This is a genomic window from Shewanella sp. NIFS-20-20 (assembly GCF_019209865.1).
Lineage (GTDB): Bacteria > Pseudomonadota > Gammaproteobacteria > Enterobacterales > Shewanellaceae > Shewanella.
On the sequence record NZ_JAHUTT010000012.1, the window covers coordinates 1 to 57,671 of the forward strand.

Here is a 57,671-nt window from a genome sequence, read left to right on the forward strand (position 1 = left end):
GATTGATATGAGTACGCGCCAAAGCTTCTGAAAGTTGCATAAAAAAATCCGATGACAAGGGGTCATCGGATTTTGATCCTTTCAGTGAGATCGTCAAGCGATCTGTCTTAACTGATCGGCATTACGCCAATGGGCGCGTTTTTTATGGCGTTTATTCGGGGCCAAAATCAAGAATATTGCCGGCAAAGGGACTAAATAATTGTTGGTAGAGTCGGGTAGCAAAATCATCCGTCATGCCACCGATATAATCGGCAATGACCCGAGTCGCATTGTCGCCTTGCTCCGTTGCCGCCTGATAACGTATGCGGGTATTGGTTGGCAACAAACGCAGCGGATCCGATTGAAAGGCTTCAAACAGCTTCATGATCATCTGTTGTCCTTTGTACTCGAGCATTTGCACTTCGGGTTTATTCACCACATGATCAGACACAAAGCTTTTGAGGCACGTCAGTAGCCGCTCGAATGGCACGGTGAGATTAGCATTGTAGCGTAATAACTCAGATTCAAAATCGGGGTTATCAGTGATGTCGATAGCCGTTACTAATGCATTGATTAAAATGCCTATAGCATTTTTTCTCTGGTGATGAACATGTGAAAATAGAGCGTCAGTGACAGTGGATAATTGCTGACTTATGTAATCATCATCACTGGCAAGGATCAGCGGTTGGACATCGGCCAACCATTGCTGTTGATTGACTATGCCCATCACAATTGCATCTTCAAGATCATGGACGGCATAGGCGATGTCATCGGCTAACTCCATGATGCTGCAATCTAGCGATTTATGAATACTGCGCAGTTGCCCATTGGCTTTGGGATGTAACTGTTGTAATAACCGGCGATCGTTTGCGGATAACGGCGCTAAAATCCAATCGAGAATATCAGCATCATCATTAAACAATGACTTTATCGGGAGCCAATCCCGCGCTCGCACTTGGGCAAATTGCGCAGCGGCTTCGCCGCGACTGGGCGCCGGCACATCGCGGTAAAGTATTGGATACTTGAGCACGCCTAACAAGGTTCTACGACACAGGTTCATGCCATCGGCAGGGGTATAGGGTTCAAGCTTGGTCAGAATTCTTAAGGTTTGGCCATTGCCCTCAAAACCGCCAAAGTCACGCATCATATAATTAAGGGCAATTTCCCCGCCGTGTCCAAACGGAGGGTGACCAATGTCATGGGCTAGGCATAAGGAATCAATGAGGGCATCATCATTGAGCAAGTGCAATAACTCGGGACGCTTATTGCGCAATAAGGACGCAATGCCAGTGCCAATCTGTGACACTTCTAGCGAGTGTGTTAGGCGAGTACGATAAAAGTCATTCATACCGACACCGAGCACTTGCGTCTTGGCTTGTAGCCGCCTAAAGGCTGCGCTATGTAGAATACGCGCGCGATCCCTTTGATAAGGACTACGTTGATCATAGCGTCTTTGTTTATCTTCATCTAACCGTCGTTGTTGCCAGATGTCCATGAAATATCCCTATAACATTTGGTTAATTTGGTCGAGGTTGAGTCTAAAGCTGGGAATGAACAAGTGAATAAAGTCTTTCACGGCTGGGAGCGGGTCATGGGTTAATCTGTCTTCGAGCCGACGTTTGGCGGTAATAAACTCATCATTGCCCGCGCGACCTTCTTCTAAACACTTGAGATAAGCACATAAGGTATCGGCAGATTTCACCAGCGCTTTGTATTCTGTGGGAATATCAGTGCTGACTAATAGGGCTTTGAAGTCATCTTGAAGCGGCTCAGGCAACATATTCAGTAGGTGACGTTCAGCAATGGCTTCAATTTTTTTGTATTCCGCTTCTATGTCATGGTTAAAATACTTGACTGGGGTAGGCAAATCCCCAGTAAGCACTTCGCTAGCATCATGATAAATTGCAATAGTAGCCGCACGGTAGGGATCAAATTTAGCCTGGTGATATTGGTTGCTTATCACTGCTAAAGCATGTGACACCATGGCCACTTGGAGTGAGTGTTCTTGCACATTCTCGCTGCGAACATTGTGCATTAACGGCCAGCGTTGAATTAATTTCATCCTGGCCATATGGGCAAAAAAATGACTCATAACCGTCCTTATCATCAAACTTTACAGCAGAGTATCTTAGTGGCTGGCCAATAGCAAAACAGCGACCGAAGTCGCTGTTTGTTATTGTTGGTAGTTAGCTAGGAAGTTGCCAAACTCTGTCAGTGCTTTATGCAGATCTTCTTTCCAAGGGAGAAAGACAACTCGGAGGTGATCAGGCTCTGGCCAATTAAATGCAGACCCTTGTACCAACAAGATTTTACGTTCACGTAATAAATCCAGTACCAGTTTTTCATCGTCACGAATATTAAACTTTTTGATGTCGATTTTCGGGAACGCATATAACGCGCCCTTAGGCTTCTTACAACTGACGCCCGGAATGCTGTTGAGTAAATCGAAACAAACATCTCGCTGCACGGTTAAGCGGCCATTCGGTAGAACCAATTCATTGATGCTTTGGTAGCCGCCAAGAGCGGTTTGAATCGCATGTTGATTAGGCACATTGGCACATAACCGCATGGAAGCCAGCATATCCAGACCATCGATATAGCTTTTAGCGGCCTTGAGATTACCGGTTAACATCATCCAACCAACACGGAATCCCGCGGCGCGGTAGGCTTTAGATAAACCATTAAAGGTTACCGTTAAGATATCATCCGATAAACTGGCCGCAGGAATATGGGTCGCACCATCAAATAAAATTTTGTCATAGATCTCGTCCGCAAACAAAATTAATTGATGCTGACGGCAGATCTCAATCAAGGCTAAGATCATCTCTTTGCTATAAACAGCACCGGTGGGATTATTCGGGTTAATCATCACTAAGGCACGGGTGCGAGGAGTAATTTTGGCTTTAATATCATCAAGACATGGGAACCAGTCGGCTTCTTCATCGCAGCGATAGTGCACGGCTTTACCGCCAGCAAGGTTAGCCGCCGCCGTCCATAACGGATAATCTGGGGCGGGGATCAATACCTCATCATCACTGTTGAGTAAACCTTGCATCGCCATCACAATCAGTTCTGACACGCCATTACCGATATAGATGTCTTCGATATCGACGCCTAAGATCCCTTGGGCTTGATAATGTTGAACAATGGCCTTGCGGGCACTAAATAAACCTTTAGATTCACAATAGCCTTGGGCACTCGGTAAGTTTAAGATCACGTCACGGACGATTTCTTCTGGGGCTTCAAATCCAAATGGGGCAGGGTTGCCGATATTCAATTTGAGGATCCTATGACCCTCTTCTTCAAGACGGCGAGCTTCTTTATGTACTGGTCCACGAATATCGTAACAAACAGTATCTAATTTATTGGATTTGATGATAGGACGCATGGTTACCTCGCCGCATGCTATATATAAAGATGATTCCAGCACATTAACTAAATTCGAATCTCGTTGAAAGCGTTTTTTGAATATTTACCCCAAATTACAGCCATAGATCAGTAATTTATTCTGCATCACTATTTAACCTTGGTGTCGAATCCACATTCATGACTATTTTAATCGCTAACTCAATTGTGGTTGATGGAATTTTGCGCTCTTAATTGCCTGCTTATTTAATCACCACAAAGCAACTGTGTGACTCAATATTATTGGTTATAGAAGGTTAATTGTGGGCAAATTCACCCATGTAAGCATCCGGTATAAGTCATTGTTTTATATGGCTAAAAAATATGGTTTTAGTGGCACCATAAAAAAAATGGTGTAAAGTTTAATTAATTATTGACTCAATCGGCAATGCGCTTTATTTTTTGCGCGATGTTTTTCAAGGCTAACCAAAAAGCTGCAGATATTTCTTATCTGACTCGAGCTATGCCCCAACTAAAGCAGAAATAACAGCACAATAATTACGCTGTATTTTACTCAACTTAGCCTATTCAAGGCGTTTATTTGAGGACCTAAGTGCATGTCTGAACCGACAGCGTTAAGTCTTATTCCACCCGCGGTGGTGTTAATTTTAGCCATTTGGTTACGTCGTCCAATATTATCTTTGGTCATAGGAACCTTAGTGGGTTTGTTATTAGTCGATCCTACTCAAGTTTTAACCAGTTTTGCCAGTATATCCTTAAGTGTGATGGCCGATGAAACCATTGGTTGGTTAATTTTGGTTTGTGGCAGTTTTGGGGCATTAATCGCACTATTAGTTCGCACGGGTGGTGCCATGGCGTTTGGTCGGGCGACACTAACCTATGCTAAAGGACCCAAGTCATCATTATTAATGACATTTTTCTTAGGCCTTATCATCTTTGTTGATGACTATCTAAATGCGTTGACCGTGGGCTCAACCATGAAGCGAGTGACTGACAAATTTAAAGTGTCTCGTGAAATGTTGGCGTATGTTGTCGATTCAACCGCAGCACCCATTTGTGTGTTAGTGCCGTTGTCGACCTGGGCGGTATTTTTTGGTGGTTTATTAGTCGATAATGGCATTGCGCCTGAAGGTGAGGCCATTTCGGTTTATATGCAAGCCATCCCGTACATGCTCTATGCCTGGTTTGCTGTCGGCATGGTGTTATTAGTGATCCTAGGAATTGTGCCGGTATTTGGCCCAATGAAGAAAGCCCAACTTGCTGCTGCGCAGGGGCAACCAGCGTTAGCACAAATGGATCTGGACTCAGTTCAAACCTCAGATGAATATGCCATCAAAGCGATGGAAGAAGAGTTTGAACAGGCGGATTCACAGGGTAAATTACGTAACTTCTTAATTCCAATTTTGTTGCTGGTAGCTTTTACCGTTTATTTCGATATTGATGTGTGGATGGGATTACTGGCAACCTTAGCCGTAACCTTGCCATATTATGCGCTTCAGCGCTTAATGACATTAGCGGAAATGATGGATCAAATGATCGATGGCTTTAAAAGCATGTTACCGGCGATTGGCACAGTCATTGCCGCATTTATTTTTAAAGATGTGTGCGATCAATTAATGCTGCCGCTGTACGTGATTGAGAGCTTAAGTCCTTATATGACACCGCAATTACTACCTGCGGTGGTATTTATTGCCATGGCGTTATTAGCCTTCGCCACGGGGTCGAGCTGGGGAATATTTGCGGTATCAATCCCGATTGTGATGCCATTGGCTCAAGCCGTTGACGCCAATATCCCACTGGTGATTGGGGCGTTACTGTCAGCGTCATCGTTTGGCTCACAAGCCTGTTTCTATTCAGACTCAACCGTATTAGCCGCCCAAGGCTCGGGCTGTAACTTGGTTAGTCATGGGGTAACTCAACTGCCATACGCCTTGCTGTCAGCTACGCTGGCGTGTATTGGATTTTTACTCCTCGCCTAAGAACTACCGTCATTTTATAAAAACGGCTCAATTGAGCCGTTTTTTTTTGACTGCGATTAAATGACATAATGCGAGCTTGTATGTGCACAGAGCGGTTTCGGCGGGAGCTAATAAGTTTGGTTCGCTGCAAACTTGCTAATAGATAGGGATGATGGTTACCACGAGGCAAAAAAAAGCCAGCAAATGCTGGCTTGATTGAGATTGACTCGATTATACGCGCTTTTTGAATTCGCAAGTACGAGTGTCAATTTCGATTTTGTCGCCTTCTTTCACGAAGTCAGCAACCATTACTTCTAAGTCAGAACCAACGATTTTAGCTGGCTTCATCACTTTACCAGAAGTATCACCACGGGCAGCAGGCTCGGTGTAACCTACTTCACGAATGATAGTGGTTGGCAGTTCAACAGAAATTGCTTTACCTTCGTAGAAAGTCACAGAACAAGTTTCTTGCATGCCATCAACGATGAACTTAGCAGCATCGCCCATGTTGTCAGCTTCAACATCATACTGGTTGTATTCAGCATCCATGAATACATACATAGGATCAGCGTAATAAGAATAAGTACAATCCAGACGCTCTAAAATGATAACGTCCATCTTATCTTCACCTTTGAAGGTGGTTTCGGTGCCTGAATCGATCAGAACGTGCTTTAACTTCATTTTGACGATAGCAGCGTTACGACCAGAGCGAGTTGTTTCAGTTTTCTGTACAACCCATGGGCTGCCATCTAACATGATCACGTTACCTGGACGGATTTCATGAGCAGTTTTCATTACTAAATTTCCTATAGATATTAGATTTTATTTCAGCGCAGTATCTTAACTATTTTCGACAAATTGCACTAGTCTACTAGCCAGATCTGCAGCATTTAATGCGTCATTTGGCCATTGTTTCGCATGCTGTAACAAGGGCAAAGAGACTAAATTAAGTTGTTGCCAGTGATGACTCACCGCAGCTTGCTGTTCTTGGTTGAAAGAAAGCGTTAACGCTTGCCAAAGTTCAGCGATTTCCGGAGGCAGATTATCGCAGTAAAGTTGCATAAAAGCTTCTAATTTTACGAGATGATAGTCATCTTCTTGCGGATAAATATGCCAAATAAAGGGTTTTGCGGCCCATTGCGCGCGAATGAACGAATCTTCACCACGGACAATATTGAAATCACAGCTCCATAGCAGTCGGTCATAAGTTTGCTGATCTGTCATGGGTAAAATATGGACGGTAAGATTACCCATGCTAAATTGTTGGCCGCACACCAATTGCTCCAACGTACAAGGTAGAATGTCCAGCAAGCTGTGTAAACTTCGTCCTTTGGGGATCAGCGCGTGAACGTGATGATCTGCATGCTGCCAAGTATGGCATAGACTCAACAGAGCAGCGCTCTCATAACTGAAGACACTGATGACGGTATCATCGGCTTCGATGCCTGACAGGCCAAGTTGCCGGAAGAGAGCCAGCTTGTGCTGAGGGTCGGCTTGCCACTGATCGCGCTCATCGAACAAGGCGTTCTCGCAAATTAACCCGCCGGTCTTGGCGGTAAATCCCGGGAAGTAAAAGTATTTTTTTAAACCGTTGGCTTGCAGTGACGGCAAGCCGTGACAACCTTCGACCCAAGATTCAGCGCTTAAATATTCTAGATTGAGCCACAATGGCGGGGTGCCTCTTGACTGCTTCACCGCTAACAATGATTGTTTAACAATATCAGGTAATTCACAGGCAAAGGCTTCGATCAGTACTTGTCCTGGCTCATAGGGGATATCCAGCGGACAATTCCACTGATGAATGGAAACACCATTGAATACTTGCCTTGCTAAACTTGGGTCGAGTTCGGGCAAAATATGTGAAAAGCTTTGTAAATCATCCACCCATAAGTTGACTGGTAGTTGATAGTCACAGGTAAGCTGTTTGGCAAGACGCCAAGTGACACCAATGTCGCCATAGTTGTCGACAACGGTGCAAAAGATATCCCAATGGGGCGCGCTAACATGATTCATTGCTTGCTCTGTCGGCCTAGAATAGATACAAAAAAGCGGCTAATTTAGCCGCTAATTTTTAACGCTTGCTAGAATTAATCTTCCAGCTCAGCTAAACACATTTCTGCATAGATCTGCTTAACCCACGCGTCAACACGACTCTCAGTGAGTTCTGGTTGGCGATCTTCATCAATGCCTAAACCAATGAAGTGTTTGTCATCGATTTGCGCTTTTGACGCTTCGAAATCATAACCTTCAGTGGGCCAATGACCAATGATGATACCACCGCGAGCTTGAACGATATCACCCACCATGCCCATGGCATCGAGGAAATATTCAGCGTAATCTTCTTGATCGCCACAACCAAAGATGGCCACCAGCTTGTCATTGAAGTCAACTTGTTCAAGTTCTGGGAAAAAATCGTCCCAATCACATTGGGCTTCACCGTAATACCAAGTGGGAATACCAAACAGAAGTAAATCAAATTCAGCAATTTCTTCTTTGGTACTCTTAGCGATGTCTTTAACATCAACCATTTGCTTACCCAGTTTTTTCTGGATCATCTTGGCTACAGCTTCGGTGTTACCTGTGTCACTACCGAAAAAAAGACCTACAGTTGCCATTGTCTTTCCTTTAATTGTTCAGTTCGCGATGTCGCTTAATCGTGGTGCAAAAAATGTCAGCGTTCGATTTGCTCAAGTAAGATTAACTCGATTAACTGGCTGCGGCTGATGTTACTGGCCAAAGCCTGTTCGTTCAAGGCGTTATATAAATCTTGTGACACCTTTAACTCAATTCGTTTTAATCCGTTGGCTTTATCACGCTGGATTTGATTTCGTTTATTGACCTTTAGCTGTTGCTCACGGGGCAGGGGATTGGTTCTCGGCCGACCGCGACGTTTCTCATTGGCAAACAGGTCAATGGTTGTTCTATCTAATGCTTCTTTTGCCATTTTGCTTTTAACTTAACCTATTCCCGAGCCTTCCCAGCTTATTTGGATAATGCCTTTGACAATAAAGCCAGCACAGCCAAGGAACAATACCAACCAAACAATATACTGACCAAACTTAGGCACTTTGCCTTGCTTCAACACATCCCTAATTGCCATGCCAATAAAAAAAAATAAGGCAGCAAAACAGAGGTTTAAACCGAGTGTTTCCAATTGTTCCATATGTTGTGCAAGCATATCAATCCTTGTTAAACAACGCCCTTGGTCAAAAGAGGGCGCGAATATACCATATATACCTAAGCTAGCTCAAGGAACTGCAAGGCGCTTGTTTGCCAGAATCCCCCTAGGGATCACGAATTAAGGTTAAGTATTGGCTATAACGGTTAACAAGCCCGTTCAATTGCTTAACGCTTGTGATAAAAGTCGTTCAAAAATCGCATCACCAGCCGGTTAAATGCTTCCGGCTTTTGCGCATGCAACCAATGTCCTGTCGCCAAAATAGACTTGGCTTGTACGGCTGGAAATTGACTGATGATGGCTTGACGATGATGCTCTTGAACATAGTCAGAGTCTCCACCACGAATAAAGATACACGGCCCGAGGTAAGACTGACCTTGATACGGCCAGCCGATGATCTCAGGGTAGTCACGAGTCATTGTCTCTAAATCCATCTTCCAGCTGAACCCAGCGTCATTGCGGCGCAAGTTTTTTAATAAAAACTGCACCATACCCTCATCAATTCCAGCTTGATTGAGCAATTGACCAGCGTGTTGACGACTCGTGAGTTCAGTGAGGGGGAGCCGCGCCAAGCTATCAAGAATGTGGAGATGACGAGGTGAATAGGCCACAGGAGCAATATCGGCGACGACTAATGCTGCTACGCGCTCGGGGGCACTGAGCGCGGTTGCCATGGCGATTTTTCCGCCCATTGAATGGCCCACCAGTGCCGCAGAGCCAAGGCCCTGACTGTCCATAAAATTCAGTAGTTGTTGCACCAGATTTGGGTAATTCATCGGACTCAATCTTGGACTATCACCGTGATTGGCGACATCGACACGAAACACTCGATAATGTTGGCTTAAAGACCGGCTTAAATTGGATAAATTATCCAGACTGCCAAATAGGCCATGAATGAGGATGACGTCGTTACCTGCGCCTGATACTTGAAAATGCATAGTAAAATTCCTTGTGATAGCCATCGCATTTTGACCAGTAGTGCGATTTTTGACAAGGTTTACGCTGCAATCGCCTCACCGACAGGATAGATATTCAACAGCCAATGCAATCCTTTGCACATTTTAGCGCTTAGGGTCTTATCATTTTGTAATAAGTCACTTAGACTGAGTCACTTACTATTTTTATCGGCAATCGATAGCGCATGTTTAATCGAATGCCGTTGTAACAAGGAATCACTACAGATGAAATATATCGAGGTAGATGAAGATTTATATCGCTTTATTGCCAGCAAGACGGAACGGATTGGTGAGAGTGCCTCCGATATATTGCGCCGCTTATTGTGCTTGCAGGGGGCGGTTGCCAATCTAGAGCCTGAAGTTCAACCTCAAGCAATTAGCGAGCCTAGTTTAGAGCCTGCACTCAAGGAAAAGCGAGTCGCACTTACCCCTGTTCGCGGCAAATTAGCCAAAATTGATGCCAGTAGCTTAGTGGAGCCGACCGTGCTTGCGAGCCAAAAAGGAGCCGTCGGCCGATTCCTGTACATTTTAGAGCGGTTGGCGCTGGCGTATCCGCAACATTTTTCGCAAGTGCTGCAGGTGCAAGGGCGCGGTAGGTTATATTTTGCTGTGAGCAAGCAAGCCTTATTGCAAGCCAGTGAAACGGCTAATCCTAAAGAAATTGGGCAAAGCGGCTATTGGGTGACAACCAATAATAATACCGCAAAGAAACAAAACATTATGTTAGAAGTCTTGCTTCACTTAGGTTGTGATGAAGAGGGCGCACAAGTGATAGCAGAATTAATTTAAGGGTAAAACGTGGCTTTACATCCAAGAGCAGGACGCGTGGCAGATGCCAGCGATCTGATTGATCTTCCCAGTCTACTGGCCGATTACTACACATTAGTGCCTTGCCATGACCATGCTAGCCAAGCGGTAAGCTTTGGTACTTCTGGCCACCGCGGCAGCTCGAGCCTAAAAAGTTTTAACCAGTTACATCTTTGGGCCATCACTCAGGCGGTGGTTGATTACCGTCAATGGCAAGGGATTGTTGGCCCGATGTTGGTAGGCATTGATACACATGCATTATCACGCCTGGCTTATCGCTCAGTGGTTGAAGTGTTGGTGGCTAACCGAGTGCCTGTCATTGCGCAGCAACAAGATGGGTATACGCCAACTCCTGTGGTATCACGCTACCTTGTTGATCATAACCGCCAAACTGATGTCGAGCTAATGGATGGTTTGATTATCACCCCGTCCCATAATCCCCCCAGTGATGGCGGGATTAAGTATAATCCGCCACATGGCGGTCCTGCAGACAGCGACGCTACCTCGTGGATTGAAACCCGTGCTAATCAATATTTAGCGCAGCAAATGCAAGGGGTTAAACGCGTTAACTATCAACTGGCAGTCGATACTGGGGTGGAATACCGTGACCTCTATCTGCCGTATATCTCGCAGCTGCAAGATGTGATTGATATGCAAGCCATCGCCAAGGCCAACGTCAAGATAGGCGTCGATCCTCTCGGTGGTTCAGGCTTGTACTATTGGCGAAAAATTGCCGAACATTATCAATTAGATATTACGGTTCTCAACGATAAGCTCGATCCAAGCTTCAGTTTTATGCCCTTAGATAAAGATGGCAAGATACGCATGGATTGTTCATCGAATATGGCGATGGCCGGGGTCGTTCCTGCCAGAAACCAGTTTGATATTTGTATCGCCAATGACCCCGATTTTGACCGCCATGGCATCGTCTGTCCTGACAAGGCAGAGGTGAGTGGTGGCTTAATGGATCCTAACCATTACTTAGCGGTGGCCATTGACTACTTGCTCAGTCACCGCCCTGATTGGCCAACCACTGCGGCCGTTGGTAAAACCTTAGTCTCCAGTGCGTTGATTGATAGGATCTGTGCTGCTCGCGGTCGTCAACTGCTGGAAGTGCCTGTTGGTTTTAAGTGGTTTGTCGACGGTTTGCAACATAGCCAGATTTTATTTGGTGGTGAAGAAAGTGCCGGCGCCAGTATGCTACAACGTGATGGCCAAACCTGGTGTACCGATAAAGACGGTTTCATTCTAGGATTATTAGCGGCAGAAATCTTTGCCGTGACCGGACAAACGCCGGCAGAGCGTTACCATGCTTTGACTCAAGAGTTTGGTGCTAGTGTCTATGAGCGCATCGACAGTCCAATCAATGCTAAAAAGAAAGCTAGATTTAGCCACGTTAACCAAGCGTCTGTGACTGCGACCACACTGGCGGGTGATGACATCACCGCCGTGTTAACTCATGCGCCGGGCAATGGTGCTGCCATTGGGGGATTGAAAGTCTGTACCGCAAATGGTTGGTTCGCGGCCAGACCTTCGGGTACTGAGCCCTTATTTAAATTGTATGCCGAAAGCTTTGTGAGTGCCGAGCACCTTAAAGCGTTGCAACACCAAGCGAAAGCGATAATGGATCAAGCCCTTAAGGGATAAAATCACCCGCTGATTTTAAGCGCAGTCGCAACATTTGCGGCTGCGCTTTTTTATTCCCCGTAATATAGATGGCAGCTGGGTAAGTTATTATTTTCAAGGTAATTTTGATGGTATTCCTCGGCTCTAAAAAAGGTTAACGCAGGTACTATCTCAGTCACTATGTGACGTTGTCCCCAACGACCGCTTTTCATTAATGCTAATTTAGAGTGCTGCGCCCGTTCTTTTTGGTCGCGATCATGAAAAAACACCACGCTGCGGTATTGGCTACCAATATCACCGCCTTGTTGATTGAGACTGGTGGGGTTATGGTTAGCCCAGAAGACCTTAAGTAGTTGCTCATATGATATCTTTTGCGGATCAAACTCAAGTTGCACCACTTCGGCATGGCCGCTAGTACCGGTCTTAACTTGTTGGTAGCTTGGGTTATCTACACCGCCGCCCATGTAACCACATTGCGTAGTGATGACCCCATCAAGTTGTTTAAAGAAATACTCAACACCCCAAAAACAGCCTGCCCCAAAGGTTGCTATCGCCATGACCTTTCCTTGATTATGATAGTTGCCACATCAGTGAAGATGTCTAGATGGCTAAACTATGGCGAATGACAGTCGCAATTGCAATACTTGGCACCACAAAAAATCAGCCTACTTGCAATAATTTCTGCCATGAATTGGCGTGATATATCTCGTAACATTGGTAGCTTGTGTTAATATTTGGCGCACAAATCCTCTAAAAAACATTAATAACAATAGAAGGGATATCACATGCTTAAGACTTTACGGACCTCTCTCGATTTTTTAGCTATCAGTTTAGCCAATCCGTTTTATCTCGCCGCAGAAGGCCCAGTGACTTTAGACAACGGTGTGCGCTTGAGCATTTGGGATACCGGTGTGCTGTTGGTGGAACCTGCAGATGGGCTAGTGACGACCACAGATCTGGTGTTATCCAGTGGCGTTCATGGCAATGAAACGGCGCCAATTGAACTTTGTAATCGACTGATCGCTGATATTGTTAATGGCGCTCAAGAGGTCAAACAGCGGATGTTATTTATCTTTGGTAATCCGCAAGCCATACACCATGGCACTCGGATCGTTGAGGAAAACCTTAATCGTTTATTCAGTGGTGAACACAGCAAGATGCCGGGCTTAGTAAATAAAGAGCGTCATCGAGCCAAGGCCTTAGAAGGTTACATTCGCCGCTTTTATGAGCAAGTGTCGGCGGGGGAAAGAATACGTTTGCACTATGATCTCCATACCGCGATCCGCGATTCTGTCCATCCCAAATTTGCTATTTACCCCTTTCCAGATAACAAACCCTATTACCAATCTCAGTTGCACTTCTTACAGCAAGCGGGTGTAGACACAGTGTTGTTTCATAATGCGCCAACCACGACGTTTAGCTATTTCTCCGCCCATGAATTTGATGCCCATGCCTTTACTATCGAGTTAGGAAAAGTCCTGCCGATGGGGCAAAACGATTTGACCCAGTTTGCCGATTTTGACCTGTGCATTCGCCAAATCATCACGGCTCAACCGGCCGCAAATGCGATTGATATGTCGCGGATGAACTTGTATCAGGTACATCGCAGTATCGTTAAACATCATAAGGAGTTCTCATTAAATTTTGCTAAAGATGTCAGCAACTTTAGTCGATTCTCTCGGGGTGAAATATTGGCATTCGACGGCGAGCAGGCCATTGCCGTAGAACAAGAATTTGAAGCCATCGTTTTTCCTAATGCGGATGTTCCCATAGGTCAACGTGCTGTGATTTGTTTAAGTCCCGCCAAGGATCTTACTTGGGTGTAAACTATCTGATACATTGATTGGCATTAACAATACTCTGACTGAATCGTTAATGGATTGATAGTCAGTTTACGTTAACGTAATGTTTTGCTGTGCGTTAATTATATTATTCAAGCGAAGCTATTTCGCCGACCTAAGAGCAACAATCAATATGGCAACACGGAAGAAAGAAGCGGCCAGTCCGGTGACTCATAAAGTGAATTTTTTCGATGAGAGTTCTGTCACTTACCCAGTACTTAAACTACTGCAATATGACGGTATTATATATGATGGTGCGGTATCTCCAGTCATAGACAAACAGCTAGCGATGAAAATTTATGACACGTGTGTGTTTACCCGCGTGTTAGATGAGCGGATGCTGGCTGCCCAGCGACAAGGACGTATCAGTTTTTATATGACCTGTACCGGCGAAGAAGCGGCCGTCGTTGGCAGTGTCGCCGCGCTTGAGCAAGACGATGTGATCTTGGCGCAATACCGCGAGCATGCTGCGATTCGTTTTCGCGGTTTCACCACTGAACAATTTATGAACCAAATGTTCAGTAATGAAAAAGATCTGGGTAAAGGGCGGCAAATGCCAATTCATTACGGCAGTGCCCAGCTGAACTACCAAACTATCTCTTCGCCACTAGGCACACAAATCCCGCAAGCCAGTGGTGTTGCCTATGGCCTAAAAATGCAAGGTAAGCACAATGTTGCTATTTGCTATTTTGGTGAAGGCGCAGCGTCTGAAGGCGATTTCCATGCCGGTTTGAACTTGGCTGCAGTGCACCAATCTCCGGTGATTTTCTTTTGTCGTAACAATGGCTATGCGATTTCCACACCGACATCAGAGCAGTACGCCGGCGATGGCATTGCCAGCCGCGGTTTAGGCTATGGCATCAGGACCATCAGGGTCGATGGTAACGATATGTTGGCCGTATTGGCGGCGACTCAAGAAGCACGAGCCTATGCCTTAAAGCACCAAGCGCCGGTGTTGATTGAAGCCATGACCTATCGTCTTGGCGCCCATTCGTCATCGGATGATCCCAGCGGCTATCGTTCACGCGAAGAAGAAAGTAAGTGGCGTGAACATGATCCCGTTCAACGCTTTAAATTATGGCTTTTGAGTAAAGGTTGGCTGAGTGAAGAGCAAGATAAAGCCATGTATAACGATTATCGCGAGCAAGTATTAGCGGCGGTTAAAGTGGCCGAGAAGCTGGCAATTCCTAGCATCGATGAACTGATCACTGACGTGTATGACACCCCAACGAAGCAACTGCAGCAACAGTTAGACTCCCTCAAAGAGCACATAAAAAAATATCCTAAATCGTATCCAAAAACCGCAGGGAGGCTGTAATTGTGGCCAAAATTAATATGCTACAGGCTATCAATCAAGCCTTAATGACGGCAATGGAAGCCAATCCTAAGATGGTGGTATTTGGTGAGGATGTGGGGCATTTTGGTGGCGTGTTTCGTGCCACATCGGGCTTACAAGACAAATTTGGTAAGCCGCGCTGCTTTAATTCACCCTTAACCGAACAAGGTATTGCGGGGTTTGCCAATGGCTTAGCCTCTGTTGGCATGACGGCGGTGGCAGAAATCCAATTTGCCGATTATATCTTCCCTGCCTTTGACCAAATAGTGAATGAGTCCGCTAAATTCAGATATCGCAGTGGTAATGAATTCAATGTGGGTGGTCTGACGTTCAGAACCCCTTATGGTGGCGGGATTGCCGGTGGCCATTATCACTCGCAATCTCCAGAAGCCTATTTCACACACACCCCAGGGTTGAAAGTGGTGGTGCCGCGCAATGCATATGAGGCGAAAGGATTATTATTAGCGGCCATCGCCGATCCTAATCCGGTCATTTTCTTCGAACCGAAACGCTTATATCGTGCTTCTGTTGGGGAAGTGCCTGAAGCAAGTTATCACATTGAGCTGGGTAAAGCGCAGGTGGTCAGCCAAGGAACTGACATTACCGTGTTGGCTTGGGGCGCTCAAATGGAGATAGTCGAACAGGCCGCCGCCATGGCTGAAAAAGAGGGCATTTCTTGTGAGATTATTGACTTAAAAACCTTAGCACCGTGGGATGTGGCGACCGTTGCTGAGTCTGTCCGTAAGACGGGCCGTTTACTCATCAATCATGAAGCCCCTTTAACAGGCGGTTTTGCTGGTGAAATTGCCGCGACAATTCAGCAAGAATGTTTCTTGTCGTTAGAATCACCCATTAGCCGCGTTTGCGGGCTAGACACGCCATATCCCTTATGTCACGAAAAAGAATATATGCCAGATAGCTTAAAAACATTTGAGGCTATCAAGGCCAGTCTGGCTTATTAGGAATCAAAAAATGACAGATTTTATTTTGCCAGATATTGGCGAAGGTGTAGTTGAATGTGAACTGGTGGAATGGCTAGTGGCCGTGGGCGATAAGGTTGAAGAAGATCAGCCTATTTGTGATGTGATGACAGATAAAGCCTTGGTTCAAATCCCGGCGCCACTGGCGGGGGTGATCACCACCCTCTATTACGCCAAAGGTGAAATTGCTAAAGTGCATCAACCATTGTATTCCATCCAAACCGACGTGGAGGCGGCCGAGGCTGAACAGAAGGTGCCATCTCCAACGCTTGATGTGCCTACAAGCAAGCCCGTGGCGGAGCCCAACGTCGGTGTGACTATCGAAGATTTTTTGTTGCCTGATATTGGTGAAGGCATTGTTGAGTGTGAGCTGGTCGAATGGCTGGTGAGCGAAGGGGATTGGGTCAAAGAAGATCAACCCATTTGTGATGTCATGACGGACAAAGCCTTAGTGCAAATACCTGCGGTGCAAGATGGAAAAATCCATCAATTTTATTGCCGCAAAGGCCAGCTAGCCAAGGTTCATGCGCCTTTATATGCCATCGCCATTAGCGCCGAGGTCGACATTTTGGCCAATGCCGCGCCGGCGACGAGTGCTGTCAGCCATAGCGCTGGCGAGGCGGTCACTGACGCGGCTGCCTCAGCAACAGCTGCGATGGAAACAAACCATGGTAAAGCCCTTGCCAGCCCCGCGGTTCGCCGTTTAGCGCGCAGCTATGATATTAATCTTGGCCAAGTTGCTGGCTCGGGTAAACACGGCCGAGTTTACAAAGAAGATGTCGAGAAATTTCGCCTAGGTTTGTCAGCCAGTGCAGGGCAGACGGGCGCGCCCACTCATGCCGCCAATGCGGGCAGTGAAACCACAGCGCCAGCCGCCAATCCAGTGACTGCCGCAGCCATGACCAACACGGTTAATCGCACCGAAGCCATCAAGGGGGTTAAAGCCGTTATGGCACGAATGATGGCCGATTCTGTGGCGACCATTCCCCATTTTACCTATTGCGAAGAATTCGATTTAACCGAGTTAATGGCCTTACGCCAGGCCATGAAGCAGCAATATCAAGCCGACGATTATAAATTAACTATGATGCCATTCTTTATGAAGGCCATGTCGCTGGCCATCAATGAATTCCCATTGATGAATAGTCGAGTTAATGCCGATTGCACTGAATTGACCTATGTTAGCGATCATAATATTGGCATGGCCGTTGACTCACAGGTTGGCTTATTGGTGCCTAATGTTAAGCAGGTGCAAACCAAATCGATTATTGAGATTGCCAAGGACATCACGCGCCTGACTCAAGATGCGCGCAGCGGCCGGGTTTCTCCTCATGATTTAAAGCAGGGGAGTATTACCATTTCCAATATAGGCGCCATCGGTGGCACGGTTGCGACACCGATTATTAACAAACCCGAAGTCGCGATTGTGGCGCTTGGCCGCGTGCAGTCTCTGCCTAGGTTCAATGAGCAAGGCGAGGTTGAAGCGCGTCAAATAATGCAGGTTAGCTGGTCGGGTGATCATCGGGTGATTGATGGTGGCACCGTGGCGCGTTTTTGTAATTTGTGGAAACATTATCTCGAAAACCCGCAAGCCATGTTAATGGCGATGCGTTAATCGACTGGATCAAAGGCGCGTAAGCGCCTTTTTTAATCACGGCAGATGCCATATTTGGTTTGTTTCGCTTAGAGCATTTATTTATAATTGGCTTACTTGTGCGACGTTGGAATTTATATGGAACCGTCAGCTTTTACCCCTGCTCAGATTGATTTTCGTTTTCCGCCGAAGCCAACGCCTTTGGATGATAGCCAGCGTGCGGCTTATAAAGCTGAAATCAAAGCCCTGCTTGCCCAGCAAAATGCTGTGTTGGTGGCCCATTATTATACTGACCCAGAAATCCAAGCCTTGGCCGAAGAAACGGGTGGCTGCGTATCAGACTCCTTGGAAATGGCTCGTTTCGGTCGTGATCATCCTGCGCAAACCCTGATTGTCGCTGGGGTTAAATTTATGGGCGAAACCGCTAAAATCCTTAGCCCAGAAAAAACGGTGCTGATGCCAACCTTAGAGGCCACTTGTTCATTGGATCTCGGTTGTCCTATCGACAGTTTCAGTGCTTTTTGCGATGCGCACCCCGATCATACTGTGGTCGTGTATGCCAATACTTCTGCGGCAGTCAAGGCGCGCGCCGATTGGGTCGTGACCTCTAGTATTGCCTTGGAAATCGTTGAGCACTTAGACAGCGAAGGTAAAAAAATTCTCTGGGGCCCAGATCGCCATTTAGGCAGTTATATTGCTAAGCAGACAGGTGCCGACATGTTGCTTTGGCAAGGTGAGTGCATAGTGCATGACGAATTTAAAGCTAAAGCGCTGCAGCAACTAAAATTGCAATACCCCAACGCGGCAGTGTTGGTTCATCCTGAGTCTCCAGCCAGTGTGGTGGACATGGCGGATGCTGTGGGCTCAACGAGTCAGTTGATTGCCGCGGCACAGAACATGTCGAATGACACCTTTATTGTGGCAACGGACAAAGGCATTTTTTACAAGATGCAACAAGCCGCCCCAGGTAAGACCTTAATTGAAGCGCCAACGGGGGGGGAAGGGGCGACGTGTCGCAGTTGTGCCCATTGTCCTTGGATGGCCATGAACGGCTTACATGCAATTAAAGCGGCCTTGGCCGATAGCGATAAGTCAGCGCATGAAATCTTCGTGGATGATAGCTTACGCGATCGCGCCTTGTTGCCGTTAGATCGTATGCTTGATTTTGCTGCAGATCTTAAGATTAAGATCAAAGGTAACGCTTAAACGCGATTAATCGAGGCACAGTACTCCTTAACACCTTGCTTCTTAGCTTGTGATAAAACCCGCCGACTGCGGGTTTTTTGTTAGAAAAAAAGCAGTGATATTTCAAGTAACTGCTACATTTGCTTGTGATTGTTCAATCTGCGCCCAAACAAGCGTGATAATGGTTTTTTCCCTTGATAACAGCAACACTTTTGCGTAAAGTACCGCTCCGTTGCCTTGGTAAACGTTTGTTGCCATGTAGCAAAATGGTGAGGTGTCCGAGTGGCCGAAGGAGCACGCCTGGAAAGTGTGTATACGGAAACGTATCGAGGGTTCGACTCCCTCCCTCACCGCCAGAATTTACATCAGATAATCTAAGAATTGTCTGACTAGCCCCACTAGGCTAATGCCTGCCCATATGGCGAGGCGATAATAGTGACCAACATGGTGAGGTGTCCGAGTGGCCGAAGGAGCACGCCTGGAAAGTGTGTATACGGAAACGTATCGAGGGTTCGACTCCCTCCCTCACCGCCACATAAACAAAAAAGCCGTTGATGAATAATCAACGGCTTTTTTGTGCTTGTTTTTCCTAGCCAACACCTGAACACCCGGTCGATAACTGGGTGTTTAGCAAACGGACACTGGGCTTAGCATACTGACTGCGGCGGGATATTTACTTTCAACACGGTTTTATTTGATGTTAAGTTAAACCATTAACATTAATACAGGGGAACGGCATGGAAGTGTTTTATCATATTCTGCATTGGGGCTCGCCGATTGGTTTAGGTTTATTCTTTTTTTTGTCATGTACTGGCGCGGGCATATTATTTTGGGGCATATCTCACATGAGCAAGAGCCAATTGCCTAAATAATCTTGCTTACTGAAAATGAATCAAAGCGCATGATTGGGTACGAAACATGAACATTTCAGGTCAATTTGGTGTTGGCTTGGATCCCAAGATTGCTTTGCCAAGGGAGCGGCTGGCTGTCATTTAACTAGGTCGACTATCGATAAGACATACCACGGTCAGCTGGAAGCGGTCAGTCAAGGAGAAATGTTAAGTGTCATGACGGCCACTAAAAGATCTGCCGGTTACGTTGTCATTGAACAAGTTTTCGGTAGCCTGGCGGGTAAGCAAGGGAGCTTTACTCTGCAGCATTTTGGCACCATGGCTAGAGGTAAACATAAGTTGGTACTGGAATTGATACCTGATTCCGGTGCCGGCGAATTAACTGGCTTAACGGGTACCACGGCCATCACCATAAAAGATGGGCAACATTTTTATGGATTTGATTATCTCTTCACGCAGTAATACCTGTTGCTGCTTATCTATATTTACCTCGGCTCGATGTTCACAGCGGCTACCAAGCCAATATTTGCCATAGACTGCTGTTTCTCAATCGCTATGGGCGTTAGCTAATATGGCTAATTAGCGCTGCATTGTATGCCAATAATGAGCCAATGGCCTGCTCTCGATAAGCGCCGTTATGACTAGCTAGTGCCTAGGCATTAATCAGTGGTGCTGCCGCTTATTGGTCATGATTCAGTTAACCTAATGCCACTGCTATCTCGGTATCTCGCTAGTGATTTCAATGGACAAATATTCATTAGAGTTTTGCCTTGAAATCAAGTATGGTGTCGTTTTTTGTCTAACGTCAAACTTTCTCACACAATTGTCTGATAGCATCAGCAAATAAATCAAACGTAGTAGATAGGACACACTTAATGCGTCGGCAGTTATCTGGTTTCACTTTGATTGAATTAGTGGTTGTAATCATTATTCTTGGCATTTTAGCGGTGGTGGCCATCCCTAAATTTGTTAATTTACAGGATGAAGCGATAGAGTCGGCCATCATGGGCCAATTTACTGCGTTCGAAAGCGCAGTTAAATTATATCACTCAGGTTGGTTAGCGGGGGGCTATAGCGGCGCAATTGCAGCGCTGCCTAATTTTGGTGATGGCGATGTGTCATCAACTTCAACCGGCTTCCCTTATTCAACGTCAGGCTTAACCACGCATCAATTCCATGCTTGCGAACAGGTGTGGTATGGGTTGACTCAAACTGATGTGTCGCTTTCATATGTAGAGGATAGTGAATTAGCCACGGCGATAGTTGATATTGGTTATACCTATTCAGATAATACGTGTATTTACCGCGGAATAAAGTTTATTCAACAAGGCCAAGATACTATTATCATGAATTATAATAATTTGACGGGTGATGTAAGTATCACGTATGGATCTTATGCTGTGCCTAAGCTGTAGTTAAACAAGCGAATGTATATAAAGCCTGCCATTGCAGGCTTTTTTTAGTTCTAGAGTTAGCAATGGCAATCTAGGCTATTGCTTATATGCTTATTAGTACCTCTGGTTTATCTTAAGGGTACCTTATGAGCCTATCGCCGCGCATCATGGTGGGTTTTACGCTTATCGAGTTAGTTGTCGTGTTGATTATTGTCGGTATTTTGGCTGTGGTCGCCGTGCCTAAGTTTATTTCCTTAGGTGATGAAGCTGAGCGCAGCGCATTATTGACAGACTATTCAGCGTTTGCCAGTGCCGTTAGCCTCTATCATGATGCTTGGCTGGTTCTCGGTGAAGGGCAGGCGGTGGCTAGGCTTGCCAATTTTGGCCAAGGTAATGTGTCATCAACGGCTACCGGCTTTCCATATTCTACCAGCGGTATCGATACTGATGTGTTTAATGCGTGTTTGCAGGTCTGGCATGGCCTTATCCAAAGCGATATCACACTAGCGTATGTCACTGACGCTGACATCCCGTCAACTCACATCCAACTCGGCTACACCTATACGACTAATGCCTGTATTTACCGCGGCATATATTTTATTCAGCAGCAACAATCGACTCCACAAATGACCTATTACTTTGATACGGGAAAAGTAATTATTCGTGATGCTTTCTATGACATCAGTCAATAGACAACAGCCAATATTAATCCGTATATTTGCTGGTCACAATAACGGGCTGAACCAATAAAAAAACTGTTCCATAAAGCGCTTATGAATGCGTCGCTTTTGCCACTTTTTACGATTAATTCGATGACTTTGCAGAAGGTAAGTCGTATGGAGTTGGATCAAACTCTCAGTAAACTCGAGGTTATCAACCGCCAAGGTGACTTCAAAATTGAGCCAAAAACTTCGCATATCAAGGTTTACCGTGCCAATGAGGCAAAATTTATTATCGATAATGACAGATTTAGTATGGAGTAAGCCGCCAGTAAATCTATGTATATGGACGCCAGCATTGAGAAGTTCACTAAAAAACGAACGGCTAGCCCATTCGACCATCATGGAGTCATTTTTGTCGGGAATGATCAAGGTGACTTTTAAGCCCCGTTGCGCCGCTGAACATAACGCAAACATCAGCACTTCACTGGGAACAAAGTAGGGCGTGGTGATCGAAATGCTCTCGGTCGCTTGGTAAATACTTTGCAACAGCGCCTGCTGGATGATGGCTTCAGGCATACCAGGGCCGGAGGGAATGACTTGTACCATGTCCTTGATGGAGTCATCAATATGCGGGTTCAAAACCGGACTGACGGGTAACTCTCTGTCACCGGTTTCGGTTTCCCAATCCCAAGCATGGATCGTATTGAGTACCGGTACATTGCTGCCAGTGAGTCGCACCATCACATCGACCCATTGGCCGACGCCGGCATTTTGTTTGAAGAAGGCCGGATCGACAAGGTTCATAGAGCCGGTATAGGCGATGGCATTATCTATCACGACAATTTTGCGGTGTAACCGTAAATCAATCCGTTGAAAAAACATTCGAAATGGTGATACCGGTAGTGCCGCTTTTAATCGTACTCCCGCGTTGCGGAGGAATTGTGGCCAATGACTTTTAAAAAAGGTGCCACTGCCTGCAGCATCCAACAAAACCTTCACCGATACGCCGCGGGATTGTGCAAGCATTAAGGCATTGGCAACTTCGTCGGCAAGACCTCCGGGGTGCCAAATATAAAACTCCATGCGGATACTTGTTTGCGCTTGATGAATATCACTGATGAGTTGGCGTAAGATGTCATCGGTCGCGGAAATTAATCGCAGTTGATTGTCGGCTAGGGCTGGGATGCCGAGCCTGCGTTCGCATAAGTGACTGATCTCGCGACTAAAGGGACTTAAGGTCTGCGGTTGATATAGTCGCCATTTGTGTAAACGCGAGAACCATTCTCCGTAGGGAGGGAACATGGCCCGTGCACGATTAGCGCGCTCTCGACCGAGGTTGAGCTCGCCAAACAACAAATAGGCAAGGATCCCTCCTACGGGGACCACAAAAATCATTAACATCCAGGCTAATGACACCCCAATCGCCCGCCGTTTAGTGATAATCCGCACCGTGACGATAGCGATAATAAGCCAGTAAACGAAAATTCCGGCAAGGGTGAGTAGCCGATAGAGCTCTTCTAATTTCATTTCCATTTAAATACTCACTTATTGGGTCAAATCAAACCATCACCTGCGGCTGTATGCCTACACTAGGCGGGGCTGCATTTGGCATTGCTATCATTTTCAGTGAAAAACTTTCATCTCAACGCACCTGATTATATCGGTTAGTGACTATATAGGCAGGGAATTAAAGCTTAATTAATTGAAACTCGCTCAAGGCTAGCGTCCGCGCTCAAACATCGAGTGTAGGCATTGTTCTGCGTTTAGTGTACAGGATCTTGTGATGTCAGGGGCAGATTTACCCCATCCCACCAGTCGGGATTAACAGCATCACTCAGGGGGGGGAGGCTATTCCCCCAAAGTGCTAGACAATTATCTTGTTTTATCGAACTCAGTTAGTGAAAATGGCTGCCATTGTTAGTTGTTACCTAGAGCAGGTTGTTATTTGTTATGGATCTTAGCCAAGTGATTATTGGGCTGACCAACCCTAAAAGTCCGACCAATGTGGGCGGTATTATGCGTGCCGCCGGTTGTTATAACGCAACTGAAGTGCGCTATACGGGCCAACGTTATCAATACGCCGCGGCGCATTACACTCAATATGATACGGACACCCAATCTGCGCGCGAACGTATTCCATTAATTGCGGTAAACCAGTTATTAGATGATTTGCCCCCAGACACAAAAATCGTGTGTGTTGAATTAGTCGAAGGAGCTATTGCCTTGCCAGATTTTGAGCACCCAGCGCAAGCCATTTACATTTTTGGCCCCGAGGATGGCACCATAGCTCAGCAAGTGATTAATCAAGCGGATGCCGTAGTGTACGTGCCAACAACCGGTTGCATGAATTTAGCGGCAACGGTCAATGTATTGTTATATGACCGCATGGCAAAGTCAGGTATCAAAGGCAGTGATGCCTTAATTCGTGCCAGTCGAGATACCAACAATCGGGTCAAAGTCACCTCGGCTAACACTTCGCGTTAGTCGAGCGCCCTTATCACATTGATGCGATGGCAACGGCTGAGGTCAGTCACGGTTGCCATCCGTGTTATTCATCATCGACATTGGTTGCGGTGCGATTAAGATTTGTCGTGGTCGTTGCTCTGATCTGTAAAGGTTATTAAGATGGTTGCCAATTGTTACTGGTGATCGTGCTTATGGCTCGCTGCGCCGGGTAATTCAGGTGCCATGGAGATGAAGATGACCTGTCCACATGCCAATATCAGGGAAATGGAAGCGAGTATCCATACCGATTTTAACAACGAGATGTCCTACGGTGATTATCTCCAGTTGTCGCAAATTTTGTCAGCTCAACAACCATTATCAGATCAACACGATGAAATGCTATTTATTATCATTCATCAGACGAGCGAGCTGTGGTTAAAACTTGCGGGTCACGAGTTAACCAATGCCATCACCAATATCCAAGAGGGGGACTTTGGGCATGCTTTTAAAGTGATTGCCCGCGTAAAGCACATTTTTAATCAACTCACGCAATCCTGGTCTATTTTATCGACCTTAACGCCGGTGGATTACCTGAAATTCAGAGATGCTCTAGGGCACTCCTCAGGGTTTCAATCTTATGGCTATCGCAAGCTTGAATTTCTGTTGGGCAATAAAAATGCAGCATTGCTCAAGGTTCATGAAAGCAATCCAAGCATTTATCATGAACTCAATACCATACTCATCAGCCCCAGTCTGTACGATGTGGCCTTAGCCGTTTTAGCTCAGCAAGGCTTATTGACGGATAAGCAAGTATTACAACGTGATGTCAGCCAAGCATACCAAAGTAATGATAATGTACTTAACGCCTGGTTAACCGTATACCGTGATGCGGACCGCCATTTTGAACTGTATGAACTGGCAGAAAAACTTATTGATATTGAAGATAGTTTTCAGCAGTGGCGCTTCAAACATATGTACACAGTACAGCGTATAATAGGAAACAAGGCAGGTACCGGTGGTTCATCTGGGGTTGGTTTTTTGAAAAAAGCATTAGATATCAGCTTTTTCCCTGAATTATTTGCCTTAAGAACGCATTTATAAGGAGTCATGGATGCCACAAGAATTAGCCCAGCGGTTGCAACCTTATTATTCGGCATTTAAGGTCTCGCAGCGAATTTTGTTATCCGGGCATTCCCATCAAGCTTGGCCTGATGTGGCCAAGCAAGGCATGCTGGATTGTTTCACTGATGCAGCGACACACATTGATGATAAATGGGTGGCGGCGTTTAGCAAAGCTGAGCAAGTGCGTGACTTTTATCGCGGTTTACTCGGTGAACCCAATGCTCAAATTGCATTAGGTGCCTCAACCCATGAATTGATTCTGCGATTTTTATCTGACTTAGACGGCTTTAAACACCCAGGTGCCAAGCCGATTAAAATCATTACCACCGATGGCGAATTTCATTCGTTACGTCGCCAATTGCACCGCTTACAAAGCGTCAATGTTGAAATTGTCAGTGTGCCTGTCGCACCGAGCGATACCTTGGCGGAACGTATCATCAATCAGTTAGATAAGCACACTGATGCCGTCATGCTATCCGCGGTATTTTTCGAAACCAGTGAAATATTTGTCGATATAGGACAAGTCGCGACCGCGGCAGCCAGCCTCGATATTCCCTGTTTAGTAGATGCATACCATGCGCTTAATGTGGTGCCCTTTGACTTACAACAATGGCAGCTGAACTCAGCATTTGTGGTGGCTGGCGGTTATAAATATTGCCAAGCGGGCGAAGGTAATTGCATGTTACGTATCCCTGCTGACTATCAAGGTAGCCCGGTCATCACGGGTTGGTATGCCGAATTCGATGTATTGAATCAAGCCGCTGGCCAAGTAAAATTCGGACCAGGGCAAGCAGCATTTGCAGGTTCCACCTATGATCCCTGCAGCCATTACCGCGCTGCGGCGGTATTTACATTCTTTGTAGAACAAGACCTCACCGCTGAGGTATTGCGCCGTCACAGTCAGCAACAAGTGGGTTACTTGTGGCAAGGAATAGCCTCAATGCCAAAGCTCGCAGGACGCTTGGCGTTACCTCGGCATGCGCTCGTGAATAATGGTGGCTTTTTGTCGTTAACGACCGACCACGCGGATGCCTGGGTCAATGCGCTTGGGCGACAAGGTATTTTAGCTGATTCACGTGGCAGCCAACTTAGACTAGGTCCCGCTCCTTATGTTAGCCAAGCACAATTAGATAAAGCACTAGAGCATATTGAAGCGTTAAGCCACGCCCCACTTAGTGAGTGAGTAATCTCAGTACGTTGGTCGCGTAAATGCTATTGATGAAGAATGATTAAGCCGATGATCACCAGTAGCGGGTTATACTCTACAAAAAGCCTAGGTTAATACGAATGAAGAAAGGTTGGCTTAGATTAGGTGCCTTTGCATCTGTGGTTTTGTTGGCGGCAGTGGTTGCGTTTAACCTAACATTCGAACCATTCGACCAACCTGCTGTCGCGGCAATCCATGGTGATTTCGCTCAGTTCAATGACGCTTGTGTGGTGAATAATATGCTTATGCCTCTTGATGATCAGGGACGGTTAAATATTGGGGTTTGGAATATTTACAAACAACAAAAGCCGCAATGGGATCAACAACTCAATAAATTGGTTGCCCAAAACGAATTAGTCCTGTTGCAAGAGGCCAGTTTAACACCTCGACTCAAACAAGTGCTGGCTAAGATGCAGCGTGATGTGGTGATGGCCCGAGCATTCAGTGGCTTTAATGTCATCAATGGCGTGATGAATGTGTCACGGGCACCGGCGATTGAATCTTGTGCCTGGTTAGCCAAAGAACCTTGGATCCGCTTACCTAAATCGGCCTTAGTATCTCATTACCCCTTGTCTAATGGTGAGGTGTTATTGGTGATCAATATTCACTCAATTAACTTTGAATGGCGCACCAAACGTTTTCAATCACAATTAATGGCCTTGACCGACGTGATCAATGAACATCAAGGGCCGCTGATTATTGCCGGCGACTTTAATACTTGGCGGCAAGCGCGACAAACCATGGTGCTCAAGTTTATTGAAAAGTTCCATTTACGCGAAGCAATACCAGTCGATGATCACCGTACTCGGGTTTTCGGTCATACCTTAGACCATATGTATTATCGCGGCTTAGTGCTTAGAGCTGTGTCGGTTGAGAATATTGCCAGCTCAGATCATAATCCGATCATGGCGTCATTTGAACTGCAACCTGTGAGGGGGAGCACTGCGCCGCATCACTAAAGCTTGACTATCCTTGGCGACACTCATTCAGTTTAGATGTAACAATTTATAAGTAATGGCTGAAAAAATTCGGCCATTGTGATTTACTTGCAAGCAAATAAAGCAGCAATGTAACGCTGCTTACCTATTGTCAGGCAAGGAAGAATAATGAAAAAAACCGCACTGATCATTGCCATGTCCTTGGGGCTTGTCGCATGCCAAACCCCGTATCCATCTACTTCAGTCGCTGTCGAGCAACAACAAGCTCAGGAACAATCTTTTGCCCAGTTTAGTCAAACCTTTATTGACAAGTTATGGCAACAAGCCCCAACGTGGGCATTGTATTCGGGTTATCATCAATATGATGGCAAATTGGAGGTCCCCAATGCAAAAGGTCGCAACAATGATTTGTTGTTTATTGAGAGCCAACTTGCGCAGTTACAACAGTTTAGCCCTGCAGCATTAACAGGCAACGAACGTACGGATTATTTGCTGATTGAGAATTTGCTCAAACAATGGCACTGGGAACTGACAGTGTTTAATGCGTGGCAATGGGATCCGTCATCGTATAATGTGGCTGGCGGTTTTGCTCAAATCATTAATGAGGACTTTGCTCCCATCGAGCAGCGCCTGCAAAGTGTGTTGGAGCGCTTACAGAGTGTGCCAGCTTACTATGCCGCGGCCAGAGAAAATATTCAGCAGCCAACCCTAGAACACACTGAACTTGCCATTTTACAAAATCAAGGCGGTTTTTCTGTGTTCTCTGATGAATTGCTTGCGAAAGTGGAGGGCTCGGAATTAACCGCCACTGAAAAAGCCTTATTTAGAGCCAGATTGCAAACCGCTAAAGAGGCATTGCAACAGCATATTGATTGGTTAACCGACCTCAAAGCTCAGCTGGTTGCTGAGGGTGCGAAAGATTTTAGAATTGGTGAGGCTTTATACGAGCAAAAATTTGCGTTTGATATTCAATCGGGCATGACGGCCAAACAGCTATATGATAAAGCGGTGGCCGAAAAAAATATAGTTCAGCAACAAATGCTAAAAATCACCCGGGATTTATGGCCCAAGTACTTCACTACTCCTATGCCTAGCGACGATAAATTAGCCGTGCGAACCTTGATCGATCACTTATCGGTTCGCCATGTTAAGGCTGAAGATTTTGTCAGTGAAGTCAGTCGTCAAATCCCTGAGCTTGTTGACTTTGTAAATCAAAAGCAATTAATTACCTTGGACCCTTCCAAGCCATTATTGGTGCGTAAAACCCCTGAATATATGCGTGGCTTCGCTGGGGCTTCAATCAGTGCTCCAGGCCCTTATGATACACAGGGAAATACTTACTACAATGTGACGCCGTTAACTGGTATGGATGCTGATTCCGCTGAGAGCTATCTGCGCGAATATAATCACTGGATCCTGCAAATTTTGAATATTCACGAGGCCATCCCTGGGCATTATGCGCAATTGGTGTATTCGAATCAGTCGCCCTCATTGGTAAAAAGCTTATTTGGTAATGGCGCCATGGTCGAGGGCTGGGCTGTCTATACTGAGCGTATGATGTTGGAAGAGGGTTACGGTGATTTTGAGCCAGAATTGTGGCTGATGTATTACAAATGGAATCTGCGGGTTATCTGCAACACCATTCTTGATTACAGCATTCAAGTCTTAAATATGGAGCAAGAGCAAGGATTAGATCTGTTGATGAATGAAGCCTTTCAACAACGTGCCGAAGCCGAGTCTAAATGGCGGCGGGCAACCTTGAGCCAAGTGCAATTAACCAGTTATTATGCGGGTTATCGTGAAATATATGATTTTAGAGAAGAAATGAAGGCAAAGCAGGGCGAAGATTTCAAGCTCAACGCGTGGCATGAGACCTTCCTTAGTTATGGAAGCGCCCCGGTGAAATATATTCGCCAACTGATGATGGCTGAAAAGTAATCGGAAATGATTGCATCATCAGTTACCATTCCCGGCAAATTATCCATTGCTCTATAGATGATTTGCTTTTTTTGTTGAAGGAAAAGTTATGCGTATAAGTGCTAATTTCGATGGCGGTAATATCGACATTATCAAAATGGATCAAGTCGATGATATTCAATTGGCGATTCGAAGCGATGAAGGTGGCGAGTTCTATCAATGGTTTAATTTCCGCTTTGAAGGGCAGGTGGGTCATCGCTACGATCTCAAAATTATCAATGCCGGTCAGTCATCCTATCCTAAAGGTTGGGAAAACTATCAAGCGGTCGCCAGTTACGATCGCCAAACCTGGTTCCGTATCCCCACAAGCTACCAAGACGGTGTGCTTCATCTTCAAGTCGATTTGGATTGTGATGCAGTGCAGATAGCGTATTTTGCGCCCTACAGTTATGAGCGTCATTTGGATTTACTCAGTGAGGTGCAGTTGCATCCTGATGTGAGTCTTGAGCATTTAGGCCTAACCTTAGATGGGCGTGATATGACTTTAGTCAAGGTGGGTGATGACGATCCTGACAAGGCCAACATCTGGATTACAGCTCGTCAGCATCCAGGCGAAACCATGGCTGAATGGCTGGTGGAAGGTTTACTGAATCGTCTGTTGGATCAAGACTGTCCAGTGGCCAAATCATTAAAAGACAAAGCCAATTTTTATATCGTACCCAACATGAATCCCGATGGCAGTGTTCGCGGCCATTTACGGACCAATGCCAAGGGCGTCAACCTCAACCGCGAGTGGGCTAACCCGAGTTTGGCCTTAAGCCCAGAAGTATTTTATGTGGTCAATAAAATGAAACAAGTTGGTGTCGACTTATTTTATGATGTCCATGGTGATGAAGGTCTACCTTATGTGTTTCTTGCTGGGTGTGAAGGTATTCCGGCATGGGATGCGCGTTTGGCAGAGCTGCAGCAACAGTTCAGCTCAGCCTTGTTATTAGCGAGTCCAGATTTCCAAACTGAGTTTGGCTACGATAAAGATGCACCTGGCCAAGCCAATTTAACCATAGGTTCAAATTGGGTAGCGCAAACATTTGCTTGCTTGTCCAATACCCTGGAAATGCCGTTTAAAGACAATGATAACTTAGCGGATCCTTTCGTCGGTTGGTCACCCGAGCGCAGTGTTCATCTCGGTGAAGCTTCGTTGATTGCCATGTTAGCAGTGGTCGATAAATTACGCTGAGTGAGATAAGTATATGGCGCTGATTTTATGCCCCAATTGTAATAAACGGGTATCAGACAAAGCACAGCAATGTCCGCATTGCCAAGTGGATCTTCAGTCGGATCTCGGATCACTGTTACGCATTCAGCACATTCGTAAGTCACAGCAATTGATGACCCAAAGCTTTATTGCCATGACCTTATTTATTGCGGGTATGGTATTGTGGTTTTGGGGCGGTGAAGTTGCGACGGGCCTGAGATCTTATGCGGCATTAGCCTGTTTTGTATTCGGCTTTGTCGGTTATCTGATTGTTCGAATTCGGATGGTATTACATAAACGGAATAGTGTATGAAAAATGTCGAAACCCTGATTGAACAAATGCCCAATGAAGTATACCAACGCTTGTTAACCGCGACTGAGATTGGAAAGTGGGAGGACGGTTCAGTGCTGACAGAGGCACAACGTGACCACAGTTTACAATTAGTCATGTTATACCAAGCAAAGCATTTGCAATTGAATGACCATCTTACCATTGGTCAGAATGGACAACTCAATGAGTTGTCCAAGAGTGAATTAAAAAAGTCCTTCCGTGGAGACAGTATCGCGCAATTTAAAGAAAGCGAGCTGTAATCCTCAGTGGATAACCAAGATAACGTCAGTGATTCGCTGGCGTTATTCGGTTAATTCGCCAACTAGATTCTGCATCATCCGCCGCTTAATTTCAGTCGAGCTTAATTGTAACGACAACAGATAATGTAGCTTAGCAAGGGCGGCTTCAATAGTCATATCCGCACCACTGATCACACCCGCACGGGCGAGCGCATTGCCGGTGGCATAGCCGGACATATTGACGTGCCCTTGGAAACATTGGGTTAGATTCACCAAGATGATACCCATGGCATCGGCCTGTTTCAGTACACCGAGAAAGGCTTTATCTTCTGGCGCATTGCCCACGCCAAAGGTCAGCATGATGAGCGCCTTTACCGGTTGCTGCAGCATATTATTGATAATTTCTTTCGGCATGCCAGGGTAGAGTGTCACTACACCGATGGGTTGAATATCAATTTGAGCCACATCTAAGGTATTTGATGTCTCTGCGCCTAAGCGTCCAGCTTTCAGCTCAATTTTTATGCCGGCTTCCATCAATAATGGGAAGTTAGGTGAAGCAAACGCATCGAATCCATCGGCATGAGCCTTAGTACTGCGGTTGCCACGAAACAATTTATTATTAAAAAATAATGACACCTCAGCAATCGGGTAATTGGCAGCGATGTACAATGCATTGAGAAAGTTGGTTTGACCATCCGATCGTAATTGCACTAAGGGAATTTGCGAACCCGTGACTATGACGGGCTTTCCGAGCCCCTGTAACATAAACGACAAGGCTGAAGCAGTATAGGCCATGGTGTCAGTCCCATGGAGGATGACGAAGCCATCATATTGGTCGTAATGATCTTTAATATCATTCGCAATTTGCTGCCAATGACTAGGCGACATGTTCGCCGAATCAATTAGCGGCGCATATTCATTGATAGTAAAGGAGGGCATTTCCTCATGGAAAAATTCTGGCAAGGTTTGGATATGCTGGGTGAAGAAACCTGAGCGAGGCGCGAAACCATGCTCGGTTTTTTGCATACCGATGGTGCCCCCGGTATAAGCAACATAGATGGATTTTTTAGGCATAGTTTTTTTATTTAGTGAGGGTGCGTAGATTATACAAAAATATCAGGCGTTAAGGAAAACAATCCTCTCGAAGCTTGGTTAAACGACTCGCGTAGTCGATGGCAATGACTATAGTCAATAGTTACTTCAAATGTCGCCTTAGGATATTTCCACTTGGTTTAGGATGCTGTAATGCTGTCAAAGTTTACTCGGGCTGTGCCTTTTTACCTCCATATTGCCGCGATGTTTGCAGCCTTGTTTATTGTGCTGGGACTTATTGCCAGTACATTGATTTATAACGCAGTATTGTCAGCCAACATTGCACATCAGACCGAACAGTTTGACCGTGTTAGCGCAAGATTTACCGAACGTTTACGTCATGATCTAAGTGCGGCTAAAAGCACCTTATCCATGTTACCTATCATCCCCGGGCTGGACTTAAGTCAATATTGGCAGGGCCAGCAGCTAACGCCAATGTTGGTCCATTTATTGGAAATGAGTACGAGCTACAGTTCAATCTATATGGGGAATGCGAATGGGGATTTTTATCAAGTGAGCCGGGTCGTGCGGCGGCCAGATAGACCAATTCCCATTCCAGACTCTGCGGTGTGGGTAGTTAAAGAAACCCATACAATCGATGGCTTGGGAGTGCTCACCTATTTGGATGCGCAGTTATCTCCTTTGATGTTGCGTCGATTGACTGAGGTGGACTACGATCCGCGGCTACGCCCTTGGTATCAAAAAGCCATGGAGCAAAAAACATTAACCCGCACTAAAGTGTATCGTTTTTCAACCGGGGGCAATTATGGCGTGAGTTTAACCATGCCATTATTAGATCAACGCCTCGTGATTGGCCTCGATGTCTCGGGCGGAAACGTGGCTCGGTTTTTTGCAGAACAACGCTTGCCAAAACTAGTTCAAGTTATTATTTATGACCAGTCGAAGCAGTTGTTATTTGCCAGCAAAGATATTGCTAACATCAATTATCAACAACCCCTGGCGGCGATAAAGGCTTACCCTCAGCCGGTAATACGCGCGTTTAGCCAGTATTTAGACGGAGTTCATCATATTCGACCCGATATCATCCTTGATGACACGGGCCGTGAATGGCAGTTTCACATCAGCCGTTTGTTGGAATCACCCGATATCTATTTGGCCATGTTGGTGCCATACACATTGGTAGAAAATGCAGCGAAATCCTCCTTGTCGTCGATGGTGTTACTTTTTGTCGTTAGCCTGCTGGTTATTTTGCCGATGATTTGGCTAGTCTCGCGACGTATAACCCAACCTCTGGAGCAATTAACCCGTGACGCCAATCAGATAAAAGCCTTTAAATTCGATGCTCCCGCTACGGACACCGGCAGTATTTCCGAACTCAACGAATTGTCCAGTGCCATTGAGGGCATCAAGGGCACCTTAATTAACTTTATTAATGTGGCGCAAGCCTTGAGCCAAGCGCAAGATTTTGAGACGTGCCAGAAAAGCTTGGTACTTGAATCTGCCAATGCTGTCGGAGCCACGGGCGCGGCCTTAATGCTTAAGCAGCAAGAAGAGTACCATTTAAGTCAATGTTGTTGGCGAGATCAATTGATTAACCCTGATGATTTCCCGGTAAACTTCACGCTGTTTCCATGGTTTAGCAAGTTGCTGCAAGGAGACCGTGTCCGCGTTAATCTCAGTGAGACAGAATGGCACAGTTTCTTTGCGCATCTAGAAGCTTGGCCGGGTGAACATGATTTATTGATTGAGCCATTAATTGACTCACAACAACAAGCGGTGGGGATGTTGTTGATGGTGTTGCCACGGATGAATAAAGATCTCCGTATTCGTCGTCAGCAATTGATTGCAGCCTTAAGTAGCAGCGCCGCGTCTGCGATTGTGACCCAACAATTACTCCAACAGCAAAAGTTGTTGCTTAACAGTTTTATTGAATTATTGGCAACGGCTATCGATGCCAAAAGCCCTTATACGGGCTCGCACTGTCAGCGAGTGCCGGTATTATCAAAAATGTTGACCCATGCGGCAGCCAAGTCAACTGCCGAACCATTTAGTGCTTTTCATCCTAATACTCAAGACTGGGAAGCCATTCATATTGCGGCCTGGCTACACGATTGTGGCAAGATCACCACCCCTGAATTTGTGATCAACAAAAGTACTAAGCTTGAAACAATATATAACCGTATTCATGAAATTCGAACGCGAGTTGAAGTCATCAAACGAGACCGCAAAATTGCAGCATTATCCGCTCTACTGACGGATACGCAACTCGCTCAAGCACAGACTGTCTATCAGCCCCAATGGCAAGGATTAGATGATGATTTTGCTTTTATTGCGATCATTAATCAGGCGCAACATGCGTTAACGGCTGCCGAGGCGCATCGATTAGAGCAATTGGCAGAGATCCCGTGGCAACGTACTTTAGATGATCAGTTAGGTTTGAGTGAGTTAGAGAAGTCCCGTAACGGCAGTCAAACGATGTTGCCTAGCTGGGAAACCTTATTGATGGATCGCGTTGAGCATCAAATAGCGCGCCCTAAATCGCAGAGCTTAGCGGCAGACAATCCATGGCATTTTACCTTAGCCATCCCCACATTATTGTATCATCGCGGTGAGCGTTATAATTTGATGATCACGCAAGGAACGTTAACCGCTGAAGAACGCTTTAAGATAAACGAGCATATCATTCAGACGATTAAGATGCTCGAGTGGCTACCGTTCCCGCAGCATTTACAACAAGTGCCTGAAATCGCTGGTGGCCATCATGAACGAGTGGATGGGCTAGGCTACCCGAGGGGCTTAAGCAAAGAGCAACTTAGCGTCCCGGCGAGGATCTTAGCCATCGCAGATATTTTTGAGGCACTAACCGCAGCGGATAGGCCCTATAAACCCGGGAAGACCCTTTCACAAACGCTGGCGTTGATGCAAACGATGGCCAGCTCCGGCCATATTGACCCTGATCTATACAATTTGTTTTTGAGTTCTGGTGTTTGCCATAAGTTTGCACAAAAATATTTGTCCGAGCAGCAAAAAGATATCGATGATGTCAGTGCTTATATGGTCGAAAATGATGCACCTATGGCGTAGATTTGGCCAAAAAATAACGCCTGCATCAGCAGGCGTTATTTGGGGGAATGAGGCTAAGAGGGACCTCTATCGCCATCTAGGTTATTCAATGCGACAGACTTCGCACAACAAATATTTGCCTTGAGGATCATCAAACTGACTTAATTGTTGTAGCGCTTGATTGATAGGGCCGGTGACCGAAGTAACTAAGCTTGCTTGTCCTTTGATTGGCGGCAACCAACTTTTAGCGCTACCGAACAGCTCTTGGATCATCAATTGTTCAGTTGATAATGATTGTTCAATCAAGGTGGTATCGTACTCAGCTAAATCAGCCAGTTTAGCCGCTTTGGCAATGGCATCTTCCATATCGCCCAGTTCATCCACCAGACCCAGTTTGATAGCTTCGCTACCGGTCCAAACACGCCCTTGGGCTATGGCATCGACTTGCTCGAGACCCATATCTCGGCCTTCGGCAACTATCGAAAGAAACTCATGATAGCCTTTTTCAATACTGCGCTGGATAACTGCGGCGACTTGAGGCGATAACGAACGTGTCACTGATAATCCGGCCCAATCATTAGTAGAGACGCCATCAGTATAAATGCCGATACTGGCTAAAGAGTCCTGGAACGTCGTGATTAGCCCAAAAATACCAATAGAGCCGGTGATGGTAGTGGGAGTCGCATAAATATAATCAGCATCTGCTGAGATCCAATATCCCCCCGATGCCGCATAAGTCCCCATACTCACGACCACGGGCTTGCCGGTGGCTTGAAATGATAATAATTCTTGGCGGATCTGTTCAGATGCAAAAGCACTCCCGCCGGGGCTGTTGACCCTCAACACCAAGGCTTTAACTTGGTCATCATACTTGGCTTTACGAATTAACTTCGCGGTACTTTCACCACCAATATCACCAGGCTGTTGGTTGCCATTCATGATTTGTCCTTCCGCCACGATAATGGCGACGTTTGCTTGGCTAGTAGGTAACTCAAGGGGTTTGACTAAATCGTGGTAGTCTTCAATGTTGATCTGTTTGAAGGTATGAGTATCGCTGTTAGTCGCTAAGCCGACTTTAGCAATGACTTGCTGGCGGAATTGATCCAATGTCATCAAGGAATCGACCCAACCTAAGGATAACGCCATTTTAGCGGAATCACCTTCATTGGCATTGAGTTGTTGTAAATACTCATCGGCTGATAAGGCAAGGCGACTCGCATTGATATTGCGATTGCCGGCCACAATTTCTGAATAAGTTTGCCACAGATTATTGAGTAATGATTGGTTAGCTTCTTTCGCCGCTACCGACATATCATCACGAATAAAAGGTTCAATCGCCGATTTATAAGTCCCAACCCGAAACACATGGGTCTGCACTTTGAGTTTATCTAACGCACTGTTATAAAACAGGCGATACATACTAAGGCCTTGGATCTCGACCACCCCTTGAGGGTTGAGTACGATTTCATCGGCGTAACTGGCAAGGAAATATTGTTGCTGGCTAAAATAGTTACCAATCACAGACACGGACTTACCTTGCGCTTTGAAACGCTTTACGGCGTCACCTACGGTCTGCAATTGACTCATTCCGGTACGGCTTAAGCCACTGAGATCCATGACTAACATGGAAATACGGCCATCGTTAGCCGCAGAATCAATGGCGTAAATGAGGTCGCTTAACAAATACTCATGTTGAGCATTGTCTTGATTTCCCTCTTGTAAGAGGGCACTTATAGGATCGACATAACGCTTTTGATCCACTATCGAACCATTCAGTTTAAGCACTAATGCAGTATTATTATCAAGTTCCAAAACGTCATCACCACTGAGTGATGCAAAGATTAAGATCAATACTCCAAAAAAGACTAGGTTCAAGATAATTTTGCGTACTGCATTGAGGGTCAACCATATCCCTCTAAAAAAACGCCTGATAAATGAAGGTTGTGCAGACATTTGCCGCTCCTCTGTTAACGAATAGCTTAATGCTAACCGAAAAATAAAGTTTTAGTTAACTTCAATTGTAAATAGGTTTATATCAGTTTGTTTACATCAGTTGAGCTTACTACAGACTCAAGGTATGCTAATTTAAATCACATGTTTTAAAAGGATGTTTGAATGGCGCATTATCCGCATTTATTGGCACCGTTAGATCTTGGTTTTACTCAACTGAAAAACCGAGTGTTAATGGGGTCAATGCATACCGGACTCGAAGAAGAGAAAGGTGGATTTGAAAAGTTAGCGGCTTTCTATCGTGAACGCGCCGAAGGCGGCGTGGGCTTAATCGTGACCGGCGGTATCGCTCCAAACTTTCGTGGCCGATTAGCGCCACATGCGTCGCAATTAAGCTTCGGTTGGCAAGTCAAAAAACATCGAATAGTCACTGACGCGGTGCATGAGGCTGACAGTAAAATTTGTATGCAAATCTTACATGCTGGTCGCTACGCTTATCATCCTTTTAGCCAAGCCCCGAGTCGCATTCAAGCCCCTATTAATCCCTTTAAACCTTGGGAGATGTCATCCCGTCAGGTCAGTTCTACCGTTAAAGATTATGCTAATAGTGCAGAGTTAGCCCGTGAAGCAGGCTACGATGGCGTAGAAGTGATGGGCTCAGAAGGGTATCTGATTAATCAATTTATTTGTAAGCGTACCAATAAACGTACGGATGAATGGGGGGGCAGCCTAGAAAATCGTTGCCGATTGGCTATCAATATCGTCGAAGCCATTCGCGCGAAAGTAGGTCATGATTTTATCATTATTTTCAGGCTATCCATGCTTGATCTCGTCGATAAAGGCTCGAGTTGGGATGAGGTCGTGCAATTAGCTCAATGGTTAGAGCAAGCCGGTGTCACCATTATTAATACGGGTATTGGCTGGCATGAAGCGCGAATTCCGACCATTGTGACCAGTGTTCCGCGTGGCGCCTTTGCGTGGGTTACCGAAAGATTAAAACAGCACGTTAGTTTGCCATTAATCGCGACTAATCGGATCAATACTCCTGAGATTGCTGAACATATTTTAGCAAGCGGCCAAGCCGACATGGTGTCTATGGCACGGCCGATGCTGGCTGACCCAGACTTTGTCAATAAAGCGGCTGCGGGTGAAGCTGATTTGATCAATACCTGTATTGGCTGCAATCAGGCGTGTTTAGATCATACCTTTTCAATGAAACGGGCGACCTGTTTAGTCAACCCGCGGGCGTGTTATGAAACCGAGTTAAATTTCCACCGCAGCAACCAACCTAAAAAAATTGCGGTCATGGGCGCAGGTCCTGCGGGCATGGCATTTGCGGTATACGCATCGATGCGCGGCCATCAGGTCGTGTTGTTTGAAGCCAAAGATCACGTGGGCGGCCAATTTAACCTCGCCCGCAAAATTCCTGGCAAAGAAGAATTTGATGAAACCATTCGCTATTTCATAAACCAGATGGAAAAGTGGCGAGTTGATTTGCGGTTGAACTGTAAGCTAACGGCTCAAGAGTTAGCCAAGGAATCTTTTGATGACATCGTGATAGCCTCAGGTGTCCGGCCGCGACCGTTAAGCTTGCCAGGATTTGACTCACCTCAAGTGGTGAGTTATCAACAAGTACTCAATGGCGAAGTGACCATCGGTGAGAGAGTCGCGTTGATAGGTGCAGGTGGCATTGGTTTTGACATCGCCCATTATCTGTGTGAGCAAGAGTCATCGACTCTGGCGCCTGCACGTTGGTACCAAGAGTGGGGCATAGATACTCAATACCAAGATGCGGGAGGGCTAACGACTCCGGTGAAGGGGCATTCAGGCCGAGAAATTACCTTGATGCAGCGTAAAACCACTAAAATGGGCGCAGGCTTAGGTAAAACATCTGGTTGGGTCCATCGAGCAGTGTTGAAGCAACATGGCGTTAAGATGCTGACCGGCGTGAATTACATCAAATTTGATGATCAAGGCCTTCACATCGAAGTGGATGGCGTGGCGCAAGTATTAGCTGTCGACAATGTGGTGTTGTGCGCCGGTCAAGAGTCGAATCGCGATCTCGTGTCTGAGATGGAACAAACCGGATTACCGGTTCATCTCATCGGCGGGGTGGAATTGGCCGCAGAGCTCGATGCTAAGCGCGCTATCCGTCAGGGGGCGGAACTGGCGATTGCTATCTAAACTGTGGAAATAATCTGCCTAGCCCAGTGAACTCTGGGCTAGCAAACCTCGCAAACTCCCCTCAAACTATTGCCTAGGTATGTTTGTGGTGGTTGTCATGTCATCAGATGTCGATGCACTTTGGTTTAGCTTAGCTACAGATCTCGCGGCGTAATTGACTCATAAAATCCACTAAGAACTGACTTCGCTGTTTAGCCATGGTTTTGGCGGTGGCTGTATTCATGCGCTGTTCAAGCTTAAGCAGTTTTTGCTCGATATGATCCAATCCAAAGCGGCTATCATCTAGCGCTCTATGGTCGAAAAATGGGTCATTGCTGTCAAAAAATGGCCGTTTGAGCTCAGTGTTTACTTGAATGCAGCGAACGAGGCCAATCGCACCTAAGGCATCCAATCTATCGGCATCTTGCACTATGCAGGCTTCAAGCGTGCGGGCCTCAAGATTAGCACTGTAACTGTGAGCACTGATAGCATGATGAATAGCGGCAAGTTCAGCGGCACTGTAGTCATAGTCTGCGAGAAGCGCGATTGCCCGGTCGGCGGAATAAAGCGACGCTAACGGCCGCTGGGGATGATTTTTAGCGAGTGAGACGCAGTCATGAAGCCACGCCGCGGCGGTAACTATTTTGATATTGGCCTGTTCGGCCTTGGCGATGGTAACCGCATTACTAACTACTCGCTCTACATGGGCGATGTCGTGTGCTAGATCACTTGCTTGCTGGCCGATTAATGTCTTGAATTCATGTGTATTCATAGATGAGTGCTTGGCTAACTGGCTGCGATGGTCTAACTCGGTTGCCAGCATTGACTTTTTTCAGTGTTATGACGCAAGATAGCCCTAGACGACTGGTCTAATCAACTCTTTGGTTGATTGTTTCTCCAAGATCAGCAAGCTTGGGTCTATTTTGCCGTATTTGTGTTAGGTCAATTATGAAAAAATCCTTTATCGATACCCGCCAACATCTACTTGATATTGGCCTTGAACTCATGGCTCGTTCCGGTTTTAGTGCCGTCGGATTAAGTCAAATATTGGCTAAGGCGAATGTTCCTAAAGGGTCATTTTATCATTACTTTACATCAAAAGAGCAATTTGCCAACACAGTGTTGGCCGCTTACTTTGATGCCTATCTCCAAGAGATGGATCAGCACCTAGCTCACGCCAACACGCCGCAAGGTTTAATGCCGTATTTTGAGCATTGGTACGATAGCTATGGCCAAGAATGCCAACAGCAACGCTGTTTGGTGGTTAAGCTCAGTGCCGAAGTGGCAGATTTGTCAGATGATATGCGCCTAACACTGGTTAACGGCAGTCAGGCGATTATTGATAAGCTCGAGCACGCGTTATTGGCACAACAGGCTGATCTGCAGCCGCAAGCCATGCGTTTGGCGAATCATTTATATCAGTTATGGTTAGGAGCAAGTTTACTGACGAAACTCCAACGCAGTAAGCAGCCTTTAGATCTCGCGCTTATCCAAACCCAGCAGTGGTTAAGCCAATGGCAGAGACCGTGCCATTGAGCCTCGTTATCACTTGCCCGGTTTAACTCCTTTAGCCGCGTGGATCCCATGGGTGACAATCAACGCGATGGCGACCCAGAAACAACCAATCAAGGTGTCGACAAAGCGCCAACTCATCAAATGTAAATCACCATTAGGCAACAAGGCGAAGTTTATGGCCACCATCACGGTGACAGTGATGGCTAAACTAAACAATAAATAGCTTGTACGCAGGCTATAAGGGATCCAAAACGCAAATAATGCCACGAATAATGTTTGCCCAAGTTGGTCCATATAGCGGACCACAAGATAGGCAATCACAATGCCGATTAATGTGCCAACAATCCGATCCCATAAGTGGTGCCATGACAAACGGTCGTTGATATGCATGACAAACAAAATGGTTAATCCCACCCAGCCAGGTTGAGTCACATGTAACCAATCAGCACTGATGGTCGCCGCTAAGATGGTGAGCGGAAGGGTGAGTCCATACAAGGGGCCATTAGTATCGCCTTTAATGATTTGAAAAAATTCGTCATTAGGTGAGTGAGCTATCTCATGGGTTTGGTATAACCAGCCCTGAATTAAAATCAATAATAATGCCAACAGTGCACCGTAAAAATAGGCCACTCCGACCGCCATGGATGCGGGGAACCCAAGCTGAGCTAACAACAGTGCTGTTGCAAGATATTTACCTAGCAATCCCCAGTAAGCGTGCTCGGGTTTGGGTTGTCCGGCGAGAAACCCAAACAACATCAATGCCGCGATGGCCAACTGCGAGTGACCAACTAAGGTTAACCCCAACGCGGCAGCTAAGATCACCGCCAGTACCCCCATCACTATCGCGGCGATTTGTTTGAGCGCTTGACTGCGTGGATCCAGCAGGAGGGCTAACAGTGCCCCTAAACTCATAAAAGCGGCTTGTAGGTAATGATGGCTGATGGCGCCGTATAAAATGGGTAAGGCCATACCTAAGGAAAAGAGTACGCCTCTGGCACGCTCATAAGCAAACATAGTCATTTCTGTCATCATGATTAGATGTCAAAATTATAGAGGCCACGCGCGAGAAGTATAGGTGGCTCAAGATGAGCGTCTGTTCATGCTCAATGGCACATATGGGCACAAAAAAGCACTGCCGAAGCAATGCTTTTTCATACGATCCAGCTAACCCTTGGGCTAACTTGGCCGCGGCTGCGATTAGTTTGCGCCGCAGCACTTCTTATATTTATTACCGCTACCACAGGGACAAGGCTCATTGCGGTTGGGTTTAGCAGCGACTAAGGTCGTTGATGGTTTATTGATGATCACATCTAATTGACGAATGTCTTCTGCTTTTTCGGCATCAATGATGATCTTACCGATCAGTTGATGTTGTTCAAGCAAGGCTTGTATTTGCTGCGCACGGTTTTCATCGGTAACAATTAATTGCAATGGGTTGGTCTCAGTACCCGCTTTTGCCACACGTTTAGTGTTATAACCGCTTTCGCCGTACTTAGGTTTAGGCGTTTTACGCCCTTTAAAAAAGAATTTATCTGACATGGGGATTCCACTCGAACAATATTGTGGATGCTTATACTATAAAATTGACATCTGGGGAATGTAAATCGTCGTCTTGCGTCATGCTTGTGTGAAAAACAGCCATTGACGCGGCGCTATTTGGCCATGTCGGCTTCTACAAGATCAAGGTTGGGATAATATGCCTTGCGAATGACACTGACGCCTTGCGCCGATAAATCTAAATTAAGATTAGTCACGGGCCGACAGCAACAGGGGAGGCATTCATTAGGCTGCAATTGGGCCAGCGGTGGTGAGAGGTATTCGACCGAGCCACTGATAATGGTCGTTTTGCAGGCACCACAATAGCCACTTCTGCACTCGGCAAAAATGGCCACTTGTTTACTTTCCAGTGCAGCCAATAAGGTCAGGTGCGTTGCGGTATAAAGCAACGATGGCTGACCTTGGAGGCTGATAATCGGATCTTTTTTAAAGATCAAAGTCGAGGAAGTCTTTGTCATCGATAGCTGAGTCAATTTGACCGACCAAATATGAAGATACTTCTACTTCTTGTGGGGCAACTTGCACGGCATCACTTTCTAGCCAATTTTTCATCCAAGGTAATGGATTTGATTGCTCTGGATAAGGCAATGGTAAATTGACTGAGCGCATGCGCTCATTGGTAATGTACTCGACATACTGACATAAGATTTGTTCATTGAGGCCAATCATGGAACCATCTTTAAACAAATACTTCGCCCACTCTTTTTCCTGCTCTGCGGCACGTAAGAAAATATCATAGGCTTCTGACATGCACTCAATAGCGATTTCACCCATTTCAGGATCGTCCTTACCAGCCTGCATTAATTTGAGAATGTGCTGAGTACCATTGAGATGCAACGCTTCATCACGCGCAATTAAGCGGATGATTTTGGCATTACCTTCCATCAGTCGACGTTCGGCAAAGGCAAATGAACAAGCAAAGCTGACGTAAAAGCGGATAGCTTCTAGGGCGTTGACTGCCATCATGCATAGATACAGTGATTTCTTTAGGGCGCGGATCGAGATGGTGATTTCTTTGCCATCGATTAAATGCGTGCCTTCGCCATGGAGTTCATAGGCTTGAGTCTGCTTGATTAAGGCATCGTAAAATTCAGAAATATCGCCCGCGCGCTTGAGGATTTCTTGATTCACCAAAATATCATCAAAGATCTTGGCGGGATCATTGGTAATGTTACGGATGATATGGGTATATGACCGCGAATGAATGGTTTCAGAAAACGACCAGGTTTCAATCCAGGTTTCTAGTTCAGGCAAAGACACCAGCGGCAAAAATGCTACGTTAGGTGAACGACCTTGAATCGAATCTAACAGGGTTTGATATTTGAGGTTAGATAGGAAAATATGCTGCTCATGTTGAGGTAACTTGCCAAAGTCAATATTGTCGCGGCTGACGTCAACTTCTTCTGGACGCCAGAAAAAAGACAGTTGCTTTTCGATGAGTCGCTCAAAAACTTCATATTTTTGGACATCATAGCGTGCAACGTTGACAGGTTGGCCGAAGAACATTGGTTCTTTGGTGGCATCATTAGGGGTTTGACAAAAAGTGCTATAAGCCATGGTAGAGATCCCAGTCAAAGGGGCCTTAAAGGCCCCAAGAGTCAAATGAAGTTAAATTTTACACGCGCCACCGGCACAACCGTCATCCTCTTGCTCGATGCTGGCGATATCATCGTACTTATCAGACGCACCGTCACGGGTGTTGTGATAATACAAGGTTTTGATACCCAATTTATAGGTGGTCAGCAAGTCTTTTAACAGTAGTTTCATTGGTACTTTATGACTGTCAAACTTGGCTGGATCATAGTTGGTATTGGCAGAAATGGCTTGATCGACAAACTTCTGCATAATACCCACTAACTGTAAATAGCCATCATTGGAAGGCATTTGCCATAACAACTCGTACTTGTCGCGTAACTTATCAAAGTCAGGTACGACTTGCTTAAGTTGACCATCTTTACTGGCTTTAACACTAATCAGACCACGTGGTGGCTCAATACCATTGGTGGCATTAGAGATTTGTGACGAGGTTTCTGACGGCATTAACGCAGACAAGGTTGAATTACGTAACCCGTATTTTACGATGTCTTGACGTAAACTTTCCCAATCCATGTGCAATGGTTCATTACAAATGCTGTCTAAGTCTCGCTTATAGGTATCAATCGGTAACACACCTTTGGCGTAGGTGGTTTCATGGAATGATGGACATGCGCCTTTCTCTTTCGCGAGCAACATTGATGCTTTCAATAAATAATATTGAATCGCTTCAAAGGTTCTGTGGGTCAGGGCATTGGCACTGCCATCAGAATATTTTAAGCCGTTCTTAGCTAAGTAATTGGCAAAGTTGATGACGCCAATACCTAATGTGCGGCGATTCATCGATGCCAGTTCTGCTGCCTTAATAGGGTAATCTTGATAATCCAGGAGATTATCTAAAGAGCGAACCGCTAAATTGGCTAAGGCTTCTAATTCATCAAGATTGTCGATAGCCCCTAAATTCAATGCCGACAGGGTACACAGAGCAATCTCGCCCTCATTATCTTCGATATTGTTCATTGGCTTGGTAGGCAATGCAATTTCTAAACATAGATTCGATTGACGAATTGGCGCAACCTTAGAGTCAAAAGGACTGTGGGTGTTGCAGTGATCAACGTTCTGAATGTAAATACGACCCGTGGATGCGCGCTCTTGCATCATCAATGAAAATAACTCGGATGCACGAATTTGACGCTTACGAATACTGCTGTCTTGCTCATATTGCAAATACAGGCGTTCAAATTCATCTTGATCTTCAAAGAATGCATCGTATAAGCCGGGGACGTCAGATGGACTAAATAAGCTAATGTGTTCACCTTTCACTAAACGCGAGTACATTAATTTATTCAGTTGAACGCCATAATCGAGATGACGAATGCGGTTCTCTTCGACACCACGGTTGTTCTTCAATACCAATAAAGATTCAACTTCTAAATGCCAAATCGGATAGAACAAGGTCGCAGCACCGCCACGAACCCCACCTTGTGAACACGACTTCACTGCGGTTTGGAAATACTTATAGAAAGGTAAGCATCCGGTGTGGAAGGCTTCACCACCACGGATAGGGCTACCTAATGCCCGAATGCGACCCGCGTTAATCCCAATGCCAGCACGCTGACTCACGTATTTTACAATCGATGAGGCCGTGGCATTGATGGAATCCAAACTATCGCCACACTCGATCAGGACACAGGAGCTGAACTGACGTGTCGGAGTTCGTACCCCAGACATGATGGGCGTTGGCAGTGAGATCTTAAAGGTGGACACCGCATCATAAAAATCTTTGATGTAATTAAGGCGAGTCTCTTTTGGATATTCAGCAAACAAACACGCGGCGACCAATATGTATAAATACTGGGCACTTTCATAGACTTCGCCTGTGACGCGGTTTTGCACTAAATACTTGCCCTCTAATTGCTTAACTGCCGCATAAGAGAAGTTCATGTCACGCCAATGATCGACATGCTCATTCAGTATATCCAGTTCTTCTTTGGAGTAATCACGCAAGATGTGCTGATCATACTTGCCAAGCTCAACCAATTTAACCACGTGGTCAAACAGTTTAGGTGGCTCGAATTGACCATACGCTTTTTTACGTAAATGGAAAATCGCTAAACGCGCAGCGAGGAACTGATAATCAGGGCTTTCAGGCGAAATCAGATCGGCTGCCGCTTTGATAATAGTTTCATGAATGGCTTCGGTAGGAATGCCGTCAAAAAACTGGAGGTGAGAACGGAGTTCTACTTCGGATACCGAGACATTTTTAAGCCCTTTGGCTGCCCAGGTGATCACTCGGTGGATCTTATCGAGATCGATGCTCTCACGTTCACCACTGCGTTTTGTGACTGTCATATTGCTGTTCATTAACAATTAGCCTTGAATATTTTAGATTTAGAAAACACACACATAGTTGTCAGGAAAAACAATTCCATTTGTTGTTCAGAACCGAGGGAAAAACTACGACAGGACAAAATAATCCAGTTTTTATCTTGTGGTGTATTTTTAACTGAACACACAACATATGGGTGTATCTTGGAACATGAGATACAAGATAGTGAGGTTCGATAGGTTTTGCAAGCACTAAAGCTGGGGGTTTCTTGTGGATAAGATGAGGATAGTTTTTAGGGTTAGTAGCGACTAACCCTAAAGCTGAATCATGGCTGAATTTTAGCAGTGAATAACTTCAAATTTCCGACGAAAAAGTTGATGTTGATCGTCCCTTTAATGAGCAAGGGATCAAGGTAAGTAAACCGCCGCGTTAACGGTGGCACTATCGATCGCGCTTATTAGATCCAAAGGTTGATGAACATGAATATCGCTAGGCCAAAATTGAATATCATCAGCGCCAAGATATCCCCACATTGCGAGTGCCGCGACCATGCCCGCACTGCGTGCCGCTTGCATATCCCGTTTCGCATCACCAAGGTACAATATCGCCTCAGGGGGGCAGGCCAGTTGACTTGCCGCTAATAACATCGGCGCTATATCAGGTTTTGCACGGGTACAAGAGTCACCACTAATGATGGTTTCCATCACCGTAAAACAGGGTAATTGTCGACATAAAGGCCGACTAAAACGCGCATGTTTGTTGGTGACAATGCCTTGCTTAATTCCGCGCAGATGCAATGCTGACACTAACGCCTCGATCCCCGCAAAATAACGACTGTGTCGGCCATTAATCTGGTGATAATGAGTCAACAAGCTTTGTTGCAACTGGCTGTGGATGTGAGGATCTGTGCTGACATTGGCCGCGTGGACTAATGCTAATGACCCATGACTCGCGGCATCTTTGACTTGCTCATAAGCCACCGGCGCCATATTCGCGTCCAGTAACGCCATATTAAGCGCCGCCACCAAATCAGGCGCCGTATCCACTAGGGTGCCATCTAAATCAAACAGCACCGCTTGGATAGGAGGTCGATTTGCCATTAGCTTTTGTGGCAAACAATCATGTAGTTGACTTCAAGGCTGTCGGTATATCTAAAAATGCCTGTCAAGGGATTATAGGTAATGCCCGCGCTGCCATGGCAAATCAGCTCAGTATTATCTACCATATCGATTAATTCTGATGGACGAATAAATTTACCGTGTTCATGGGTGCCTTTAGGTAACATTTTCAATAGGTACTCTGCGCCGACAATCGTTTCTAAATAAGAACGAATATTGCGGTTGATAGTAGAAAAGAACACATAGCCGCCAGGTTTGACCATATCACAACAGGCTTGGATCACGGATTGAGGATCTGGCACATGCTCGAGCATTTCCATACAGGTGACCACATCATAATGTTGGGGGTGATTATCTCTGTGTTGCTCCGCCGTGGTGCGCTGATAATCAATACTTACAGCCGCTTCTAAAGCATGAAGACGAGCGACTTCTAACGGTTCTTCACCCATATCAATGCCAGTGACATTCGCACCAAGGCGCGCCATGCTCTCAGAGAGAATACCGCCACCACAACCCACATCGAGCACTTGTTTACCAAAGATGCCTTGTGCTTGCTGATCAATATAGTTGAGTCGCAAAGGGTTGAGTTGGTGCAAGGGTTTAAAATCACCACTGGGATCCCACCAACTGGCTGCCATTCGTTCAAATTTGGCAATTTCTTTAAGATCTACATTGTGAATGGTTTCCATGGACTTCCCGATCCGAATAAAAGTTACCCAGCATTATACTCAGCTTTTGTGAGCGGGAAATACCATTGCGTCATGTCAGTGTGATTGGTTTCATTTTTTGTGACCGATTGGTGTTTAATTACGCTAGGGGCTCGTCAGAGGCCTTAAACAACATTTTTGGAAATGTTGCGCTATTTTTAGCCAGTTTTTTAAGGATATACAATTTGATTGTGTGCTAGGTCTAGCGACAATAAATAACTGTGTTAGAATGCCAAATCACGTTTAAAGCTGCGCCAATATGGGTGTTGACTCCGGCCAGCATTATTTTCAGGGGAACGAGCAGTTTATGACTGATCTGGCTTCATCTATTTCGCCAATTAATATTGAAGACGAATTAAAAACTTCGTACCTGGATTACGCCATGAGCGTCATCGTAGGCCGGGCACTGCCAGACGTTCGTGACGGGTTGAAACCTGTTCACCGTCGTGTGCTGTTTGCCATGAGTGAGCTGAAAAACGACTGGAACAAACCCTATAAGAAATCAGCTCGCGTTGTGGGTGACGTTATCGGTAAATATCACCCACACGGTGATAGTGCAGTTTACGACACCATTGTGCGTATGGCTCAAGACTTCTCCATGCGCTACACCTTAGTTGATGGTCAAGGTAACTTCGGTTCTGTCGATGGTGATGCGGCGGCAGCCATGCGTTATACCGAAATTCGTATGGATAAACTGGCTCACCAGTTACTGGCGGATCTCGAAAAAGAAACCGTAGATTTTGTGCCTAACTATGACGGTACTGAATTCATTCCCGAAGTGTTACCTACCCGTATTCCGAATCTTTTGGTTAACGGTTCTTCAGGGATTGCGGTCGGTATGGCCACCAATATTCCACCCCATAACTTAAATGAAGTGGTCAGCGCTTGTTTAGCATTAATTGAAGAGCCTGAACTGCCCATTGAACAGATCATGGAGCATATTCCTGGTCCGGACTTCCCAACGGCAGCCATCATTAATGGCCGTCGCGGTATTGAAGAAGCGTATCGTACCGGTCGCGGTAAAGTCATTATGCGTTCACGCGCCGAAGTCGAAACTGATGACAATGGTCGCGAGCGCATCATAGTTCATGAAATTCCGTATCAAGTAAACAAAGCGCGTTTAATTGAAAAAATTGCCGAACTCGTAAAAGACAAAAAAATCGAAGGCATTAGCGGCTTACGTGACGAGTCTGATAAAGACGGTATGCGTATTGTGGTTGAAGTTAAGCGCGGTGAAGTGGGTGAGGTCGTATTAAACAACCTCTATTCGCAAACACAAATGCAAACCTCGTTCGGCATTAACATGGTGGCCTTGATCAATGGTCAGCCTAAACTGTTTAATCTGAAAGAAATGCTCGAAGCCTTCATTCTTCACCGTCGTGAAGTGGTGACGCGTCGTACGGTATTTGAGTTACGCAAGGCCCGTGATCGTGCGCATATCCTTGAAGCCTTAGCGATTGCACTCGCCAACATTGACCCTATTATTGCCCTGATTAAAGCATCTCCTACCTCAGCCGATGCTAAAGCTAAATTGATCAGTCAAGGTTGGTCATTGGGTAATGTGCAAGGCATGTTAGAAAAAGCCGGTGATGATGCTGCACGTCCAGAATGGTTAGAGCCTGAATATGGTATTCGTGACGGCTTATATTACCTGACGGAACAACAAGCTCAAGCGATCCTCGAGTTACGTCTGCACCGTTTGACCGGACTTGAGCACGAAAAAATCCTCAGTGAATATGAAGAGTTGCTGCAGGTCATTGCCGCCTTACTGTTTATTCTTCGCAGCCCTGAGCGTTTGATGGAAGTCATCAAAGAAGAACTGCTTGAAGTTAAAGAACAGTTTGGTGATGCGCGTCGTTCTGAAATTAACGCATCAGCCATAGATATCAGCCTCGAAGATTTGATCAACGAAGAAGATGTGGTGGTGACCTTATCTCACTTAGGTTATGCCAAATATCAACCATTAACTGACTATCAAGCTCAGCGTCGTGGTGGTAAAGGTAAAGCTGCGACTAAGGTGAAAGACGAAGACTTTGTTGAAAAGTTATTAGTGGCTAATACTCACGACACGATTTTGTGTTTCTCTGACTTCGGTAAGATGTACTGGCTCAAGGTCTACCAATTACCATTAGCCAGTCGAACCGCTCGGGGTAAACCAATCGTCAACATCTTGCCTTTACAAGATGGTGAGCGCATTACGGCTATCTTACCTGTGCGCGAATATGCGGCCGATAAGTACATTATTATGGCAACAGCGCACGGTACCGTGAAGAAAACCGCATTGACTGAATATAGTCGTCCGCGCGCTAACGGTATTATTGCGGTTAACCTTAAAGACGGTGATCAGTTGATTGGTGTCGATATTACCGATGGTAGCAATGACATCATGCTGTTCTCTAATGAAGGTAAAGTCGTTCGCTTTAACGAAAAAGCCCGTGATTCCGAAACCGGTGAGGTCAAAATCGACCCCGAAACAGGTGAAGAGATGCTGTCTATTCGTCCAATGGGCCGTACAGCGACCGGTGTTCGTGGTATTCGATTAGAAGAAGGTCAGACGGTGGTATCGCTGATTGTTCCTAAAGAAGATGGCGACATTCTTACTGTGACTGAGAACGGTTTTGGTAAGCGTACCGCATTGAGCGAATATCCAGCTAAGAGCCGTGCGACTAAAGGGGTGGTGTCTATCAAAGTCAGTGACCGAAATGGTGCCGTGGTTGGCGCTGTTCAGGTAGGTGAAAATGATGAAATCATGCTGATCAGCAACAAGGGGACCTTAGTCCGTACTCCTGCTGCTGGTGTGTCAGTCATTGGCCGTAATACACAAGGTGTTCGCATTATTCGTGTGGCGGATGATGAGCAAGTGGTGGGCTTGCAGCGTATCGATGATATTGGTCAATCAGAATATGATGACGCAGAGGCTGTTGACGGCGAAGAGCCGCTGGCTCCGGACGTCGATGCTGCCGTCGATAATACTAGCGAAGAGTAATTAATAGGCGTCCGCAAGGGCGCCTTTTTTTGGTTTAAAACAGAGTGTAAATTTACCATTGCCACGACAAGGAGAATGACGTTGGATCCCATCTATAACTTCTGTGCTGGGCCAGCCATGTTGCCCGTACCCGTGTTAACAAAGGCGCAATCAGAAATGCGCGATTGGCAGGGATTAGGGGTGTCTGTGATGGAAGTGAGCCATCGTAGCCCCGAATTTATCGCCATGGCTAACAAGGCAGAAGCCGATTTACGTGAATTAATGCATATTCCCGATAACTACCATGTCTTATTTATGCACGGTGGTGGACGCGGACAATTCTCGGCTGTTGTGAATAATTTTCTTGGAAATGATGGTCGGGCTTGTTACTGGGTTTCTGGCCAATGGTCCCAGGCTGCCGCGGCAGAAGCCGTCGCACTTGTAGGTAATGAAAACATTGATATCATTCCAATTGTTGAGGAGTGCGACGGATTAAATACCGTGGTACTTCCCAAATGTGATGAGCAACAGCAATACCGTTATCTGCATTATTGCCCCAATGAAACGGTTGATGGCATCGAAATATTTGATGAGATAAATTGCCCGTGGCCAGTGGTCGCCGATATGTCGTCGACGATATTATCTCGCCAAATTGATGTCTCGCGTTATGGCTTGATCTATGCTGGCGCGCAGAAAAACATCGGTCCCTCAGGACTGGCGATTGTCATTGTTCGCGATGATATGCTGGCACTGCCCGCAATGACTCAGTCAGCGATTATGGATTACCGCCTCGCCCGAGATAATGACTCTATGTATAACACTCCGCCAACCTATGCGTGGTATTTAGCTGGCGAAGTGTTTGCTTGGCTTAAGGCTCTCGGTGGTGTGGCAGCGATTGAAGCGGTTAACTCAGAAAAGGCCAAGCGACTTTACGCCTGCATTGAAGCGCATGCCTTGTATCGAAATACGGTCGCCCACAACAACCGTTCTCATATGAATGTCACCTTTGAACTTAGTGATGACAGCCTCAATGATTTGTTCTTGCAACAAGCTCAAGCTCGAGGCTTAGTGGCGTTGAAGGGGCATCGGCTTGTTGGCGGTATGCGAGCCAGCATTTATAACGCTATGCCCTTAGCAGGTGTGGATGCCTTGACCCAATTTATGACCGAGTTTGCCAAAGCTCGTTGAGTGTTAAAGGTAAAAAAAAACGAATGCTTAGGCATTCGCTTTTTTTGTATGACTAACTACAGGATGTCGGCTATGGATTTCGCCAAATAATCAATGTTAGTTTGGCTGATCCCGGCAATGCTGATGCGACTCGAGTCGACCATGTAAATGCTATAGTCTTGTTTAAGTTGAGCCACTTGCTGCGGCGTTAGACCTAAAAAGCTAAACATCCCTTTTTCATTGGCAATAAAACTAAAATCACGCGCCGATTGTAATTGATGTAATTTCTCAACCAGTAATTGGCGATTGCCATTGATACGAGTGCGCATGTCTGCCAATTCTTGTTGCCATTGCGCCGCTAAGGTTTCTGAGCCCAAGATGGTTTCAACTATTGCCGCTCCGTGTGCCGGCGGCATTGAATAAATACAGCGGATCACATAAAGCATGATGGATAAGGCGGTATCAGCGCTCTGTGGGTCTTTGGCGAGTAAACTACAGGCACCAATCCGTTCACGATATAAACCAAAATTCTTGGAGCAAGAGCTACATAGCAGCATATCATCGACAGCGGCAGCCATCGCACGTACACCATAAGCATCGTCTGCAACGCTAGTGCCAAACCCTTGGTAGGCCATATCGATCAATGGCAGAAATCCTCTGCGTTGGGTGATCTCAACCACTTGATCCCATTGTTCAGTCGTAAGATCGGCGCCACTGGGATTATGGCAACAGGCGTGCAATAGGACTACATCGTGTTCATTGACTTGCGCAAGCGCTGCTAGCATAGCGTCAAAGCGGATTTGCTTATTATCAAAGTCATAATATGGGTAAGTCACAACCTTGAGGCCGGCAGTTTCAAATAATCCGGTATGGTTTGCCCACGTCGGATCGCTAACATGGATGGTGGCACCTGGGCGTAACCTTTGTATGAGATCGGCTGCAACTTTTAACGCACCTGTGCCACCTGGAGTCGACACGGTACGGACTCGATTGGCCATTATCGCACTGTGTGTCGCTCCTAAGGCCAACTCTGTAATTAATTGATTGAATGGCGCTGAGCCCGTAGGACCAATGTATACCTTGGTTTGTTCGTGTTCGGTACGCCATTGTTCGGCAGTTTTTACTGAGGCTAAAATCGGGGTGTGGCCCAGTTCATCTTTGTAGACGCCAACGCCTAAATCTACTTTTGCTGGGTTTGGATCCTGTCTATATTGGGTTAGCAATCCGAGGATCGGATCTGCCGGCATGGGCGTAAGGGCATTAAACATAGTTCCATCTACCTTGTATTTTATTTGAATGTGGCGCTATAAATTGCTGGTATTGTCTTTCTATCCTAAGGGAGTCCGTGTCAACTAACAACTGAGAGATGAGGGTAACTACTGACTGTATCTTATCGGTTATTGGCATGATCACGTGAGCCATGTTGCCATCTTAAGGTTTTATCTCGTTGATTGTCATCACTTTGCTTTGATGTAGATTCTAGACTCATTGGCAATAAAACTTGCCTGTCAGTATAAACATTGAGCGTGTCGCGTCACTTGTCAGGGGGCGCGTGAAAAAAAATCACTTAAAATTCGAGGTTTAGACCAAAAAGCGCTTGTATCATGACGGTGGTCGAGTAACTTATATAGACACTTGGTTAGGTTTAATTGTCACGATTGCTTGACGCTCAGTCATTAACCCTCGCTGTTATAATTTGCTCAATGCTGTTTAAGCATTATGTATGTAGAAGAGTGCCTGATGAATCAACTTTTTTTATCCCCTGTGCATGCCATTAGTGGTGAAATCAACATTCCTGGCTCAAAGAGTATTTCTAATCGTGCTTTGTTGTTGGCCACCTTAGCCACGGGGACCACTCGGCTGACCAATTTACTCGACTCTGATGATATCCGGCATATGCTCAATGCCCTTAAGCAACTTGGGGTAAACTACCGTTTAAGTGAGAATAATACGGTCTGCGAAATAGAGGGGCTTGGCGGCACCCTTAATAGTCAGCAGCCCCTGCAATTATTCTTAGGCAATGCCGGTACTGCGATGCGGCCGCTATGCGCGGCACTGACGTTAGGCCAAGGCCAGTTTACTCTTGAGGGTGAACCGCGCATGGAAGAGCGCCCGATTGGCGATTTGGTTGATGCCCTGCGAGCGCTTGGCGCCGATATTCGCTATCTCAAACAGCAAGGATTCCCGCCGATCACTATCAATGCGACCGGGTTAAATGGTGGTGATGTCAGCATTGATGGCAGTTTGTCTAGCCAATTTCTCACCGCATTACTTATGGTGGCACCGCTGGCGAAAGGGGCGGTAAATATCCAAATTTCTGGCGAATTGGTGTCCAAGCCTTACATAGATATAACCTTGGATTTAATGGCTAAATTTGGGGTGTATGTTGATAATCAGGACTATCAACATTTTGCAATTGCAGCCGATCAAGGATATCGCTCACCGGGACAAGTGTTAGTGGAAGGTGATGCCTCATCGGCGTCTTATTTTTTAGCAGCGGGTGCCATTGCCGGCCCTGCGGTTAAGGTCACCGGTATTGGACGTCACTCCATTCAAGGTGATATCAAATTTGCAGACGCGTTGGCGGCCATGGGCGCTGACATCGAATGGGGCGATGATTACATCATCGCTCGGCGGGCTAACTTGCATGCCATCGATATGGATATGAACCATATACCCGATGCGGCCATGACCTTAGCGACCACGGCGTTATTTGCTACGGGTACCACTTGCCTACGTAATATTTACAATTGGCGTATTAAAGAAACCGATCGTCTTGCGGCAATGGCATGCGAATTAAGAAAGGTCGGCGCGCAGGTAGAAGAAGGGCAAGATTATATTTGCATTACACCACCTGCAATTATCCATACTGCTGCGATAGATACCTACAATGACCACCGTATGGCCATGTGCTTTTCGTTACTGAGTTTTGCCAAGGAAGGAATTACCATAAACGATCCTGAATGCACTTCTAAAACCTTCCCCCAGTACTTCCAAGAATTTAGTCGGTTGACGGCTAATTAGCCGACACAGCGTGGATGGGGGGTAGCGTTGGCGATTAGTGACATGGATGTTTTGCGACGCCGACAGCAGAATTAATGATCATTTGTGTCTTGATTTTGAAATTTAGCCAATCTTTTGTGGTCAACTGGTATATAATGCTGCGCGCTCATTTCAGGGATTATCTCTAGCCGCATGAGTCAACCAGGGAAGGGGTGATGAAAATTGGAGGATTATATGTCAGAACAGGCTCCTGTAGTCACAGTAGACGGGCCGAGTGGTGCAGGTAAAGGTACGATTTGTCATTTATTAGCCAAGCGTTTAGGTTGGCATTTACTTGACAGTGGTGCGATTTACCGGGTGTTAGCCCTTGCTGCTTTGCATCACAATGTAGAACTCGACAATGAAGAGTCTCTTACTTTATTAGCCGCGCATCTTGATGTGCAATTCCAGACCGGTCACAACGATGAAAGCATCAAAGTGGTGCTGGAAGGCGAAGACGTAACAAATGATATCCGCACTCAAGAGTGCTCTAATTCAGCGTCCAAAGTGGCCGCATTCCCAAGAGTTCGTGAAGCACTATTACGCCGCCAGCGTGCGTTTAGAAGCTCGCCAGGCCTAGTGGCTGATGGCCGAGATATGGGGACTGTTGTTTTTCCAGAATCTCCCGCAAAAATATTTTTAACTGCCTCAGCGGAAGAACGGGCGCGTAGACGCTATAATCAGTTGCAGGACAAAGGCTTCGATGGTAATATTGATCGCCTTTTGGCAGAGATTATAGAGCGTGATGAGCGCGATATGAATCGTTCTGTAGCACCGTTAGTACCCGCAGAAGATGCGTTGGTTATCGATACTACCGGTTTAGGTATTGATGCTGTGTTAGATATTGCGATCAAACACATTATCGACAAATTATCTGGTACGCGTATTTAATAACGCGTATCAGAGGTATTCATCATAAGGATTTGATGAATTATTTTACTGACTCCACGTTCATGGTTGACTCGTGGTTTATTACTTAAAGTTAATTAAACATGACTGAATCTTTTGCTGATCTGTTTGAACAATCCCTTCAACAACTGGAATTCCGTCCAGGCTCTATCGTTCGTGGTACTGTAGTATCTATCAAGAACGGCATGGTACTGGTTGACGCGGGCCTGAAATCTGAAAGCCCAATCCCAGCTGAGCAATTCAAAAACGCACAGGGTGAACTGGAAATCGCTGTAGGCGACGAAGTTGATGTAGCTCTGGACAGCGTTGAAGATGGCTTTGGTGAGACTCAACTGTCTCGTGAAAAAGCTAAGCGCCATGAAGCTTGGATCGTTCTGGAAAAAGCCTATGAAGATGCTGAAACTGTTATCGGTATCATCAATGGTAAAGTTAAAGGCGGTTTCACCGTTGAATTAAACGGTATCCGTGCGTTCCTGCCTGGTTCTCTGGTTGACGTCCGTCCAGTACGTGATACTGCTCACCTGGAAAACAAAGAGCTGGAATTCAAGGTAATCAAGCTGGATCAGAAGCGCAACAACGTTGTTGTTTCTCGTCGTGCAGTTATCGAATCTGAAAGCAGCGCTGAGCGTGATGCTCTGCTTGAAAACCTGCAAGAAGGTCAAGCTGTTAAGGGTATCGTTAAGAACCTGACTGACTACGGTGCATTCGTAGACTTAGGCGGTGTTGACGGTCTGTTGCACATCACCGATATGGCTTGGAAGCGTGTTAAGCACCCATCTGAGATTGTAAACGTTGGTGATGAAATCAATGTTAAAGTACTGAAGTACGATCGTGAGCGCACTCGTGTTTCTCTGGGTCTGAAGCAACTGGGTGAAGACCCATGGTTGGAAATCAGCAAGCGTTACCCAGAAAGCACTAAGCTGAAAGGCCGTGTGACTAACCTGACTGACTATGGCTGCTTCGTAGAAATCGAAGAAGGCGTTGAAGGTCTGGTACACGTTTCTGAAATGGATTGGACCAACAAGAACATCCACCCATCTAAAGTTGTTAACTTAGGTGATGAAGTTGAAGTTCTGGTTCTGGACATCGATGAAGAGCGTCGTCGTATTTCTCTGGGTCTGAAGCAGTGTAAGACTAACCCATGGGATGATTTCGCAAACCGTTTCGCTAAAGGCGATAAAGTAACTGGTAAGATCAAGTCAATCACTGACTTCGGTATCTTCATCGGTCTTGACGGTGGTATCGATGGTCTGGTTCACCTGTCTGACATTACTTGGAACGGTACTGGCGAAGACGCAGTTAGCGAATACAAGAAAGGCGACGAAATCACTGCAGTGGTTCTGTCTGTTGATCCTGAGCGCGAGCGTATTAGCCTGGGCGTTAAGCAAACTGAAGACGATCCATTCAATGCATACTTAGCTGACAAGAAGAAA

General features: G+C 46.0%; 48 protein-coding genes, 2 tRNA genes and 1 pseudogene (1 of these 51 running past the window's edge). 29 read left to right on the forward strand and 22 right to left on the reverse strand.

Features of this window, described 5'->3' with window-relative positions; all coding sequences use genetic code 11:
- Positions 1–151: 151 nt before the first annotated feature.
- The 3 genes from KU855_RS05850 to KU855_RS05860 all read right to left on the reverse strand — a co-directional run bounded on the left by KU855_RS05850 (position 152) and on the right by KU855_RS05860 (position 3,367).
- A complete protein-coding gene (locus KU855_RS05850; RefSeq protein WP_218529371.1) occupies positions 152–1,474 on the reverse strand; it encodes an anti-phage deoxyguanosine triphosphatase in 1,323 nt (440 codons plus the stop codon).
- A 9-nt stretch (positions 1,475–1,483) separates the two neighbouring features.
- Positions 1,484–2,071 carry a 5'-deoxynucleotidase gene (gene yfbR / locus KU855_RS05855; RefSeq protein ID WP_218529372.1) on the reverse strand — a complete coding sequence of 196 codons (588 nt, stop codon included), beginning with the start codon at positions 2,069–2,071 and terminating at the stop codon, positions 1,484–1,486.
- A gap of 81 nt (positions 2,072–2,152) precedes the next feature.
- Complete coding sequence (locus KU855_RS05860; RefSeq protein WP_218529373.1) at positions 2,153–3,367, reverse strand: pyridoxal phosphate-dependent aminotransferase; 1,215 nt, start codon at positions 3,365–3,367, stop codon at positions 2,153–2,155.
- A 574-nt stretch (positions 3,368–3,941) separates the two neighbouring features.
- Between KU855_RS05860 and KU855_RS05865 the strand changes: the two genes are divergently transcribed.
- The gene (locus KU855_RS05865; RefSeq protein ID WP_218529374.1) at positions 3,942–5,324 is read left to right on the forward strand and encodes a Na+/H+ antiporter NhaC family protein; all 1,383 of its coding nucleotides are present in this window, start codon (positions 3,942–3,944) and stop codon (positions 5,322–5,324) included.
- Positions 5,325–5,534: 210 nt separating this feature from the next.
- Here KU855_RS05865 and efp read toward each other — a convergent pair whose 3' ends face one another.
- The 6 genes from efp to KU855_RS05895 form a co-directional block, all read right to left on the reverse strand.
- Positions 5,535–6,098, reverse strand: coding sequence for an elongation factor P (gene efp, locus KU855_RS05870; protein ID WP_218529375.1), 564 nt, complete (start codon positions 6,096–6,098; stop codon positions 5,535–5,537).
- A 45-nt stretch (positions 6,099–6,143) separates the two neighbouring features.
- Positions 6,144–7,316: an elongation factor P maturation arginine rhamnosyltransferase EarP gene (earP, locus tag KU855_RS05875; RefSeq protein ID WP_218529376.1), complete on the reverse strand. Its 1,173-nt coding sequence runs from the start codon at positions 7,314–7,316 to the stop codon at positions 6,144–6,146.
- 74 nt (positions 7,317–7,390) lie between these two features.
- Positions 7,391–7,918: a flavodoxin FldA gene (fldA, locus tag KU855_RS05880; protein ID WP_218529377.1), complete on the reverse strand. Its 528-nt coding sequence runs from the start codon at positions 7,916–7,918 to the stop codon at positions 7,391–7,393.
- A gap of 56 nt (positions 7,919–7,974) precedes the next feature.
- Positions 7,975–8,247: a LexA regulated protein gene (gene ybfE / locus KU855_RS05885; protein WP_218529378.1), complete on the reverse strand. Its 273-nt coding sequence runs from the start codon at positions 8,245–8,247 to the stop codon at positions 7,975–7,977.
- A gap of 12 nt (positions 8,248–8,259) precedes the next feature.
- Positions 8,260–8,481 (reverse strand): DUF2788 domain-containing protein, encoded by a 222-nt coding sequence (locus tag KU855_RS05890; protein ID WP_218529379.1) that lies wholly within the window; start codon positions 8,479–8,481, stop codon positions 8,260–8,262.
- A gap of 167 nt (positions 8,482–8,648) precedes the next feature.
- Positions 8,649–9,419 (reverse strand): alpha/beta fold hydrolase, encoded by a 771-nt coding sequence (locus KU855_RS05895; RefSeq protein WP_218529380.1) that lies wholly within the window; start codon positions 9,417–9,419, stop codon positions 8,649–8,651.
- A 243-nt stretch (positions 9,420–9,662) separates the two neighbouring features.
- Between KU855_RS05895 and seqA the strand changes: the two genes are divergently transcribed.
- The gene (seqA, locus tag KU855_RS05900) at positions 9,663–10,226 is read left to right on the forward strand and encodes a replication initiation negative regulator SeqA (protein WP_218529381.1); all 564 of its coding nucleotides are present in this window, start codon (positions 9,663–9,665) and stop codon (positions 10,224–10,226) included.
- 9 nt (positions 10,227–10,235) lie between these two features.
- A complete protein-coding gene (gene pgm / locus KU855_RS05905) occupies positions 10,236–11,891 on the forward strand; it encodes a phosphoglucomutase (alpha-D-glucose-1,6-bisphosphate-dependent) (protein WP_218529382.1) in 1,656 nt (551 codons plus the stop codon).
- 50 nt (positions 11,892–11,941) lie between these two features.
- On the opposite strand, the gene msrA is transcribed toward pgm, so the two are convergent.
- On the reverse strand, positions 11,942–12,427 hold the full coding sequence (msrA, locus tag KU855_RS05910) for a peptide-methionine (S)-S-oxide reductase MsrA (RefSeq protein ID WP_218529383.1): 486 nt from the start codon (positions 12,425–12,427) through the stop codon (positions 11,942–11,944).
- 228 nt (positions 12,428–12,655) lie between these two features.
- Between msrA and astE the strand changes: the two genes are divergently transcribed.
- The 10 genes and pseudogenes from astE (at position 12,656) to KU855_RS19010 (ending at position 21,743) form a co-directional block, all read left to right on the forward strand.
- Positions 12,656–13,696 (forward strand): succinylglutamate desuccinylase, encoded by a 1,041-nt coding sequence (astE, locus tag KU855_RS05915; protein ID WP_218529384.1) that lies wholly within the window; start codon positions 12,656–12,658, stop codon positions 13,694–13,696.
- Between the two features lie 148 nt (positions 13,697–13,844).
- Entirely contained in the window at positions 13,845–15,029 is a 1,185-nt protein-coding gene (locus KU855_RS05920; protein WP_218529385.1) for a thiamine pyrophosphate-dependent dehydrogenase E1 component subunit alpha, read from the forward strand.
- A 2-nt stretch (positions 15,030–15,031) separates the two neighbouring features.
- Positions 15,032–16,009 (forward strand): transketolase C-terminal domain-containing protein, encoded by a 978-nt coding sequence (locus KU855_RS05925; protein ID WP_218529386.1) that lies wholly within the window; start codon positions 15,032–15,034, stop codon positions 16,007–16,009.
- Positions 16,010–16,019: 10 nt separating this feature from the next.
- Positions 16,020–17,642: a dihydrolipoyllysine-residue acetyltransferase gene (locus KU855_RS05930; RefSeq protein WP_218529387.1), complete on the forward strand. Its 1,623-nt coding sequence runs from the start codon at positions 16,020–16,022 to the stop codon at positions 17,640–17,642.
- 117 nt (positions 17,643–17,759) lie between these two features.
- Positions 17,760–18,827, forward strand: coding sequence for a quinolinate synthase NadA (gene nadA, locus KU855_RS05935; RefSeq protein WP_218529388.1), 1,068 nt, complete (start codon positions 17,760–17,762; stop codon positions 18,825–18,827).
- A 247-nt stretch (positions 18,828–19,074) separates the two neighbouring features.
- Positions 19,075–19,162 (forward strand) — tRNA-Ser (locus tag KU855_RS05940).
- 90 nt (positions 19,163–19,252) lie between these two features.
- Positions 19,253–19,340 (forward strand) — tRNA-Ser (locus KU855_RS05945).
- Between the two features lie 384 nt (positions 19,341–19,724).
- Positions 19,725–20,119: pseudogene (locus KU855_RS05950) on the forward strand (DUF3224 domain-containing protein).
- Positions 20,120–20,532: 413 nt separating this feature from the next.
- Entirely contained in the window at positions 20,533–21,072 is a 540-nt protein-coding gene (locus tag KU855_RS19005; protein WP_218529389.1) for a type II secretion system protein, read from the forward strand.
- A gap of 125 nt (positions 21,073–21,197) precedes the next feature.
- On the forward strand, positions 21,198–21,743 hold the full coding sequence (locus KU855_RS19010) for a type II secretion system protein (RefSeq protein ID WP_305729016.1): 546 nt from the start codon (positions 21,198–21,200) through the stop codon (positions 21,741–21,743).
- A gap of 33 nt (positions 21,744–21,776) precedes the next feature.
- Here the strand turns inward: KU855_RS19010 and cls are convergent, their stop codons facing one another.
- Positions 21,777–23,246 carry a cardiolipin synthase gene (gene cls / locus KU855_RS05965; RefSeq protein ID WP_256260896.1) on the reverse strand — a complete coding sequence of 490 codons (1,470 nt, stop codon included), beginning with the start codon at positions 23,244–23,246 and terminating at the stop codon, positions 21,777–21,779.
- A 417-nt stretch (positions 23,247–23,663) separates the two neighbouring features.
- Between cls and KU855_RS05970 the strand changes: the two genes are divergently transcribed.
- The 8 genes from KU855_RS05970 to KU855_RS06005 all read left to right on the forward strand — a co-directional run bounded on the left by KU855_RS05970 (position 23,664) and on the right by KU855_RS06005 (position 31,188).
- Complete coding sequence (locus tag KU855_RS05970; RefSeq protein WP_218529390.1) at positions 23,664–24,197, forward strand: RNA methyltransferase; 534 nt, start codon at positions 23,664–23,666, stop codon at positions 24,195–24,197.
- A gap of 216 nt (positions 24,198–24,413) precedes the next feature.
- Positions 24,414–25,259, forward strand: a complete 846-nt coding sequence (gene kynA / locus KU855_RS05975) for a tryptophan 2,3-dioxygenase (RefSeq protein ID WP_218529391.1) — start codon at positions 24,414–24,416, stop codon at positions 25,257–25,259.
- A 10-nt stretch (positions 25,260–25,269) separates the two neighbouring features.
- Positions 25,270–26,463 carry a kynureninase gene (locus KU855_RS05980; protein WP_218529392.1) on the forward strand — a complete coding sequence of 398 codons (1,194 nt, stop codon included), beginning with the start codon at positions 25,270–25,272 and terminating at the stop codon, positions 26,461–26,463.
- Positions 26,464–26,567: 104 nt separating this feature from the next.
- Positions 26,568–27,446, forward strand: a complete 879-nt coding sequence (locus KU855_RS05985; protein ID WP_218529393.1) for an endonuclease/exonuclease/phosphatase family protein — start codon at positions 26,568–26,570, stop codon at positions 27,444–27,446.
- A 147-nt stretch (positions 27,447–27,593) separates the two neighbouring features.
- Positions 27,594–29,363, forward strand: coding sequence for a DUF885 domain-containing protein (locus KU855_RS05990; RefSeq protein ID WP_218529394.1), 1,770 nt, complete (start codon positions 27,594–27,596; stop codon positions 29,361–29,363).
- An 88-nt stretch (positions 29,364–29,451) separates the two neighbouring features.
- On the forward strand, positions 29,452–30,579 hold the full coding sequence (locus KU855_RS05995) for a M14-type cytosolic carboxypeptidase (protein WP_218529395.1): 1,128 nt from the start codon (positions 29,452–29,454) through the stop codon (positions 30,577–30,579).
- A gap of 13 nt (positions 30,580–30,592) precedes the next feature.
- Positions 30,593–30,910, forward strand: a complete 318-nt coding sequence (locus tag KU855_RS06000) for a zinc ribbon domain-containing protein (protein ID WP_218529396.1) — start codon at positions 30,593–30,595, stop codon at positions 30,908–30,910.
- A complete protein-coding gene (locus KU855_RS06005; RefSeq protein ID WP_218529397.1) occupies positions 30,907–31,188 on the forward strand; it encodes a YeaC family protein in 282 nt (93 codons plus the stop codon). Before KU855_RS06000 ends, KU855_RS06005 begins: the two co-directional genes overlap by 4 nt.
- A 42-nt stretch (positions 31,189–31,230) precedes the next feature.
- Here the strand turns inward: KU855_RS06005 and ansA are convergent, their stop codons facing one another.
- The gene (gene ansA, locus KU855_RS06010) at positions 31,231–32,241 is read right to left on the reverse strand and encodes an asparaginase (RefSeq protein ID WP_218529398.1); all 1,011 of its coding nucleotides are present in this window, start codon (positions 32,239–32,241) and stop codon (positions 31,231–31,233) included.
- Positions 32,242–32,412: 171 nt separating this feature from the next.
- Between ansA and KU855_RS06015 the strand changes: the two genes are divergently transcribed.
- Positions 32,413–35,304 (forward strand): HD domain-containing phosphohydrolase, encoded by a 2,892-nt coding sequence (locus KU855_RS06015; RefSeq protein WP_218529399.1) that lies wholly within the window; start codon positions 32,413–32,415, stop codon positions 35,302–35,304.
- Between the two features lie 81 nt (positions 35,305–35,385).
- On the opposite strand, the gene sppA is transcribed toward KU855_RS06015, so the two are convergent.
- On the reverse strand, positions 35,386–37,236 hold the full coding sequence (sppA, locus tag KU855_RS06020) for a signal peptide peptidase SppA (protein ID WP_218529400.1): 1,851 nt from the start codon (positions 37,234–37,236) through the stop codon (positions 35,386–35,388).
- 162 nt (positions 37,237–37,398) lie between these two features.
- Between sppA and KU855_RS06025 the strand changes: the two genes are divergently transcribed.
- Positions 37,399–39,417 (forward strand): NADPH-dependent 2,4-dienoyl-CoA reductase, encoded by a 2,019-nt coding sequence (locus KU855_RS06025; protein ID WP_218529401.1) that lies wholly within the window; start codon positions 37,399–37,401, stop codon positions 39,415–39,417.
- Between the two features lie 130 nt (positions 39,418–39,547).
- On the opposite strand, the gene KU855_RS06030 is transcribed toward KU855_RS06025, so the two are convergent.
- Entirely contained in the window at positions 39,548–40,168 is a 621-nt protein-coding gene (locus KU855_RS06030; RefSeq protein ID WP_218529402.1) for an HD domain-containing protein, read from the reverse strand.
- A gap of 176 nt (positions 40,169–40,344) precedes the next feature.
- Between KU855_RS06030 and KU855_RS06035 the strand changes: the two genes are divergently transcribed.
- Positions 40,345–40,932, forward strand: a complete 588-nt coding sequence (locus tag KU855_RS06035; protein ID WP_218529403.1) for a TetR/AcrR family transcriptional regulator — start codon at positions 40,345–40,347, stop codon at positions 40,930–40,932.
- A gap of 9 nt (positions 40,933–40,941) precedes the next feature.
- Here the strand turns inward: KU855_RS06035 and KU855_RS06040 are convergent, their stop codons facing one another.
- From KU855_RS06040 to ubiG, 7 genes are all read right to left on the reverse strand, one after another.
- On the reverse strand, positions 40,942–41,943 hold the full coding sequence (locus KU855_RS06040; RefSeq protein WP_256260897.1) for an FUSC family protein: 1,002 nt from the start codon (positions 41,941–41,943) through the stop codon (positions 40,942–40,944).
- Between the two features lie 165 nt (positions 41,944–42,108).
- Positions 42,109–42,450, reverse strand: a complete 342-nt coding sequence (locus KU855_RS06045; protein ID WP_218529404.1) for a PBPRA1643 family SWIM/SEC-C metal-binding motif protein — start codon at positions 42,448–42,450, stop codon at positions 42,109–42,111.
- Positions 42,451–42,563: 113 nt separating this feature from the next.
- Positions 42,564–42,926 carry a class I ribonucleotide reductase maintenance protein YfaE gene (yfaE, locus tag KU855_RS06050; protein ID WP_218529405.1) on the reverse strand — a complete coding sequence of 121 codons (363 nt, stop codon included), beginning with the start codon at positions 42,924–42,926 and terminating at the stop codon, positions 42,564–42,566.
- Complete coding sequence (gene nrdB, locus KU855_RS06055) at positions 42,895–44,025, reverse strand: class Ia ribonucleoside-diphosphate reductase subunit beta (RefSeq protein WP_218529406.1); 1,131 nt, start codon at positions 44,023–44,025, stop codon at positions 42,895–42,897. The genes yfaE and nrdB overlap by 32 nt, the downstream gene beginning before the upstream one ends.
- 51 nt (positions 44,026–44,076) lie before the next feature.
- On the reverse strand, positions 44,077–46,365 hold the full coding sequence (gene nrdA / locus KU855_RS06060; RefSeq protein ID WP_218529407.1) for a class 1a ribonucleoside-diphosphate reductase subunit alpha: 2,289 nt from the start codon (positions 46,363–46,365) through the stop codon (positions 44,077–44,079).
- Between the two features lie 372 nt (positions 46,366–46,737).
- A complete protein-coding gene (locus KU855_RS06065; RefSeq protein ID WP_218529408.1) occupies positions 46,738–47,430 on the reverse strand; it encodes an HAD family hydrolase in 693 nt (230 codons plus the stop codon).
- The gene (ubiG, locus tag KU855_RS06070; protein WP_218529409.1) at positions 47,430–48,137 is read right to left on the reverse strand and encodes a bifunctional 2-polyprenyl-6-hydroxyphenol methylase/3-demethylubiquinol 3-O-methyltransferase UbiG; all 708 of its coding nucleotides are present in this window, start codon (positions 48,135–48,137) and stop codon (positions 47,430–47,432) included. The genes KU855_RS06065 and ubiG overlap by 1 nt, the downstream gene beginning before the upstream one ends.
- A gap of 325 nt (positions 48,138–48,462) precedes the next feature.
- Here ubiG and gyrA point away from each other — a divergent pair, with 325 nt between their 5' ends.
- Both gyrA and serC read left to right on the forward strand, forming a co-directional pair.
- On the forward strand, positions 48,463–51,141 hold the full coding sequence (gene gyrA, locus KU855_RS06075) for a DNA topoisomerase (ATP-hydrolyzing) subunit A (RefSeq protein ID WP_218529410.1): 2,679 nt from the start codon (positions 48,463–48,465) through the stop codon (positions 51,139–51,141).
- Positions 51,142–51,222: 81 nt separating this feature from the next.
- Positions 51,223–52,308 carry a 3-phosphoserine/phosphohydroxythreonine transaminase gene (serC, locus tag KU855_RS06080; RefSeq protein WP_218529440.1) on the forward strand — a complete coding sequence of 362 codons (1,086 nt, stop codon included), beginning with the start codon at positions 51,223–51,225 and terminating at the stop codon, positions 52,306–52,308.
- 56 nt (positions 52,309–52,364) lie between these two features.
- Here serC and KU855_RS06085 read toward each other — a convergent pair whose 3' ends face one another.
- Complete coding sequence (locus KU855_RS06085; protein WP_218529411.1) at positions 52,365–53,555, reverse strand: amino acid aminotransferase; 1,191 nt, start codon at positions 53,553–53,555, stop codon at positions 52,365–52,367.
- A 472-nt stretch (positions 53,556–54,027) separates the two neighbouring features.
- On the opposite strand from KU855_RS06085, the gene aroA reads away from it, so the two are divergent.
- The 3 genes from aroA to rpsA all read left to right on the forward strand — a co-directional run.
- On the forward strand, positions 54,028–55,311 hold the full coding sequence (gene aroA / locus KU855_RS06090) for a 3-phosphoshikimate 1-carboxyvinyltransferase (protein ID WP_218529412.1): 1,284 nt from the start codon (positions 54,028–54,030) through the stop codon (positions 55,309–55,311).
- A gap of 213 nt (positions 55,312–55,524) precedes the next feature.
- Positions 55,525–56,220 (forward strand): (d)CMP kinase, encoded by a 696-nt coding sequence (gene cmk / locus KU855_RS06095; RefSeq protein ID WP_218529413.1) that lies wholly within the window; start codon positions 55,525–55,527, stop codon positions 56,218–56,220.
- A 101-nt stretch (positions 56,221–56,321) separates the two neighbouring features.
- Positions 56,322–57,671, forward strand: partial view of a 30S ribosomal protein S1 gene (gene rpsA, locus KU855_RS06100; protein ID WP_218529414.1) — the 5' portion only. Its footprint extends 318 nt past the window's final position; the window shows 1,350 of its 1,668 coding nt (coding positions 1–1,350); its start codon is at positions 56,322–56,324; the stop codon falls past the right edge of the window.

Excerpts from the sequence above, each read along its gene's own strand:
- KU855_RS05850 (WP_218529371.1), bottom strand. The coding sequence starts at position 1,474 with ATGGACATCTGGCAACAACGACGGTTAGATGAAGATAAACAAAGACGC.
- yfbR (WP_218529372.1), bottom strand. The coding sequence starts at position 2,071 with ATGAGTCATTTTTTTGCCCATATGGCCAGGATGAAATTAATTCAACGC.
- KU855_RS05860 (WP_218529373.1), bottom strand. The coding sequence starts at position 3,367 with ATGCGTCCTATCATCAAATCCAATAAATTAGATACTGTTTGTTACGAT.
- KU855_RS05865 (WP_218529374.1), top strand. The coding sequence starts at position 3,942 with ATGTCTGAACCGACAGCGTTAAGTCTTATTCCACCCGCGGTGGTGTTA.
- efp (WP_218529375.1), bottom strand. The coding sequence starts at position 6,098 with ATGAAAACTGCTCATGAAATCCGTCCAGGTAACGTGATCATGTTAGAT.
- earP (WP_218529376.1), bottom strand. The coding sequence starts at position 7,316 with ATGAATCATGTTAGCGCGCCCCATTGGGATATCTTTTGCACCGTTGTC.
- fldA (WP_218529377.1), bottom strand. The coding sequence starts at position 7,918 with ATGGCAACTGTAGGTCTTTTTTTCGGTAGTGACACAGGTAACACCGAA.
- ybfE (WP_218529378.1), bottom strand. The coding sequence starts at position 8,247 with ATGGCAAAAGAAGCATTAGATAGAACAACCATTGACCTGTTTGCCAAT.
- KU855_RS05890 (WP_218529379.1), bottom strand. The coding sequence starts at position 8,481 with ATGCTTGCACAACATATGGAACAATTGGAAACACTCGGTTTAAACCTC.
- KU855_RS05895 (WP_218529380.1), bottom strand. The coding sequence starts at position 9,419 with ATGCATTTTCAAGTATCAGGCGCAGGTAACGACGTCATCCTCATTCAT.
- seqA (WP_218529381.1), top strand. The coding sequence starts at position 9,663 with ATGAAATATATCGAGGTAGATGAAGATTTATATCGCTTTATTGCCAGC.
- msrA (WP_218529383.1), bottom strand. The coding sequence starts at position 12,427 with ATGGCGATAGCAACCTTTGGGGCAGGCTGTTTTTGGGGTGTTGAGTAT.
- astE (WP_218529384.1), top strand. The coding sequence starts at position 12,656 with ATGCTTAAGACTTTACGGACCTCTCTCGATTTTTTAGCTATCAGTTTA.
- KU855_RS05920 (WP_218529385.1), top strand. The coding sequence starts at position 13,845 with ATGGCAACACGGAAGAAAGAAGCGGCCAGTCCGGTGACTCATAAAGTG.
- KU855_RS05930 (WP_218529387.1), top strand. The coding sequence starts at position 16,020 with ATGACAGATTTTATTTTGCCAGATATTGGCGAAGGTGTAGTTGAATGT.
- nadA (WP_218529388.1), top strand. The coding sequence starts at position 17,760 with ATGGAACCGTCAGCTTTTACCCCTGCTCAGATTGATTTTCGTTTTCCG.
- KU855_RS19005 (WP_218529389.1), top strand. The coding sequence starts at position 20,533 with ATGCGTCGGCAGTTATCTGGTTTCACTTTGATTGAATTAGTGGTTGTA.
- KU855_RS19010 (WP_305729016.1), top strand. The coding sequence starts at position 21,198 with ATGAGCCTATCGCCGCGCATCATGGTGGGTTTTACGCTTATCGAGTTA.
- cls (WP_256260896.1), bottom strand. The coding sequence starts at position 23,246 with ATGGAAATGAAATTAGAAGAGCTCTATCGGCTACTCACCCTTGCCGGA.
- KU855_RS05970 (WP_218529390.1), top strand. The coding sequence starts at position 23,664 with ATGGATCTTAGCCAAGTGATTATTGGGCTGACCAACCCTAAAAGTCCG.
- kynA (WP_218529391.1), top strand. The coding sequence starts at position 24,414 with ATGACCTGTCCACATGCCAATATCAGGGAAATGGAAGCGAGTATCCAT.
- KU855_RS05980 (WP_218529392.1), top strand. The coding sequence starts at position 25,270 with ATGCCACAAGAATTAGCCCAGCGGTTGCAACCTTATTATTCGGCATTT.
- KU855_RS05985 (WP_218529393.1), top strand. The coding sequence starts at position 26,568 with ATGAAGAAAGGTTGGCTTAGATTAGGTGCCTTTGCATCTGTGGTTTTG.
- KU855_RS05990 (WP_218529394.1), top strand. The coding sequence starts at position 27,594 with ATGAAAAAAACCGCACTGATCATTGCCATGTCCTTGGGGCTTGTCGCA.
- KU855_RS05995 (WP_218529395.1), top strand. The coding sequence starts at position 29,452 with ATGCGTATAAGTGCTAATTTCGATGGCGGTAATATCGACATTATCAAA.
- KU855_RS06000 (WP_218529396.1), top strand. The coding sequence starts at position 30,593 with ATGGCGCTGATTTTATGCCCCAATTGTAATAAACGGGTATCAGACAAA.
- KU855_RS06005 (WP_218529397.1), top strand. The coding sequence starts at position 30,907 with ATGAAAAATGTCGAAACCCTGATTGAACAAATGCCCAATGAAGTATAC.
- ansA (WP_218529398.1), bottom strand. The coding sequence starts at position 32,241 with ATGCCTAAAAAATCCATCTATGTTGCTTATACCGGGGGCACCATCGGT.
- KU855_RS06015 (WP_218529399.1), top strand. The coding sequence starts at position 32,413 with ATGCTGTCAAAGTTTACTCGGGCTGTGCCTTTTTACCTCCATATTGCC.
- sppA (WP_218529400.1), bottom strand. The coding sequence starts at position 37,236 with ATGTCTGCACAACCTTCATTTATCAGGCGTTTTTTTAGAGGGATATGG.
- KU855_RS06025 (WP_218529401.1), top strand. The coding sequence starts at position 37,399 with ATGGCGCATTATCCGCATTTATTGGCACCGTTAGATCTTGGTTTTACT.
- KU855_RS06030 (WP_218529402.1), bottom strand. The coding sequence starts at position 40,168 with ATGAATACACATGAATTCAAGACATTAATCGGCCAGCAAGCAAGTGAT.
- KU855_RS06035 (WP_218529403.1), top strand. The coding sequence starts at position 40,345 with ATGAAAAAATCCTTTATCGATACCCGCCAACATCTACTTGATATTGGC.
- KU855_RS06040 (WP_256260897.1), bottom strand. The coding sequence starts at position 41,943 with ATGATGACAGAAATGACTATGTTTGCTTATGAGCGTGCCAGAGGCGTA.
- KU855_RS06045 (WP_218529404.1), bottom strand. The coding sequence starts at position 42,450 with ATGTCAGATAAATTCTTTTTTAAAGGGCGTAAAACGCCTAAACCTAAG.
- yfaE (WP_218529405.1), bottom strand. The coding sequence starts at position 42,926 with ATGACAAAGACTTCCTCGACTTTGATCTTTAAAAAAGATCCGATTATC.
- nrdB (WP_218529406.1), bottom strand. The coding sequence starts at position 44,025 with ATGGCTTATAGCACTTTTTGTCAAACCCCTAATGATGCCACCAAAGAA.
- nrdA (WP_218529407.1), bottom strand. The coding sequence starts at position 46,365 with ATGAACAGCAATATGACAGTCACAAAACGCAGTGGTGAACGTGAGAGC.
- KU855_RS06065 (WP_218529408.1), bottom strand. The coding sequence starts at position 47,430 with ATGGCAAATCGACCTCCTATCCAAGCGGTGCTGTTTGATTTAGATGGC.
- ubiG (WP_218529409.1), bottom strand. The coding sequence starts at position 48,137 with ATGGAAACCATTCACAATGTAGATCTTAAAGAAATTGCCAAATTTGAA.
- gyrA (WP_218529410.1), top strand. The coding sequence starts at position 48,463 with ATGACTGATCTGGCTTCATCTATTTCGCCAATTAATATTGAAGACGAA.
- KU855_RS06085 (WP_218529411.1), bottom strand. The coding sequence starts at position 53,555 with ATGTTTAATGCCCTTACGCCCATGCCGGCAGATCCGATCCTCGGATTG.
- aroA (WP_218529412.1), top strand. The coding sequence starts at position 54,028 with ATGAATCAACTTTTTTTATCCCCTGTGCATGCCATTAGTGGTGAAATC.
- cmk (WP_218529413.1), top strand. The coding sequence starts at position 55,525 with ATGTCAGAACAGGCTCCTGTAGTCACAGTAGACGGGCCGAGTGGTGCA.